The 56,900-nt window shown below is 58.0% G+C and carries 52 protein-coding genes and 2 tRNA genes (2 of these 54 only partly in view); 23 read left to right on the forward strand and 31 right to left on the reverse strand.

Features of this window, described 5'->3' with window-relative positions:
- Together trpD and GOW60_RS03655 are read right to left on the reverse strand one after the other, a co-directional pair.
- Nucleotides 1–280, reverse strand: partial view of an anthranilate phosphoribosyltransferase gene (gene trpD, locus GOW60_RS03650; RefSeq protein ID WP_171228257.1) — the 5' portion only. It extends 740 nt beyond the left edge of the window; 280 of the gene's 1,020 nt are visible here — the first part of the coding sequence; the start codon lies at nt 278–280; the stop codon falls past the left edge of the window.
- A complete protein-coding gene (locus GOW60_RS03655) occupies nt 277–858 on the reverse strand; it encodes an aminodeoxychorismate/anthranilate synthase component II (RefSeq protein ID WP_171228258.1) in 582 nt (193 codons plus the stop codon). Before GOW60_RS03655 ends, trpD begins: the two co-directional genes overlap by 4 nt.
- Before the next feature lie 198 nt (nt 859–1,056).
- Between GOW60_RS03655 and GOW60_RS03660 the strand changes: the two genes are divergently transcribed.
- Nucleotides 1,057–2,490: a polysaccharide deacteylase family 2 protein gene (locus GOW60_RS03660; protein WP_171228259.1), complete on the forward strand. Its 1,434-nt coding sequence runs from the start codon at nt 1,057–1,059 to the stop codon at nt 2,488–2,490.
- 57 nt (nt 2,491–2,547) lie between these two features.
- Here the strand turns inward: GOW60_RS03660 and trpE are convergent, their stop codons facing one another.
- The 5 genes from trpE to fabI form a co-directional block, all read right to left on the reverse strand.
- Nucleotides 2,548–4,059, reverse strand: coding sequence for an anthranilate synthase component I (gene trpE / locus GOW60_RS03665; RefSeq protein WP_171228260.1), 1,512 nt, complete (start codon nt 4,057–4,059; stop codon nt 2,548–2,550).
- An 11-nt stretch (nt 4,060–4,070) separates the two neighbouring features.
- On the reverse strand, nt 4,071–5,912 hold the full coding sequence (locus GOW60_RS03670; RefSeq protein WP_171228261.1) for a peptidylprolyl isomerase: 1,842 nt from the start codon (nt 5,910–5,912) through the stop codon (nt 4,071–4,073).
- Between the two features lie 80 nt (nt 5,913–5,992).
- A complete protein-coding gene (locus GOW60_RS03675; RefSeq protein WP_171228262.1) occupies nt 5,993–7,168 on the reverse strand; it encodes an aminotransferase in 1,176 nt (391 codons plus the stop codon).
- Between the two features lie 21 nt (nt 7,169–7,189).
- A complete protein-coding gene (gene gpt / locus GOW60_RS03680) occupies nt 7,190–7,699 on the reverse strand; it encodes a xanthine phosphoribosyltransferase (protein ID WP_152458089.1) in 510 nt (169 codons plus the stop codon).
- A gap of 4 nt (nt 7,700–7,703) precedes the next feature.
- Nucleotides 7,704–8,510 carry an enoyl-ACP reductase FabI gene (gene fabI, locus GOW60_RS03685; protein WP_171228263.1) on the reverse strand — a complete coding sequence of 269 codons (807 nt, stop codon included), beginning with the start codon at nt 8,508–8,510 and terminating at the stop codon, nt 7,704–7,706.
- Nucleotides 8,511–8,645: 135 nt separating this feature from the next.
- Between fabI and pdxH the strand changes: the two genes are divergently transcribed.
- The 4 genes from pdxH (at nt 8,646) to GOW60_RS03705 (ending at nt 10,493) form a co-directional block, all read left to right on the forward strand.
- Nucleotides 8,646–9,251: a pyridoxamine 5'-phosphate oxidase gene (gene pdxH, locus GOW60_RS03690; RefSeq protein ID WP_171116534.1), complete on the forward strand. Its 606-nt coding sequence runs from the start codon at nt 8,646–8,648 to the stop codon at nt 9,249–9,251.
- A gap of 142 nt (nt 9,252–9,393) precedes the next feature.
- The gene (locus tag GOW60_RS03695) at nt 9,394–9,900 is read left to right on the forward strand and encodes a cold-shock protein (protein ID WP_217355484.1); all 507 of its coding nucleotides are present in this window, start codon (nt 9,394–9,396) and stop codon (nt 9,898–9,900) included.
- A gap of 5 nt (nt 9,901–9,905) precedes the next feature.
- Complete coding sequence (locus GOW60_RS03700) at nt 9,906–10,373, forward strand: DUF192 domain-containing protein (protein ID WP_152458086.1); 468 nt, start codon at nt 9,906–9,908, stop codon at nt 10,371–10,373.
- A 43-nt stretch (nt 10,374–10,416) separates the two neighbouring features.
- A tRNA-Pro gene (locus tag GOW60_RS03705) sits at nt 10,417–10,493 on the forward strand.
- A gap of 11 nt (nt 10,494–10,504) precedes the next feature.
- Here GOW60_RS03705 and GOW60_RS03710 read toward each other — a convergent pair.
- A complete protein-coding gene (locus GOW60_RS03710) occupies nt 10,505–11,035 on the reverse strand; it encodes a hypothetical protein (RefSeq protein ID WP_254443822.1) in 531 nt (176 codons plus the stop codon).
- A gap of 446 nt (nt 11,036–11,481) precedes the next feature.
- Between GOW60_RS03710 and GOW60_RS03715 the strand changes: the two genes are divergently transcribed.
- The 3 genes from GOW60_RS03715 to GOW60_RS03725 all read left to right on the forward strand — a co-directional run bounded on the left by GOW60_RS03715 (nt 11,482) and on the right by GOW60_RS03725 (nt 16,306).
- A complete protein-coding gene (locus tag GOW60_RS03715) occupies nt 11,482–15,102 on the forward strand; it encodes a vitamin B12-dependent ribonucleotide reductase (RefSeq protein WP_171228265.1) in 3,621 nt (1,206 codons plus the stop codon).
- 221 nt (nt 15,103–15,323) lie between these two features.
- Entirely contained in the window at nt 15,324–15,512 is a 189-nt protein-coding gene (locus tag GOW60_RS03720) for a hypothetical protein (protein WP_152458084.1), read from the forward strand.
- Nucleotides 15,513–16,060: 548 nt separating this feature from the next.
- Nucleotides 16,061–16,306 (forward strand): hypothetical protein, encoded by a 246-nt coding sequence (locus GOW60_RS03725; protein ID WP_117868858.1) that lies wholly within the window; start codon nt 16,061–16,063, stop codon nt 16,304–16,306.
- A gap of 46 nt (nt 16,307–16,352) precedes the next feature.
- On the opposite strand, the gene GOW60_RS03730 is transcribed toward GOW60_RS03725, so the two are convergent.
- Complete coding sequence (locus GOW60_RS03730) at nt 16,353–17,897, reverse strand: trimethylamine methyltransferase family protein (protein WP_171228266.1); 1,545 nt, start codon at nt 17,895–17,897, stop codon at nt 16,353–16,355.
- A 400-nt stretch (nt 17,898–18,297) separates the two neighbouring features.
- Between GOW60_RS03730 and GOW60_RS03735 the strand changes: the two genes are divergently transcribed.
- Entirely contained in the window at nt 18,298–18,828 is a 531-nt protein-coding gene (locus GOW60_RS03735) for an outer membrane protein (protein ID WP_171167979.1), read from the forward strand.
- An 8-nt stretch (nt 18,829–18,836) separates the two neighbouring features.
- Here the strand turns inward: GOW60_RS03735 and GOW60_RS03740 are convergent, their stop codons facing one another.
- Nucleotides 18,837–20,024, reverse strand: a complete 1,188-nt coding sequence (locus tag GOW60_RS03740) for a pyridoxal phosphate-dependent aminotransferase (protein WP_171228267.1) — start codon at nt 20,022–20,024, stop codon at nt 18,837–18,839.
- Between the two features lie 56 nt (nt 20,025–20,080).
- Nucleotides 20,081–20,425 carry an MmcQ/YjbR family DNA-binding protein gene (locus GOW60_RS03745; RefSeq protein WP_171228268.1) on the reverse strand — a complete coding sequence of 115 codons (345 nt, stop codon included), beginning with the start codon at nt 20,423–20,425 and terminating at the stop codon, nt 20,081–20,083.
- Nucleotides 20,426–20,643: 218 nt separating this feature from the next.
- On the opposite strand from GOW60_RS03745, the gene cysS reads away from it, so the two are divergent.
- From cysS to GOW60_RS03760, 3 genes are read left to right on the forward strand one after another with little or no spacing between them, the layout of a single operon-like run.
- The gene (cysS, locus tag GOW60_RS03750) at nt 20,644–22,041 is read left to right on the forward strand and encodes a cysteine--tRNA ligase (protein ID WP_171228269.1); all 1,398 of its coding nucleotides are present in this window, start codon (nt 20,644–20,646) and stop codon (nt 22,039–22,041) included.
- Entirely contained in the window at nt 22,041–23,675 is a 1,635-nt protein-coding gene (cimA, locus tag GOW60_RS03755; protein WP_171228270.1) for a citramalate synthase, read from the forward strand. The genes cysS and cimA overlap by 1 nt, the downstream gene beginning before the upstream one ends.
- Before the next feature lie 2 nt (nt 23,676–23,677).
- Nucleotides 23,678–24,454, forward strand: coding sequence for a squalene/phytoene synthase family protein (locus tag GOW60_RS03760; protein ID WP_171228271.1), 777 nt, complete (start codon nt 23,678–23,680; stop codon nt 24,452–24,454).
- On the opposite strand, the gene GOW60_RS03765 is transcribed toward GOW60_RS03760, so the two are convergent.
- On the reverse strand, nt 24,455–25,681 hold the full coding sequence (locus tag GOW60_RS03765; protein ID WP_171228272.1) for an MFS transporter: 1,227 nt from the start codon (nt 25,679–25,681) through the stop codon (nt 24,455–24,457). It lies immediately after the preceding gene.
- A 97-nt stretch (nt 25,682–25,778) separates the two neighbouring features.
- Here GOW60_RS03765 and GOW60_RS03770 point away from each other — a divergent pair, with 97 nt between their 5' ends.
- On the forward strand, nt 25,779–26,411 hold the full coding sequence (locus GOW60_RS03770; RefSeq protein WP_171228273.1) for a DNA-3-methyladenine glycosylase: 633 nt from the start codon (nt 25,779–25,781) through the stop codon (nt 26,409–26,411).
- A complete protein-coding gene (locus GOW60_RS03775) occupies nt 26,408–27,073 on the forward strand; it encodes an alpha/beta hydrolase (protein WP_171228274.1) in 666 nt (221 codons plus the stop codon). The genes GOW60_RS03770 and GOW60_RS03775 overlap by 4 nt, the downstream gene beginning before the upstream one ends.
- Nucleotides 27,074–27,118: 45 nt before the next feature.
- On the opposite strand, the gene GOW60_RS03780 is transcribed toward GOW60_RS03775, so the two are convergent.
- Together GOW60_RS03780 and GOW60_RS03785 are read right to left on the reverse strand one after the other, a co-directional pair.
- Nucleotides 27,119–27,544, reverse strand: coding sequence for a VOC family protein (locus GOW60_RS03780; protein WP_171167989.1), 426 nt, complete (start codon nt 27,542–27,544; stop codon nt 27,119–27,121).
- Between the two features lie 32 nt (nt 27,545–27,576).
- A complete protein-coding gene (locus tag GOW60_RS03785) occupies nt 27,577–28,182 on the reverse strand; it encodes an rRNA large subunit pseudouridine synthase E (protein WP_171228275.1) in 606 nt (201 codons plus the stop codon).
- Between the two features lie 213 nt (nt 28,183–28,395).
- On the opposite strand from GOW60_RS03785, the gene GOW60_RS03790 reads away from it, so the two are divergent.
- Nucleotides 28,396–28,983 (forward strand): HNH endonuclease, encoded by a 588-nt coding sequence (locus GOW60_RS03790; protein ID WP_152458073.1) that lies wholly within the window; start codon nt 28,396–28,398, stop codon nt 28,981–28,983.
- Here the strand turns inward: GOW60_RS03790 and GOW60_RS03795 are convergent.
- Nucleotides 28,980–29,450, reverse strand: coding sequence for a disulfide bond formation protein B (locus GOW60_RS03795; protein ID WP_171228276.1), 471 nt, complete (start codon nt 29,448–29,450; stop codon nt 28,980–28,982). The two genes, GOW60_RS03790 and GOW60_RS03795, sit on opposite strands and share 4 nt — an antisense overlap.
- A complete protein-coding gene (locus tag GOW60_RS03800) occupies nt 29,447–30,025 on the reverse strand; it encodes a YqaA family protein (RefSeq protein WP_152458071.1) in 579 nt (192 codons plus the stop codon). Before GOW60_RS03800 ends, GOW60_RS03795 begins: the two co-directional genes overlap by 4 nt.
- 147 nt (nt 30,026–30,172) lie before the next feature.
- Here GOW60_RS03800 and GOW60_RS03805 point away from each other — a divergent pair.
- Nucleotides 30,173–30,258, forward strand: a tRNA-Leu gene (locus GOW60_RS03805).
- 586 nt (nt 30,259–30,844) lie between these two features.
- On the opposite strand, the gene GOW60_RS03810 is transcribed toward GOW60_RS03805, so the two are convergent.
- Nucleotides 30,845–31,462, reverse strand: coding sequence for a hypothetical protein (locus tag GOW60_RS03810; RefSeq protein WP_171228277.1), 618 nt, complete (start codon nt 31,460–31,462; stop codon nt 30,845–30,847).
- 426 nt (nt 31,463–31,888) lie between these two features.
- On the opposite strand from GOW60_RS03810, the gene GOW60_RS03815 reads away from it, so the two are divergent.
- The 3 genes from GOW60_RS03815 to GOW60_RS03825 all read left to right on the forward strand — a co-directional run bounded on the left by GOW60_RS03815 (nt 31,889) and on the right by GOW60_RS03825 (nt 35,994).
- The gene (locus GOW60_RS03815; RefSeq protein WP_171115786.1) at nt 31,889–32,857 is read left to right on the forward strand and encodes a TAXI family TRAP transporter solute-binding subunit; all 969 of its coding nucleotides are present in this window, start codon (nt 31,889–31,891) and stop codon (nt 32,855–32,857) included.
- 99 nt (nt 32,858–32,956) lie between these two features.
- Nucleotides 32,957–35,566, forward strand: coding sequence for a TRAP transporter permease (locus GOW60_RS03820; protein WP_152458068.1), 2,610 nt, complete (start codon nt 32,957–32,959; stop codon nt 35,564–35,566).
- The gene (locus GOW60_RS03825) at nt 35,563–35,994 is read left to right on the forward strand and encodes a universal stress protein (RefSeq protein WP_171115790.1); all 432 of its coding nucleotides are present in this window, start codon (nt 35,563–35,565) and stop codon (nt 35,992–35,994) included. The genes GOW60_RS03820 and GOW60_RS03825 overlap by 4 nt, the downstream gene beginning before the upstream one ends.
- 78 nt (nt 35,995–36,072) lie before the next feature.
- Here the strand turns inward: GOW60_RS03825 and GOW60_RS03830 are convergent, their stop codons facing one another.
- The 3 genes from GOW60_RS03830 to GOW60_RS03840 are packed head-to-tail and all read right to left on the reverse strand — an operon-like array spanning nt 36,073 to nt 40,161.
- Complete coding sequence (locus GOW60_RS03830) at nt 36,073–37,113, reverse strand: lipocalin-like domain-containing protein (protein WP_171228278.1); 1,041 nt, start codon at nt 37,111–37,113, stop codon at nt 36,073–36,075.
- Entirely contained in the window at nt 37,103–39,517 is a 2,415-nt protein-coding gene (locus GOW60_RS03835) for an ABC transporter permease (protein WP_171228279.1), read from the reverse strand. Before GOW60_RS03835 ends, GOW60_RS03830 begins: the two co-directional genes overlap by 11 nt.
- Nucleotides 39,514–40,161, reverse strand: coding sequence for an ABC transporter ATP-binding protein (locus GOW60_RS03840; protein WP_171228280.1), 648 nt, complete (start codon nt 40,159–40,161; stop codon nt 39,514–39,516). Before GOW60_RS03840 ends, GOW60_RS03835 begins: the two co-directional genes overlap by 4 nt.
- A 173-nt stretch (nt 40,162–40,334) precedes the next feature.
- On the opposite strand from GOW60_RS03840, the gene GOW60_RS03845 reads away from it, so the two are divergent.
- Nucleotides 40,335–40,769, forward strand: a complete 435-nt coding sequence (locus tag GOW60_RS03845; RefSeq protein ID WP_171228281.1) for an ion channel — start codon at nt 40,335–40,337, stop codon at nt 40,767–40,769.
- On the opposite strand, the gene cls is transcribed toward GOW60_RS03845, so the two are convergent.
- The 3 genes from cls to GOW60_RS03860 all read right to left on the reverse strand — a co-directional run bounded on the left by cls (nt 40,766) and on the right by GOW60_RS03860 (nt 44,861).
- Nucleotides 40,766–42,178, reverse strand: a complete 1,413-nt coding sequence (cls, locus tag GOW60_RS03850) for a cardiolipin synthase (RefSeq protein WP_171228282.1) — start codon at nt 42,176–42,178, stop codon at nt 40,766–40,768. The two genes, GOW60_RS03845 and cls, sit on opposite strands and share 4 nt — an antisense overlap.
- 23 nt (nt 42,179–42,201) lie before the next feature.
- Nucleotides 42,202–43,176, reverse strand: coding sequence for an HAD family phosphatase (locus GOW60_RS03855; protein WP_171228283.1), 975 nt, complete (start codon nt 43,174–43,176; stop codon nt 42,202–42,204).
- A gap of 74 nt (nt 43,177–43,250) precedes the next feature.
- Nucleotides 43,251–44,861, reverse strand: a complete 1,611-nt coding sequence (locus GOW60_RS03860) for an arylsulfatase (RefSeq protein WP_152458060.1) — start codon at nt 44,859–44,861, stop codon at nt 43,251–43,253.
- Between the two features lie 198 nt (nt 44,862–45,059).
- Here GOW60_RS03860 and GOW60_RS03865 point away from each other — a divergent pair, with 198 nt between their 5' ends.
- On the forward strand, nt 45,060–45,740 hold the full coding sequence (locus GOW60_RS03865) for a Crp/Fnr family transcriptional regulator (protein WP_171168009.1): 681 nt from the start codon (nt 45,060–45,062) through the stop codon (nt 45,738–45,740).
- A 3-nt stretch (nt 45,741–45,743) separates the two neighbouring features.
- Here GOW60_RS03865 and GOW60_RS03870 read toward each other — a convergent pair whose 3' ends face one another.
- From GOW60_RS03870 to GOW60_RS03905, 8 genes are all read right to left on the reverse strand, one after another.
- Nucleotides 45,744–46,973, reverse strand: coding sequence for a BatD family protein (locus GOW60_RS03870; protein WP_171228284.1), 1,230 nt, complete (start codon nt 46,971–46,973; stop codon nt 45,744–45,746).
- Nucleotides 46,970–48,373: a VWA domain-containing protein gene (locus tag GOW60_RS03875; RefSeq protein WP_254443823.1), complete on the reverse strand. Its 1,404-nt coding sequence runs from the start codon at nt 48,371–48,373 to the stop codon at nt 46,970–46,972. The genes GOW60_RS03870 and GOW60_RS03875 overlap by 4 nt, the downstream gene beginning before the upstream one ends.
- A gap of 95 nt (nt 48,374–48,468) precedes the next feature.
- Nucleotides 48,469–49,452 carry a VWA domain-containing protein gene (locus GOW60_RS03880; protein WP_171228286.1) on the reverse strand — a complete coding sequence of 328 codons (984 nt, stop codon included), beginning with the start codon at nt 49,450–49,452 and terminating at the stop codon, nt 48,469–48,471.
- On the reverse strand, nt 49,452–49,925 hold the full coding sequence (locus GOW60_RS03885) for a DUF4381 domain-containing protein (protein ID WP_171228287.1): 474 nt from the start codon (nt 49,923–49,925) through the stop codon (nt 49,452–49,454). Before GOW60_RS03885 ends, GOW60_RS03880 begins: the two co-directional genes overlap by 1 nt.
- Nucleotides 49,922–50,869, reverse strand: a complete 948-nt coding sequence (locus GOW60_RS03890; RefSeq protein ID WP_171228288.1) for a DUF58 domain-containing protein — start codon at nt 50,867–50,869, stop codon at nt 49,922–49,924. Before GOW60_RS03890 ends, GOW60_RS03885 begins: the two co-directional genes overlap by 4 nt.
- 17 nt (nt 50,870–50,886) lie before the next feature.
- Nucleotides 50,887–51,864 carry a MoxR family ATPase gene (locus GOW60_RS03895; protein ID WP_171228289.1) on the reverse strand — a complete coding sequence of 326 codons (978 nt, stop codon included), beginning with the start codon at nt 51,862–51,864 and terminating at the stop codon, nt 50,887–50,889.
- Nucleotides 51,865–51,980: 116 nt separating this feature from the next.
- On the reverse strand, nt 51,981–53,093 hold the full coding sequence (locus tag GOW60_RS03900; protein WP_171228290.1) for an acetoin utilization protein AcuC: 1,113 nt from the start codon (nt 53,091–53,093) through the stop codon (nt 51,981–51,983).
- A 3-nt stretch (nt 53,094–53,096) separates the two neighbouring features.
- On the reverse strand, nt 53,097–54,182 hold the full coding sequence (locus GOW60_RS03905; protein ID WP_152458051.1) for an AI-2E family transporter: 1,086 nt from the start codon (nt 54,180–54,182) through the stop codon (nt 53,097–53,099).
- Nucleotides 54,183–54,352: 170 nt separating this feature from the next.
- Here GOW60_RS03905 and GOW60_RS03910 point away from each other — a divergent pair, with 170 nt between their 5' ends.
- Together GOW60_RS03910 and GOW60_RS03915 are read left to right on the forward strand one after the other, a co-directional pair.
- Entirely contained in the window at nt 54,353–55,219 is an 867-nt protein-coding gene (locus GOW60_RS03910; protein ID WP_171228291.1) for a YihY/virulence factor BrkB family protein, read from the forward strand.
- A protein-coding gene (locus tag GOW60_RS03915; RefSeq protein WP_171228292.1) for a multiheme c-type cytochrome crosses the window boundary here: on the forward strand, nt 55,216–56,900 show its 5' portion. 217 nt of this gene lie beyond the right edge of the window; 1,685 of the gene's 1,902 nt are visible here — the first part of the coding sequence; the start codon lies at nt 55,216–55,218; its stop codon lies beyond the right edge, outside the window. Before GOW60_RS03910 ends, GOW60_RS03915 begins: the two co-directional genes overlap by 4 nt.

Here is a 56,900-nt window from a genome sequence, read left to right on the forward strand (position 1 = left end):
TCGAGATGTTCAGGGTGCCTTTGCCGTCACCGCCGGTGCCGACGATATCCATCGCCCCCTCGGGTGCGTTCACGGCATTGCATTTCGAACGCATCACGGCGGCTGCCGCGGCGTATTCATCGACCGTCTCACCCCGTGTCCGCATGGCCATCAGCAGTCCGCCGATCTGGCTGGGCGTGGCTTCGCCATCGAACAGTATGGCAAAGGCTTTTTCGGCCTCGGCACGTGTCAAAGGACGATCGGCAGCGGCTCCGATCAGCGGTTTCAGCGCGTCGCTCATGCCGGGACTTTCAGTTCTTGCAGGAAGTTTTTGAGAAGGGCGTGACCGTGCTCGGATGCGATGGATTCCGGGTGGAACTGCACACCGTGGATCGGCAATTCCTTGTGCTGCAATCCCATGATCGTGCCGTCGTCCAGCTCGGCCGTGATCTCCAGGCAATCGGGCAGGGTCTCGCGCTCGACCACCAGCGAATGATAGCGCGTTGCCTCAAAGGGTGAGGGCAGACCGGCAAACACCCCCTTGCCGGTGTGCTTCACCGTGCCCATCTTGCCATGAACGATCTCGTGGCATCGAACCACCTTGCCGCCAAACACCTGGCCTATGGTCTGATGCCCCAGGCAAACCCCCAACAGCGGCGTTTTGGTTTCAGCGGCCGCTTCCGTCAGCGCAAGGCAAATCCCCGCCTGATCCGGATCGCAGGGGCCGGGGCTCAGCAGAATGCCGGCGGGGTTCATGGCCATCGCTTCCTGCACATCCAGCGCATCATTTCGGCGAATGACCATTTCGGCACCAAGTTCGCCTAAATAATGTACCAAATTGTAGGTAAACGAGTCGTAGTTGTCGATCAGCAGCAGCATTTGGGCACTTATCTTCGCTTGGGCATTTCGGGCTGGCGATGCAGCCCCGGGCCACGGTATAATGTCCGCACATACATGCTCAGGCTTGAGCGGCAGCGTCAAGAGGACATACCGTTTCTGACGCGTTCAATTGGCCGAGCGCTACACCAGATGGCGCAGAGCTGGACGAGGCAGAGGAAAGAGGCGAAAGGCAGGAAAATGGGCGGATTTTTCGGAGGAATGGTCGCGGGCGCGATCGTTGTTTTGATCTTGGGTGCGGTTGTGTCACTCAAGACGCCGATGGTGAATACCCCGGTTGTTGCAACCGAAGCACCGGCGCCGACGATTTCTGAAACGCCCGAGGCTCCGGCGGAAGTGGCAGACGCCGGTTCTGACGCCGATCTGGTGGAACTTGCCCCGCGTGCGCCAGAAGCCGCCGATGACGCCGGCGAGGATCTGGCCGACCTGTCGGGGCTGGAAACGTCAATCGATTCCCAGCCGGTTGTCGGCGCGGCAACGGACGCGCTGAACCAACCGGAAGCAGCAGAAGCAAATGAAGTGTCATTCGTGATCGAAGCGCCCGCCGCACTGCCAGAGCCAAGTCAGGTTCCCGCAATTCAGCCGGACGATGCGCTGCCTGCCGTAATTGATGAAACACCGGCCCCGCCAGCAGAGCCCGAGAACACCGAGGTGGCCGCGCTTGCGCCCGAGCCAGACCCTCTGCCAAAGGCAGCATCAGAACCGGAGCCAGAGTCGACAGGGGCCGAAGAACAGAACCCCTTTGAAAACAGCCCGATTGCCGTGGAAGGGGATGAAGACACCATGCCTCGGGAACTGCCGCGTATCGCTGCGCTGCCCCAGATCGGGGGTGAGCAGAAAGCAAGTGCCAGCTCGATCATCGGAAAACGCGTCGTTCCGCTGACGGAACGCGATGATGAGCCCGTCGTGGAACAGGCTTCGGCTGAGCAGCCGAAATCGGCCAAGCCGATCGAGCGTTTTGCGGCAAAGTTCGAAAACCCCGAAGCCAAGCCGCTGATGTCCATCATTCTGATCGATGACGAGGGCGCATTCGGGTCCGAGGCGTTGCAGGACTTTCCCTATCCGATCAGCTTTGCCGTGAACCCATCGGATCCAGACGCGGCGGAAAAGATGGCCCGTCATCGCAAGGCCGGGTTCGAGGTGCTGGCCCTGGCGGATCTGCCCGAGGCCGCAAGCGCGCAGGACGCCGAGGTGTCGCTGTCGGTGTGGCTGGATACCCTGCCGGAAACGGTTGGTATTCTGGAAGGTGTGAACAGCGGGATTCAGGGCAATCGCAAACTGGCTGATCAGGTCGCCGCGATTGCTGCGGGAACCGGCCGGGGGCTGATCACGCAGGACAACGGCCTCAACACCGTGCAGAAACTGGCGGCGCGAAACGGAATTCCGTCCAGTGTCGTTTTCCGCGATATCGACGGCGCACGGCAGGATCCCAAAATCATGCGCAGATTCCTGGATCAGGCCGCTTTCCGTGCGGGTCAGGAAGGGACAGTGGTCATGCTGGGGCGCGTGCGTCCCGAGACGATTTCAGCCCTGTTGCTGTGGGGGTTGGAAGATCGGGGCAACCGCGTGGCAATGGCTCCGATCTCGGCCGTCATGATGAAACAGGTGCAGTGACCTGCGCAGAATGCAAAGAAAAGGGGCGGTGATCATCTGATCGGCCGCCTCTGTTTTTTAGCCGTTTCCGTTGCCGGTAAACCGCGCGGCGTCAGCTGCTGCGCGCCGTATGGCGTTGGATTTATGAACAGTTTCCATGAACTCGGCTTCGGGGTCGCTGTCGTAAACAACACCACCCCCAGCTTGGATATAGAGTTTCTGATCCTTCACGATGGCGGTACGCAGGGCGATACACATGTCCATGTCTCCGCCTGCGCTGAAATAGCCGACGCCGCCGCCGTAAACGCCGCGCTTTTCCGGCTCCAGCTCGTCGATGATCTCCATCGCGCGCACTTTTGGCGCGCCCGAAACCGTTCCTGCCGGCATACCCGCAAAAAAGGCGTCCAACGCGTCTTTGTCTTCGGCCAGTTCGCCCACAACGTTCGATACGATGTGCATCACGTGGCTGTAGCGTTCGATGATGAACTCTTCTGTCGGACGTACGGTTCCGATCTTTGACACGCGGCCGGTATCGTTGCGACCCAGATCGAGCAGCATCAGATGCTCGGCCAGTTCTTTCTTGTCGGCCAGCAGGTCCAGCTCGTTCGCCTTGTCTTCTTCGGGCGTCGCGCCGCGTGGGCGCGTGCCTGCGATGGGGCGAATGGTGACTTCGTTGCCAAAGACACGCACCAGGATTTCGGGGCTTGCGCCCACCACCTGAAAACCGCCGAAGTTGAAATAGAACATGAAAGGTGACGGATTGGTACGCCGCAAGGATCGGTAGAGAGCAAAAGGCGGCAGTGGAAAATCCTGCGTCCAGCGTTGAGCCGGAACAACCTGAAAGATGTCACCCGCGCGGATGTATTCCTTGGCCTTTTCGACCGCCTTCATATAGCCGGACTTGGTGAAGTTCGACACCGGCGGGGCGACCTCGCGCGCGTCGCCTAGATCGCGGGTTTCCGCGGGCATGGCCCGTTCCAGGTCGCGGACCGCATCCATCACACGCTCAGCCGCCTGAGCATAAGCCGCCTTGGCCGATTGACCGTCGCTGGCCCAGACAGGTGAAACCACCGTCACTTCACCCTTGACCCCATCCAGCACCGCAGTGACAGACGGGCGCAGCATGATCGCATCAGGCAGACCCAGTGGATCAGGGTTCACATCCGGAAGGTGTTCCACCAACCGAACCATGTCATAGCCCAGATACCCGAACAGCCCGGCCGCGGCCTGTGGCAGGTCATCGGGCAATTCCATGCGGCTTTCGGCAAGAAGCGCCCGCAGGTTGTCCATCGGATTGCCATCTTGGGGCAAGAACGCCTCGGCATCGAAACGGGCCGAACGGTTCAGTTCCGAGGTTTCCCCGTGACAGCGCCAGACCAGATCAGGTTTCATGCCGATGATCGAATAGCGGCCACGAACCTCACCGCCTGTCACCGATTCCAGCATGAACGCATCTTTCTGCGCGCCCGTCAGCTTGAGCATCAGTGAAACAGGTGTGTCCAGATCGGCGGCCAGACGCCTATATACAACCTGGTTTTCGCCCGCCTCATAGGCGCGCGCGAAGGTTTCGAAATCGGGTGTCAGGGCCATATCTGTCTCGTTTAAAAGCTCGCCTGCACGGCGTTCAGCGCCTGTTGATCCACCACGGGGCGCGCCCGGGTCTGGGCGTCACGTACGTAGGCGTTGAAAATATTCTGTGCCAAAGCCTGATCCATCTGAGAGCTCAGGGCATCACGCAACTGACGCAGTTCATCTGTATCCGCCGGTGGCAGGGTTTCATCCAGACGCACTATCCAGGCCGCACCATTGCCCTCAACAACGCGCAGCTCGCCCGGTTCCATTGCGAAAACCTCGTTCATGAAATTGGCCGGCACGTCATCCAGAAACGCTGTGCGGGTCAGGGCGTTTTCGACGCGGAAGGGCAGGCCGGTCGCTGCGAAATCACCGTCAGGTGCCAGTTGGGTCAGAATGGCATCCGCCTTTTCGCGCAGGGCTTTGTTGATCTCGGCCTGTTGCCAGGCCGCGGCGACACGGTCGCGCGCGCTCTCCAGCGGTTCCGGGCGACGTGGCAGAACCTCGTCCAGGCGCAGGGCAAAAATTGACCCGTCTTCGAGGAAGGCGATTTCAGGGAAATCCCCTTCCTGAACGGCTTCTGCGGCCGCTCGGAATCCGTCATAGGCCGCAACGCCTTCGTCGCTGTCACGAGTCCAGTCGATCTGACCCAGTTCCATTTCGGTTTCTTCCGCCAGTTCTTCCAGCGTGGCACCGCCCGCCAGCATATCGTTGATATCTTCGGATTGCGCCTCGATCAGACGACGGGCGCGTTCAGTCGCCAACTCTTCGCGAAGTGCCGGCTCGGCCTCTTCAAATGGAACGTTGTTCGCCGCCAGTGATCCGTTGACGCGGAACAGGGCCGGACCGAACACCGAAGGCAACGGGCCCACGACAGTGTCAAGCTCGGCTGCAAATACGGCGTCCGCAGCTTCGCCCAGATCCTCACGCGTCACGTCGCCCAGATCGATGTCATTCAGTTCCAGTTCACGATCCCGAACCAACTGTTCGAACGTTGTGCCGCCAACCTCAAGCTGCGCCAAAGCGTCCTTGGCGGCCTGTTCGCTTGGAAAGTTCAGACGTTCGACCAAACGGCGTTCGGGCTGGTTGTATTCGTCGTTTCGTTCTTCATAGAGCTTGCGCAGCGCGTCTTCGTCGATGTCGACCGTGTCCACCAACATTGCAGGCGACAGAATCGCATAAGTCAGCTGCTTGGTGCGGGGCAGCATGAACTGGTCCCCATTGTCATCATAGAATGCCTGGATCTGCGCGTCCGTTGGTTCGGCCACAGGTGTATCCAGCGCTTCCGCTCCAACAGTTGCAACCGTAAAGCTGCGCCGCGCGCCGATATAATCGATCATCGTGTCCGTCAGCGTTGCCGGCATTTTCACGCCGCCCATGATTGCGCCCTGCACGATGGTTCGGGCGGATTCCTTTCGCAGATCGGATTCGAATTCGGAATCGGTCATGCCGACCTGTTCCAGCTGAAAGCGATAGGATTCACGGTCAAAAGTTCCGTTGACACCCTGAAATGCCGGGATCGAGATGATCTCTTGCTGAAGGTTCTCATCGCCGATGGAAATCCCAAGCTGACCGACCTCGTTGTCCAGCGCCGCCAAAGCGGTCAGGCGGGCAAGGGCGTTTCGGTCCAGACCCAGGTCGCGGGCTTGCGACATCTGCAAAGGTTGCCCGGATTGTGCCTCTACCGCTCGGATCTCACGCTGCAATTCGCGCACGTAGTCGTCGACCGAGATGCTTTCGTCGCCGACTGTCGCAACTGTGCGGATCGTCCCGCTGAGGTTGACCGCGCCAAATCCCGCAAGGCCCAGCATCAGCAGGCCCATCAGAATCCAGACAAAGGTTTTCGAAAGACTTTTAGCGCCTGCGGCCATGATGCCCTCTTGTTTTTTCGGCAGAGTTCTGCCCTGTCGGTTGCGGCCCTGAATACGACGCACACCGCCGAGGGGCAAGCTTAGAAGGACAGGGCCTGCAACCGGTCGAACAATTGGCCCAGCCCGGCCCGATCCAGATTGGCAAAAGCAATGCGCACCTGCCGTTTTCCAGCCGGGTCATGATCCGGCATGAACATGGTTCCGGGCAACAGCAGCACGCCAGCTTCCTTGACCAGACGGCGCGCCAGCTCGTCGGACGGCATGTCGAACGGATGTTCGAGATAGGCAAAATAGGCGCCAAGCCCCAAAAGCCGCCACCCCCGGGCTTCAAGCGCCGGCATCCCTTCTGCAATGGCTGCGCGGCGGTCAAGAATTTCGTCACGCTCGCCGGCCAGCCATTGCGACAGGTTTTGCATACCCCACAACGCTGCGAACTGGCCGATCTGGCCCGGGCAAATGGCGACCGTATCCAGAAATTTCTCGACCTCGGCCAACAAGGCCGGGCTTGTTGCGACGGCACCCACCCTGTGACCCGTCAGACGATAAGCCTTGGAGAAAGAGTAAAGATGGATAAGCGTTTCGTCCCACCCGGGTTGCTGAAACAGATCATGCGGGGGGCCGCTGCGGCTGTCGAAATCGCGATAGGTTTCATCGACGATCAGGCGGATCCCGGTTTCACGGGCCAGGTTGTAGAAGGCTCTGACAAGTTCGGCAGGGTATTCGACGCCGCCCGGATTGTTGGGCGTGACCAGCGCAATGGCGCGTGTCTTGTCGGTAATCAATCCGCGTGCACGCTCTGGATCGGGCAAAAGATCATCGCCGGTCGGCAGGTCCACGGACTGTACTCCGGCCATATCCAGCCACATTTTGTGGTTGAAATACCATGGGGTTGGCAGAATGACCTCATCCGCTTCGCCGGTGATCGCCGATATAACGGCCGAAAACGCCTGATTGCAGCCCGAGGTGATGGCGATCCGAGGTGCGTCTACCTGCGCCGCATAGTGAGAACTGATCTGCGCCGCCAGTTCGGTGCGCAGATCGTCATTGCCCAATACCGGGCCGTAAAGATGCGCGCTGTCTTCGCGCACAGCAAACTCGGCCATAGCCTGCCGCAAGGCCAGCGGCGGCGGATCAACCGGGGCCGCCTGGCTTACGTTGATCAACGGGCGGTCGGATGGGAAGGCAACGCCCTCGACCCATCGGCGCGCCTCCATCACCGGAGGTGCGAATGTTGCGGCGGTACGGCTGAGCGTCATGAGCGGTCTACTAATCAGAAATCAATCGGTGCCGCGATACGGCTCGACATATTGAAGGGCCATATCCCATGGGAAGAAGATCCATGTGTCCTGGCTGACTTCGGTGATGAAGGTATCCACCATCGGGCGGCCCTTGGGTTTGGCGTAAACCGTCGCGAAATGGGCATTCGGGTACATGTCCCGAACCAGTTCCAACGTCTTTCCGCTGTCGACCAGGTCGTCGATGATCAGAATACCGGTTCCGTCACCCATCAGGTCGGCGTCCGGAGATTTCAGCACCTCTGCCTCACCCTGTTCCTGATGGTGGTATGAACGCACGCTGATCGTATCGACCGTACGGATGTCCAGTTCTCGGCTGACGATCATCGCAGGCGCCATGCCGCCGCGCGTGATCGCGACAACACCCCGCCAGTTGCCATCATCGGGACCTTGTCCGTCAAGACGCCAGGCCAGTGCTCGCGAATCGCGATGAATCTGGTCCCAGCTGATATGAAAGCCTTTTTCGTGGGGCAGGCGGTCCTTGGCGCTCATGTTCTTAACCTTTTTCCACGTCCGGGGCGTCAACTGCCTTCATGCCGACAATGTGATACCCCGAATCCACATGCAGATTCTCACCTGTGACACCGCTGGACAGATCCGACAGCAGGTACAGCGCCGAGTTGCCGACGTCATCAATCGTCACGTTGCGGCGCAGGGGCGAGTTATATTCGTTCCACTTCATGATATAGCGGAAATCGCCGATGCCGCTGGCGGCCAGCGTCTTGATCGGGCCGGCCGAGATCGAGTTTACGCGGATGCCATCCTTGCCCAGATCCTCAGCCAGGTACTTGACCGACGCCTCCAGCGCGGCCTTGGCGACGCCCATGACATTATAGTGCGGCATGACCTGCTCGGCGCCGTAGTAGGTCAGGGTCACAGCGCTGCCGCCCTCGGACATCATCTTTTCGGCACGCTGCATCACGGCTGTAAAGGAATATACCGAAACATCCATCGTCAGTTTGAAGTTCGCGCGGCTGGTGTCGACATAGCGACCGCGCAACTCGTTCTTGTCAGAAAAGCCGATGGCGTGGACGACGAAGTCCAGCTTGCCCCATTTCTCTTCCAGAGCTGCAAAGAGCGCGTCGATGGATGCTTCGTCACTGACGTCGCAGGGCAGAACGATTTCGCTGCCCAATTGCGCCGCCAGCGGATCGACGCGCTTTTTCAAAGCCTCGCCCTGATAGGAAAAGGCCAGCTCGGCCCCGGCATTCGACAAGGCGCGGGCGATTCCCCATGCGATTGATTTGTCATTGGCCAGTCCCATGATGAGGCCGCGTTTGCCGGCCATCAACTGATTTGACATGTTCGGTTCTCCGCCTGTCTTCGCGTTATGTTGAGTTGGTTTATGCCATTGGTTGCGTTGCATCAAGGCCGTGCGCTCTTGCCCGCAGCGGGTTCTCGCCTTAGGTTCGACGTTAATACTTTCCAGGGGATGGAAATGACCGAGCGTGATGGCATCTTTGCTGGCTCCGATCCGTTTGAAATAGCGGCCCGGTGGCTTGCCGAGGCTGAAGAAACCGAATTAAACGACCCGAATGCGATTGCGCTAGCAACCGTTGATCCGGATGGCTTGCCAAATGCACGCATGGTTTTGCTCAAGGAAATCGAAGCGGACTCGTTTGTTTTTTATACGAACTACGAAAGCGCCAAGGCCAAGGAACTGGATACCGCCGGAAAAGCTGCATTTGTGATGCATTGGAAATCTTTGCGGCGTCAACTTCGTGTTCGTGGTACAATACGTCGTGAAAATGGGCCCCAGGCAGATGAGTATTATGCATCAAGGTCATTGAAAAGCCGACTGGGCGCGTGGGCTTCAAAGCAGTCGCAACCGCTTTCAAGCCGGGCAGCTTTGATGGCAGAGGTCGCGAAAGTGACGGCGAAACTTGGGCCAAATCCACCGCGTCCGCCGTTTTGGGGCGGGTACAGATTGACGCCCACCGAGATTGAGTTCTGGGCCGATGGAGCATTCCGCTTGCATGACCGGTTCAGATGGCAACGAATTGAGCCGGGATCGGCATGGCATGTTGAAAGGTTGAATCCATGACGTTCACGTGTCGTGAAATGCAACAGGCAGAAAATAAACGATTTTTTCAGCTTGAATTTGCCTGCCATTCCCATAAACAACAAACCCTTAACGAACTGTTGAAATTCGCGATGGGAAAACCGTGCCAGAAGACCTGAACAACATGTACCGCGTCCGTGGACACGTAAAATGGTTCGACCCTGCCAAGGGTTATGGCTTTGTTGTATCCGAAGAGGGCGGCCCGGATATTCTGTTGCACGTAAATGTTCTGCGCAATTACGGCCAGAGTTCGGTTGCGGATGGCGCCAGCATTGAAATTATGACTCACCGCACGGACCGAGGGGTTCAAGCGGTCGAGGTCGTAGCGATTGATCCGCCGGCGCGGACCGACTCGATGATGCTTGCCGATTTCGCCGAGCTGGATCCGGAGGCTATCGCAAAGGCGCCGCTGGAAGCCGCACGGGTGAAATGGTTCGACAAAGGCAAGGGTTTCGGATTTGCCAATGTCTTTGGGCGAAATGAAGACGTATTCGTTCATATCGAGGTGTTGCGCCGGTCGGGTCTTGCCGATCTGCAACCAGGTGAAGCGCTGGCCATGAGGGTGATCGACGGCAAGCGTGGTCGGATGGCCGCGCAGGTTCTGGCCTGGGAAGCGGCTTTGGATAGCTGAACCGGATGAAACGGCTTCGGATACTCTTGACCATATTCGTAACGTTGTGGGCAGGAGTTGCTGCTGCTGCTTGCAGATCGGATCGTGTCACACTCAGAAATGACAGTGCGACGGTGCAATTTAACGTGGAAGTCGCCGTCACTCCTCAAGAGCGATCCCGCGGTTTGATGTTTCGCGAATCGTTGCCGGCTCGATCCGGTATGCTGTTCGTCTTTGATCCGCCTCAACCCGTTGCTTTCTGGATGAAGAACACACTGATCCCGCTCGATATGGTTTTTCTCGATCGCACCGGTTTGGTGACGCGTGTGCATGAAGGGGCGATTCCGGGTGATCTTACGCCGATTGAAGGGGGCGATTCCGTATATGCGGTGCTTGAAATCAATGCAGGATTGTCCGCGCGCTACTCCATCGGGCCCGGGACACAGATGAAGCACGAAATTTTTTCGCAAGGACCTGCAATTTGGCCCTGTTAGGGCTTTTCAAATCAGATCGGCGTCGTTAGGAAGGCGCACGGTCCGGGGCGTGGCGCAGTCTGGTAGCGCACCTGTTTTGGGTACAGGGGGTCGTAGGTTCGAATCCTGCCGCCCCGACCACTTCCATCAAGCTAATTCGGCGAGCCACCCATTGTCTGGTAGAGCTCGCTGATGGCTTGATTCAAAACCTTACTTTCGACCGGAACTTCAACTGCCGCACCGGTTTTTTGCGGGACGTGGAAGAAAACACGCGCATCCACGCGATACCCTGCGTTTGTTTTTGTTGACGTAAGTCGCATGACGCTTTGGGGCAGTTCCTGCGGATGTCCGTCGTAGTTCAGAATCAGAAAAGCTGTCGCCTTCGGGGGCAGGAACTCACTGCATTCAAAAACTTCGTTCCCGGTTTTTTTGAAAGACTCGCCAGGGCCCGAGCAACTGGTTTCAAAAGTATCGAACAGCCGTTTCGGGAAGGATTCAAACTGAGCGCTGCGTGACGGGATGGGCACATCTTGTGGTGCGCATGCAACGATGCAGGCCATGGCCGGGAAAAAATGAAACAACTTCATTCGCTTGAACTCCCTCGCTCTTGGGTAAACCGTTCGGCACATGGCGCAGGTCTGTTTGCCCGGACGGTATTGATTCCCTTTCAAGGTAACCAGCATGCCATTGGTTGATCAAATCCAGATAACTATGCTGGTAAAAACGGGAATTCATTTTGAGAGCGCAAAACGTCGGCGGAAATTCGCCGTGGATGAAGCTGTGGAGGAATCGCAGCCGGCACGCAGAAGGCCTCATGCAGCCATCAGGTCAATAAAAAAGATTTGGAAAATGACCGAAAAAGGGCGTTGACCTACTATGGGAACATACGTCAAATTGTATGAGCCAACGAGATTGCCACAACATCTGGTGTATATTCCGGAAAAGGCAGCGGGCGAGGGTCGGATAAGCACAAACGATTAACGTGCGGCCGCATTAGCGGCATTGCGCTGTCCAAGGCAGCGAACAGTACCTTTTTGCACGCTTCTCAGGGCGTTGTGGGCGACACCCTGCAACACAAGATTTGGTGTCGGGAATCTGAAATTGAGCTGAATAAACCAGGGCTGCGGACATGAAGATTGAAAGAAAATTCACCAAACCGGATCAGGACGCCTATGCGGAACTGAATTTTGTGTCCGCAACATCTGAAATCCGAAATCCGGACGGTACAATTGTCTTTCGTCTTGATGACATCGAAGTCCCCTCCAGCTGGTCGCAGGTCGCAAGCGATGTGATTGCGCAGAAATACTTCCGCAAGGCGGGGGTGCCCACCAAGCTCAAGAAAGTGAAGGAAAAAGATGTTCCTGAATTTCTGTGGCGATCGGTTCCCGCGGAAGGCGCAGAGTTCGAAGGAGAAACATCGTCTAAGCAAGTGTTCGACCGTCTGGCTGGCGCCTGGGCCTATTGGGGCTGGAAGGGCGGCTATTTCTCGACCGAGGAGGACGCGCGCGCCTATTTCGACGAGATGCGCTATATGCTGGCGACCCAGCGTGCGGCGCCGAACTCACCGCAGTGGTTCAACACCGGCCTGCACTGGGCTTATGGAATCGATGGCCCGGCGCAGGGGCACCACTATGTCGATTACAAGACCGGCAAGCTGACCAAGTCGAAATCGGCCTATGAACATCCTCAGCCGCACGCGTGCTTCATCCAGTCGGTCGATGATGATCTGGTGAACGAAGGCGGCATCATGGACCTGTGGGTGCGCGAGGCGCGCCTGTTCAAATACGGGAGCGGCACAGGCACCAACTTCAGCCATCTACGTGCAGAAGGCGAGGCGCTGTCGGGCGGCGGCAAATCCTCGGGCCTCATGGGCTTTCTCAAGATCGGCGACCGCGCCGCTGGCGCGATCAAATCAGGCGGAACAACCCGTCGGGCAGCAAAGATGGTGATCGTCGATGCGGATCACCCGGACATCGAGCAATTCATCGAATGGAAGGTGATCGAAGAACAGAAGGTGGCCTCGATCGTTGCCGGATCGAAGATGCACGAGAAGATGCTGAACGGCATTTTCGAGGCCATCCGGTCTTGGGATGGATCTGCCGATGACGCCTATGATCCGAACAAGAACGACGCGCTGAAAAAGGCGGTTCGTGAAGCGAAAAAAGTCGCAATACCAGAAACTTACATCAAGCGTGTCTTGGATTATGCCAAGCAGGGCCACGACAGCATCGAGTTCCCGACCTATGATACAGACTGGGATTCAGAGGCGTACAGCTCGGTTTCGGGACAGAACTCGAACAATTCCATCCGTGTGACCAATGCGTTCCTGACCGCGGTGGAGAAAGACGCCGATTGGGAATTGATTAATCGGACTGACGGCAAGGTCGCCAAAACCGTGAAGGCGCGGGATCTGTGGGAAAAGGTCGGCCATGCCGCGTGGGCCTGTGCCGATCCGGGCATCCAGTTCCATGATACGGTAAACGAGTGGCACACATGCCCCGAAGATGGTGAGATCCGCGGCTCGAACCCGTGCTCGGAATACATGTTCCTGGATGACACGGCCTGTAACCTGGCTTCGATGAACCTGCTGACCTTCCTCAAGGATGGTGAGTTCCAGGCAGCGGATTACATGCATGCCTCGCGCCTGTGGACCCTGACGCTGGAAATCTCGGTGACGATGGCGCAGTTTCCGTCGAAGGAAATCGCGCAGCTGTCTTATGACTTCCGCACACTGGGCCTGGGTTATGCCAATATCGGCGGTCTGCTGATGAACATGGGCTATAGCTATGACTCGGATGAGGGGCGGGCGATCTGCGGTGCGCTGACCGCGATCATGACCGGCGTGGCCTATGCGACATCGGCTGAAATTGCCGGAGAGCTTGGCCCGTTCAAAGGCTATGAGCGCAACGCCGAGCATATGCTGCGTGTCATCCGCAACCACCGCCGCGCGGCGCAGGGCGTGACCGAGGGGTACGAGAAACTGGCCGTCAAACCGGTGCCGCTGGATCACGGCAACTGCCCGGACAAGCGCCTGGTCGATCTGGCCATGTCCGCCTGGGATGAGGCGCTGAGCCTTGGTGAGAAAAATGGCTATCGCAACGCGCAGGCCACCGTGATCGCGCCCACCGGCACCATCGGTCTTGTGATGGATTGCGACACCACCGGGATCGAGCCTGACTTTGCGCTGGTGAAGTTCAAGAAGCTTGCGGGCGGCGGTTACTTCAAGATCATCAACCGCTCGGTGCCGTCGGCGCTGGAAAAGCTGGGCTATTCCTCATCTCAGATCGAAGAGATCGTGGGTTATGCGGTTGGTCACGGCACCATCGGCAACGCGCCGGGGATCAACCACACCTCGCTGACCGGCCACGGCTTTGGCCCCAATGAACTGGCCAAAGTGGACGCCGCGCTGGAAAGCGCCTTCGACATCCGGTTCGTCTTCAACCAGTGGACACTGGGCGAGGATTTCTGCACCGGTGTTCTGGGCATCCCGGCGACCAAGCTGAATGACCCGACATTCGACCTGCTGCGTCATCTTGGTTTTTCCCGTGCGGATATCGAGGCGGCCAACGATCACGTCTGCGGAACCATGACGCTGGAAGGTGCGCCGCACCTGAAGGAAGAGCATTATTCGATCTTTGATTGCGCCAACCCGTGCGGAAAAAAAGGCAAGCGTTTCCTTGGAGTTGAAAGCCATATCACCATGATGGCGGCGGCGCAGAGCTTCATCTCGGGTGCGATCTCGAAAACGATCAACATGCCGAATGACGCGACCATCGAGGATTGCCAGAAGGCCTATGAACTCAGCTGGTCGCTGGGTGTGAAGGCCAACGCGCTCTATCGTGACGGCTCGAAACTGTCGCAACCGCTGGCGGCGGCGCTGGTCGAGGATGACGACGAGGCGGCAGAGGTGCTGGAAAGCGGCTCGGCGCAGGAAAAGGCCGTCGTTCTGGCCGAGAAGGTGATCGAGAAGGTTGTGGTCAAGGAAATCATCCGCAGCCATCGTGAAAAACTGCCGCATCGCCGCAAGGGCTATACCCAGAAGGCAATCGTTGGTGGCCACAAGGTCTATCTGCGCACCGGTGAGTTCGAAGACGGCCAGCTGGGCGAGATTTTCATCGACATGCACAAGGAAGGCGCCGGCTTCCGTGCGATGATGAACAACTTTGCCATCGCCGTGTCGGTTGGTCTGCAATACGGTGTGCCGCTGGAAGAATTCGTGGACGCCTTCACCTTCACCAAGTTCGAACCCGCGGGGATGGTGCAGGGCAACGACTCGATCAAGAACGCAACGTCGATCCTGGATTATATCTTCCGCGAATTGGCCGTGTCCTATCTGGATCGTACCGATCTGGCCCACGTGAAACCCGAAGGCGCAACCTTCGATGATCTGGGTCGGGGCGAGGACGAGGGTGTCTCGAATGTATCGGAAATCAGCGATACAGCCGCGTCCAAGTCGTTGGAAGTACTGAAACAAATCAGCTCCACTGGCTATCTGCGCAAGCGCTTGCCGCAAGATCTGGCTGTGTTCAACGCGGGTCAGGTCGAGGTGAACGGCATGGCTGAACCGGCGGCTTCCTTCGAAGCACCGGCAGCCGAAACGGCGGTGGCCACCGGCATGGACGCCCGCACAAAGGCCAAGATGCAGGGGTACGAGGGCGATCCCTGCGGCGAATGCGGAAACTACACGCTGGTGCGCAACGGCACCTGCATGAAATGCAACACCTGTGGCGCGACAAGCGGGTGTAGCTAAGAAATTGAAGGTTGGGGACCGGTGTTGGAGCACCGATCCCCGGCTGATCTCGCAATCGGTTTGCACGCTGCGAGATAAACCAAATCCGGCCCTAGTAGGGTCGACAAATTAAAGGAAGACAGATCGGTATTTGGGGATCAATAGCGTGCTTGGAAATACAGAGTTGTCCCGAGACTTACTAACAAGAAATCGCGACCGCCTGTGAATAAGGAGCCTGCGAAATGGCAAAGAATACTGGAGATGGATACCGCCGAGGTGCTGTGACTGGTCGTACTCAGTTTCAGCGTGATGATGGAAACTGGCAAAAGCGTGACGAGCGCACTGGCCAATTTATGCCCGTCAAGGATGATGGCAAACCCTACAAGGGAATCGCCAAAGAACCTGATGGGCGAGATACCCCCAACGCTTAGTTGGGTAGGATTAGCGCCCCGGCACCCCGGGGCGTAGGGGTCGGACGCTGCCCTAGGTAACCGACCCCGACGAATTCGGAGAAAGGACACAAGACTTACCAGATGTCCTTTCTTCACTCGGCCGACATGCCCGTGTTGGCCGGGAACAGGGTGGGGCGGAATATTTGCTCCCTCCCACTCTTTCACGGAACGGGTGCGCTCGTTCCATGCGACGTCCAGGCCGCAGGCAAATAAACACCGGGCGGTCAACGAAATGAGCCTGGATGGCGAAACTGACAGGGGGCTTCGGCCCCCTTTCTTTTTTGCGCCTGATTGCCCGGACAAGCGCGGTCTTGCCGGATCGGGCCATACTTGTCGGGCAAGTTCTGCCGAAACGGGTCTGGCAAGGTTTTGCCCGGCGGTGTGTCGCAACACCGACTCGGGCAAACACGCAAAGATTGGCGCGACTTCCCGGAAATCACGCAAAACGGGTGACGCCTGCGGCTGTTCCGGTGTTTCTGGGGCCTGTCCGGACGAAGACATAATCAACTTATCCAGGAGGCACGAAAATGAAACCGCAGTACTTGATTGGGATTTCCATTGCTGCACTGACCTTGCCGGGAGTGCTCTCGGCGCAGTCCTCAACCGACGCCAATGGCGATGGCGTTCTGACCATCGAAGAAATTCAGGCCGTGTTGCCCGACGTTGACGCCGATACATTTTCGGCTATGGACGCAAATGGCGACGGGGCGCTGGATGCTGATGAGGTGGCCGTTGCACAAGAGGCAGGTTTGCTTCCACCCAGCAACGGGTAAACAAGAAAGGGCGGCCCGATGCTCATCGGGCCGCTTTCTTTAGATGCTATAACGGTAAGTGAATGTTGAACTTTTCCCGAATCTCAGCATCCAGAAGCGGGTCGAACCGGGCCGCCGACGGGGTGGACAGGATCTCATTCTTTCGGGCCACTGCCTTTTCAACCAGATCCGGCTTGCCAAGCTCCACCCATTCCTTGGGGGACGAGCGGTCACCAAAGGTCGGATAGACATAGTCGGCCTGCATCCGGCTGAGGGTCGCATCGGTGCCCAGATAATGGCCGGGGCCGCCCATGCATACGGATGCGATCTGATCCAGTGCCAGGGTTTCATCGGTCACTTCGATCCCGCGCACACAGCGCTGTGCCTGACCGATCAGGTCGTCGCTGAGGATGAGACTTTCAAAGCAGAATCCCAGCAGCGAGGCGTGCATGCCAGCGGCTTCATATACCATGTTCAGACCGGACAGCCCGGCCATCACGTTCGAGCACATCTGTTCCCACCCGGCCTGCATGTCGGGCAGCTTCGAATCTGATGCACCGGCCGCCGCGCCCCCCGGCAAATCGTAGAAGCGGTGCATCTGGGCGCAGCCTGCCGTCAGCAGGGCTTGTTCGCCGGAACCGATGGACATTGCGCCGGTCCGCAGATCAAGACCAAAGGGCCAGGTGCCGAAAACTGCGGGCGCGCCGGGACTTACGGCGTTTACATAAACCAATCCCGCAAGGCATTCCGCCGTGGCCTGCGCAATTGCTCCGGCGATGGTTGATGGTGCGGTGGCGCCGGCCATCCCGGCTGACAGCAACAGAACCGGCATTCCGGCCTTGATGCATTCCTCCATCACTTCGCAGCTTTCAGTGGCGAATTTCATCGGTGGGACGACGAAGCAGTTCGAGTTCGACACGAATGGTCGCTCGCGATATTTGTCTTCGCCGCCCGCGATCATGTAGATCATCTCCATCGCGGGGGCGACGTGGCTGGGTTCCGTAAAGGATGTGCCGACGTGTTTGAATGTTCCTGAACAGCTGGCGTAGATCGTGTTCAGGTCCATTTCCAGGTTGTCCGCAATGTCGCGACAGACCATGGGACGCTGAACAAAGTGAATATTGTCAAGCTGTTGGCAGATACGTGCGGCATCGTGCAAATCCTGAACGGTTGAATCGCGATACTCGCGACCATGCACGTCGACCATGGAAACGGCTGCACCAGCCGTGCCGTAATGTACTTTTGTACCTGTAAGGTCCAGATCGGTTTTTCCGTCACGGCTGTACAAAGTGACATTGCGGTTCGCCTTTGCGATCGTGTCTTCGACAAGCGCACGGGGAAAGCGGATGCGGCCATCGTCGCCCAAAATGCAGCCTGCACCAACCAGATAGTCGATCCCGCTTTGCGGCGCGTCCGCCAGACCAATGGTTTCCAATGCGATCAGGGCGGCCTCGTGGATACGTTCGATCTGTGCCTGGGTCAGGACATTCAGGACACCGCCCTCCATACCGGGGCGCACGGGACGCAGATGTTCAGGCAATGCGGTTGCACGGGCAGCGCGACGCGCAGCGCGACCGCCGCTGCGCGATGTGTTGCGGGATTGGTCGTTCATTTCTTTTTCCGATCTGTGAGAGATGTTTGGGGAACTGGCAAATGGCCGCTTACGGCCGTCCTCTCGCTGCACGCCCCCGGTCCGCACCAATGGTGCGGCTGATCAGGCTGATTTTCCAGTCGTGGTCAGTCATTCCGCCTCTCAACGTTTGGCGCAAGAGTTCCAAAACACGGCGACGCAATCTGTTCTGTTTGCGACCTCAACGAAATTAACTTCAGCAAATGTTTACCCAACGGTCCACTGACGGAATTCTGAGGCAGATTTTCTCCCGCGGTGACAGAAATCTGTTATACTGCATTCACTTACTCTTGAGCTTTGCGTGCAAGGAATTGAACTCTGACAAAAGCGATCCCAGTTGAATTCAAAGCTAGACATGATCTGAATCCCGAGTGAAATCGCGTTGAAACAGACTTTTGAACTTTTTTCTGCCCTGATTGTCGTGGCCCTGACGGCCAGCGCCAGCCCGGTTTTGGCAGAGGATTGGACAGGGGGGTACGTTGGGCTCAGCTTTGGGTACGCGGATGCGGATGGACCGGGTGGATCAAGCGGGGACGACACCGCCTTTGGTGCGCATGTAGGCTATGATCAGGATTTCGGGGCTTTCGTTCTGGGCGGTGAACTTGAATACAACCGCCTTTCCCTGAACCTCAGCCAGTCTCAGGGCAGTCTGGACAGCATGACCCGATTGAAACTGCGTGGCGGTTACGATTTCGGCAGCGCGCTGGGGTATGTCGTCGTTGGTGCGGCACGGGCCGAAACATCCGTCGACAGCGATACCGCCGCTGTTTACGGGATCGGCATCGCTTATCCGATTGGCGAAAACTTTGTCATCAGCGGTGAGGCGCTGCGGCAAGATTTCGATGATGTCACCCGATCCACCGGTGGTCTGGATTCCAACGTCTTCAACCTGCGTACAACGTTCCGTTTCTGACAACGGGCTTACTCAGCTGCGTGCTGCCTCGCAAGTTGCGACGCAAATTTGCACAGCGTTTTCAGTGCAACCGCAAAACGTTCATCCGCTACGGTCATGGCCACCCGTATGTGCCCGGCAGCGGCCTTGCCGAAGCTTTCGCCGGGCATGACGGCAATTTTGTGTGCGTCCAGCAGCGCGTTGGCAAACGCGTCCCCCGACATCCCGGTCGCGCGGATATCCAGCATCAGATACATGGCGCCCTGCGCAGGGACGAGGCCGACGATGTTTTGCGAGGCCAGAATATCCATAGCCAAGGAACGGCGGCGGCGGAACGGAGCAGCGATTTTTTCTTCAAGTTCAACACCCGCGGTCAGCGCAAAACTCGACGCGTCCTGTACGAACCCGGGAACGCCGTAGGTGGTGTGAGTCGCCAGATTGATCAGATGGGCGATGACCTCCTGTGGGCCGACGACCCATCCACATCGTGACCCGGTCATGGCGTGGGACTTGGACATGGATCCAACCACAAGCGTTCGCTCTGCCATGTCGGGCAGCGCACGCGGAGAAAGATGTTCACCGTCCCAGACCTGCGTGTCGTATACCTCATCCGAGATCAGCCAGAGATCGCGCCGTTTGCACACGTCAGCGACCGCCTCCAGCGATTGACGGGAATAAACCACGCCGGTCGGATTGTTCGGCGTGTTGATCAACAGCGAAACCGCGCCTTCAGCAGCGGCATCGATCCGCTCGGCTTGGGGCTGGAAAGCGTCATCGGCCGGGGTTTGAACCGCACGGGCCACGGCGCCAACACCCCGAATCGTGCCGGGATAGGTGGCGTAGTACGGGTCGAGGTACAATCCGACATCACCGGGATCGCAAACAGCCATATGTCCGGCGAACAGGGCGGCTTGCCCGCCGGGGGTGATCAGGACGTTGTTCCGAGAGGTCGGAACGCCAGTGCGGGTCTGAACCCGTGCGGCGACCGTGTCGCGCAGCAGGTCCGTGCCGGGCACCATCGCGTAACCTGTATGACCGTTGCGGGCCGACAGTTCCATCGCCCGAAGAATCGAAGGGTCGGTTCGGGTGTCATGTTCACCGATCGTCAGTTCGGTTACGGCTTGTCCTTCGCTTTGCATCCGGCGCGCGCGGTAGAACACGTCCCAGCCATCGCTGCCGCCGCCGGTGATCTGCGTGATGCGTTCAGACAATCTCATGAAATCGCCCCTGGTTGCTTTGCGCTGAATGGGGCAGAGCAGTGGCCGTTTGTCAATCAGCTTCGCGGCGCCAGCGTCGCCTGAAGCTTTTTTGTCAGCGATGCGCGTACGAGGTCATAGGAAACCGTCAAACGATGGCGCAGCTCCTCGGTCTCGGCATCAAACGGCAGGCGGACCCAGCTGCGGTGAAAATAGGGGGCTTTCACCGCGACACCGGCATCAATTAGCATCTGAGCCGTCTCCGCATCAGGTGTTTTGACGGAAACACCTTCATTTGCAATTCCGATACAGGCAAACATCTTGCCGCCTACTTTCCACGCGTCATGACCGCCGCCCCACGGGTCCGACAGCTCGGCCCCGGGAAATTCCTTGCAGATGGAATTGATGACGTCTCGATCCATGACGGGCACTCTGCCGGACCGGGTGAGCAAACTCAACGCTTGGCTTGGCGGGGTTCCCGTGCTAACCGAGGGGCATGAACCCGGTGACCTGCATCATTATCTGCTGCATTACCTGCTGATTTATCAAGCGGGCCGGTTTCTTTCGTTTTCATCCCTGAGACAAGTTGCTAAGCCCGCGCCAACGCGCAAGCCTTTGCTGTTTTCTAGGAGCCCGACCGATGACGACGATCAAGCTGCACAACACGCGGACGCGGACGAAGGAAGATTTCGTACCGATCGACCCTGACAACGTGCGGATGTATGTCTGTGGTCCGACGGTCTATGACCGCGCCCATCTGGGCAATGCCCGCCCGGTGGTCGTGTTCGACGTTCTTTATCGTCTGTTGCGCCATGTCTATGGCGCAGAACACGTGACCTATGTGCGCAACTTCACCGACGTGGACGACAAGATCAACGCCACGGCGCTGGCCCGCAAACAGGCGGGCGCGGAAGGCACGCTGGAGCAATTGGTGCAGGAACGATCTGATGAGACCATCGGCTGGTACCTGCATGATATGGGCGCTTTGGGCACGTTGGAGCCGAACGAGATGCCGCGCGCGACCCAGTTCATCGCGCAGATGATCGCGATGATCGAAGACCTGATCGCTAAGGGTCATGCCTATGCCGCCGAAGGCCATGTTCTGTTCGCGGTGGATAGCTGGAAAGAAAGCTACGGCAAGCTGTCGGGGCGCTCGGTGGATGACATGATCGCCGGCGCGCGGGTCGAGGTGGCGCCCTACAAGAAGAACCCGATGGATTTCGTTCTGTGGAAACCCTCGACCGACGAGCTGCCGGGCTGGGACAGCCCATGGGGGCGGGGACGTCCGGGCTGGCACATCGAATGCTCGGCCATGAGCTATGAGTTGCTGGGCGAGAGTTTTGATATCCATGGTGGCGGCAACGACCTGATGTTCCCGCACCATGAGAACGAGATCGCCCAGAGCAAATGCGCACACCCGCACGGTGAATTCGCGCGGGTCTGGCTGCACAACGAGATGTTGCAGGTCGAAGGCAAGAAGATGTCCAAATCGCTGGGCAATTTCTTTACCGTGCATGATCTGCTGGAGCAGGGCGTTCCGGGCGAAGTGATCCGCTTTGTCTTTTTGCAGACGCATTATCGCAAGCCGATGGACTGGACTGAGAAAAAAGCCCGTGAGGCGGAGCGAACCTTGCGCAAATTCTACGCGCAGGCCGCGCAAGGGGTTGGTTATGGCGAGCCGCATCCTCAAATCGTTAACTTTTTGGCCGACGACCTGAACACAGCCGGTGCTATCGCCGAACTCCACCAGTTATCCATCGCTGACGATGTCGTGGGGTTGAGACATTCTCTGCAATTTTTGGGCTTGTTGGGCAAAGATGTCCCGTCGTGGGCTGACACGGGGTCCGTAGACTTGAGTGCGCATGCAGATCGCTTGGCGAAGGCGCGCGTATCTGCAATGGAAAACAAGGATTTCTCGGAGGTCGACCGCCTCAAGGCGGCGTATGTTGCGGCAGGGCTTGAGGTTCGAATGAGCAAGGAAGGTGTTGAACTGGTGCCGGGCGCCGGTTTTGATGCCGCCAAGCTGGAGGAGGTCTGATGACCAGAGAACGCCTCTATCTTTACGACACGACGCTGCGTGACGGGCAGCAGACTCAGGGTGTGCAGTTTTCGACCGCTGAAAAAGTGCAGATCGCACAGGCGCTGGACGCATTGGGGGTGGATTACATCGAAGGCGGCTGGCCCGGAGCGAACCCGACCGATAGCGCGTTTTTCGAGGCGGCGCAAAAGACCGCGGCCCGGTTGACGGCCTTTGGCATGACCAAACGGGCAGGGCGCTCGGCCGAGAATGACGATGTGCTGGCTGCGGTGATGAATGCGGGTACGCAGGCCGTCTGTCTGGTTGGCAAGTCGCACGATTATCACGTGACCCATGCGCTTGGCATTTCGCTTGAAGAGAACACGGAAAACGTTCGTGCTTCGGTGGCGCATATCGTGGCGCAAGGGCGCGAGGCGTTGTTCGATGCCGAACATTTCTTTGACGGGTACAAGGACAACGCCGAGTACGCGACGGAAGTTTGCCGGGCCGCGCTGGAAGCGGGCGCGCGATGGGTTGTGCTGTGTGACACCAACGGTGGTGCATTGCCGTCCGAGGTCGGGCGGATCGTGTCCGAAGTGATCGCGGCCGGTCTGCCGGGTGAACGGTTGGGAATCCACACCCATAACGATACCGAGAACGCAGTGGCCTGTTCTCTGGCAGCGGTCGAAGCAGGTGCACGGCAAATTCAGGGAACGCTGAATGGTCTGGGGGAACGCTGCGGCAACGCAAACCTGACGGCGCTGATCCCGACATTGCTGCTGAAAGAACCCTATGCGTCGCAGTTCGAAACCGGCGTCAGCCTTGATGCGCTGGCCGGGCTGACCCGCATCAGCCGCATGTTGGACGATGTCCTGAACCGGGTTCCCAGCAAGCAGGCGGCGTATGTGGGCGCGTCGGCTTTTGCGCACAAGGCGGGGTTGCACGCCAGCGCGATCCTGAAGGACCCATCGACTTACGAACATGTGGACCCGGCGAGCATAGGCAATGAACGTATCATTCCGATGTCGAACCAGGCGGGTCAGTCGAACCTGCGCAAACGCCTGACCGAGGCGGGGCTGAGCGTCAAAGCCGGTGATCCCGCATTGGGCCGCATCCTTGAACGGATCAAGGATCGTGAAACGGTTGGGTATTCCTACGACACCGCGCAGGCCAGTTTCGAACTGTTGGCGCGGGATGAACTGGGGCAACTGCCTGAGTTCTTCGAGGTCAAGCGCTACAAGGTCACTGTCGAGCGTCGGAAGAACAAATACAACAAGATGGTCAGCTTGTCCGAAGCTGTCGTTGTGGTCAAAGTGGACGGTGAAAAGAAACTGTCGGTCAGCGAGTCCATGGACGACTCCGGAAACGACAGGGGGCCTGTGAACGCGCTGGCCAAGGCGTTGGCTAAGGACTTGGGCCAATATTCGCAGGTCCTGTCAGACATGCGCCTTGTCGACTTCAAGGTCCGTATCACCCAGGGCGGGACCGAAGCGGTGACCCGCGTCATCATCGACAGCGAAGACGGCCAAGGGCGGCGCTGGTCGACGGTGGGTGTCAGTGCGAACATAGTCGATGCGTCCTTTGAGGCGCTGCTGGATGCGATCCAGTGGAAACTGGTCCGTGATTGCGATCCGCAAAAGGCAGCGGCCGAGTGAGTGTGACCTTCGACGATGATGTCAAAGCCTGCGCCGCGCTGGTACAGCGTGCGGATCCCGACCGGTTCCGCGCGACGATGGCCGCTCCGGTCGCGGCCCGCGTGGTTTTGTTTCCGATCTATGCGTTGAATGTCGAAGTCGCCCGCGCGCCATGGGTGACGCAAGAGGCCATGATTGCCGAAATGCGGCTGCAATGGTGGCGCGACGCGTTGCGGGAGATTGCAGAAGGGGCCGCGGTGCGGCGGCACGAGGTGGTGACGCCTCTGTCGCGGGTCCTGTCGCCGCATCTGGCAGGCGTTCTGGATGAATTTGTTGCCGTAAGGCGTTGGGATATATACCGGGATCCGTTCGAGGATCAGGAACATTTTGACGCCTATATCCACCACAGTTCCGGATCTCTTTTCGTCGCCTCTGCGCAGGCGCTGGGTGTGGCGGATGAAAGCGTTTTGCGCGATTTCGGGTACGGGGTCGGTGTGGCAAATTGGTTCCGCGCCATTCCCGAACTGGAAAAGCGGGGTCGCGTACCTTTGCTGGATGGTACGACGGGCGGCGTTCAACAATTGGCCCAATCCGCTTTGGACCGATTGCGCAAGGCGCGATCAAACCGGGGCGACATCGCACCAGAGTCGCGTCCCGCGCTGTATGCAGGTTGGTTGGCGGAACGGGTGCTGAAGCAGGCCATCGCCCAACCCGAGCGGGTGGCGGCCGGAACGCTTGAACCAGGCGAAATGCGACAGCGACTGTCCCTGATGTGGACCGTCGGCAGCGGGCGCTGGTGATCAGACCCTTTCGGGATCGGCCGGGCGCAGAACCAGCCACAGCAATGCGCCACCTGCCAGTGTCAGCAAGGGGATCATGGCCAGGTTGACGGCGTTCCACCCCTCGATCGCGGATCCGCCCGAGCAGTTCATCAACCCGCCCGAGGCCAGCGATGCCAATGTCACACCGCCAAACACCAACAGGTCGTTGAGGCCCTGCATCCGACCACGCTCTTGCGGTTCATGCGACGCGGCCAGCATCGTGGTCGCGCCGATGAAGCCGAAATTCCAACCAATGCCCAGAAGAACAAGGGCGACAAAAAAGTTCCCCAATTCAACGCCTTGCAGCGCAACCACCCCTGATGCGGCAAGTATGGCCAGGCCCAGAGCGACGATCTTTTCAACGCCAAACCGGGCGATCAAGTGCCCGGTGAAGAAGCTGGGGACATACATTGCCAGCACGTGACTTGTCACGATATCCGCCGCGTCATTCGCAGAAAATCCACATCCTACGACCGCAAGCGGCGTCGAGGTCATGACCAGATTCATCAACGCATAAGACACCATGGCACAGATGATTGCGACGGCGATGCGGGGTGTCTTCAACAACTCGATCCGTGATCGCCCCTTGGGTTCATCGGCCGAAGGTTTCGCAGGTGTCGGAATGTCGAGAAAGAAGAACAGCGCCGAGCCCAGAACGTTGATGCCGATTACGGCCATATATGTTCCCAGAAAAGGGATGACATATGCTTCAGACGTAAGCTTCACGATCTGAGGCCCGATGATGGCGGCTGCCAGCCCGCCGGCCATCACGTATGAAATCGCTTTTGGGCGGTAGTCGTCTGACGCGGTGTCTGCTGCCGCAAAGCGATAGAACCCGTGTGCGCTCATGTAGATGCCGGTCAGCAGGCTGCCGACAAGAAAAATGGGGAACGAGCCCAGAAACAGACCATAGGCCCCGATCAACCCGCCCAGTGCACCGGCGGTTGCCCCGACAAGGAACCCCACGCGACGGCCCCATTTTTGCATGATGGCCGAGATCGGCGTGGCTGCCAGCATCGATCCCAGAACGATCAGGGATATCGGCAGTGTCGCCAGGCAGGGGTTCGAGGCCAGCGACTGACCTGCAAGCCCGCCGACAATGAACATCATCGGCATCTGCGCGCCCAGGATGGCTTGGGCAGCCACCAGCACGGCCACATTGCGTTTGGCCTGCCGGTCGTCCGGAAGGGTTGAAATCATGGTCATGGGCGAATGGTTATCGGCTAAGTGTTTGCGGCACAAGCGGGTTGCATCTGCGTCACATGCGCCTAACCTGCCCGAAACAACAGAGCAGGGAGGCCGCATGCCCGCAGGCCGCATCATCGAAACATCGGACTGTGTGGCGGAAGGGGCCGAATGGCTGGCCCAAACCTGTCCGCGCATGGCGTATGCGATGGATCAGACCGGCCCCTTGCCGCTGCGCCGCCGCCCCGATGGGTTTGCGCAATTATTGAGTGCAATCGTCAGTCAGCAAGTCAGTGTGGCTTCGGCCAATGCGATCTGGAATCGGCTTCAGAACGCAAGGTTGACCGGTCCGCGCAAGATCCTGTGGGCAACGGATGATGATCTGCGGGCAGTTGGGCTGAGCCGACAGAAGATCCGATATGCGCGGGCACTGGCCGAGGCACGTATCGACTATAAGGCACTGCGCGATGCAACTGACGCCGATGTCGTCGCCATATTGACGCAAGTTCCGGGTATCGGTGTCTGGACCGCCGAAATCTATGCGATGTTCTCACTGGGTCGCGCAGATGTCATCGCACCCGGTGATCTGGCCCTGCAAGAGGCGGCGCGCATCCTCTATGACTTGCCTGAACGTCCAACGGACAAGGAGCTGCGCAAAATGGCCGAGGCCTGGTCGCCCTGGCGTTCGGTTGCGGCACGGGTGCTGTGGGCCTATTACCGGGTTGCAAAACAAAGAGAAGGGATCAGATGACACGGGTTTTGAATGCGCTCCGGAAAGAGCCTGTTTCGGGCGACACGCGCTCGGTCGTGGTGTTCGTGCATGGCTATGGCGCAAACGGTGCCGATCTGCTGGGATTGGCCGATCCGCTGGGTGAACACCTGCCTGACACGTTGTTCGTGGCCCCCGACGCCCCCGAGCAGATCCCCGGAATGCCCAACGGGTATCAGTGGTTTCCGATTCCGTGGATCGATGGATCTTCCGAAGAAGAAGCCCGCCGGGGCATGGAGATGGCTGTCGAGGACTTCAACGCCTTTTTGGACGCGCTGATGGTGGACGAAGATGTTCTGCCCGAACAGGTTGTGCTGTTTGGCTTCAGCCAGGGCACCATGATGAGCCTGCACGTTGCGCCGCGACGGGAAGACCCCGTGGCCGGGATCGTAGCCTTTTCAGGCCGTTTGCTGGAACCCGATCTGCTGGTGGATGAAACCGTCAGCCGGATGCCTGTCTTGCTGGTGCATGGCGACGCTGATGACGTCGTTCCCCCACAGTCCCTGCCGGGAGCGGCCGAAGCCTTGCAGGCTGCGGGTTTCAAAGAGGTCTATGCCCATGTCATGAAAGGCACCGGGCACGGTATCGCCCCGGATGGGCTGAGCGTTGCGCTGGCCTTCATGCGCGACAAGCTGAGCCTTTAGTCTTTGGAACTTGATCAGCGGAGCGCCCATGCGTTCCGCACCGGATCAAGTCCAAAGGTGCGCTTCGGCGAACTCGACCGAGTTTCCGGCCGGGTCGCGCACATACAGGGACCGTACGCCGCCAGGCCAGTCAAACTCGGCATCTACCGGAATATTCCAGTCCAGAAGGTGTTTGCGCATCACTGCGATTTCATCTCGTGACAGCACAAGACACACATGTCCGGGGCCGCGCGCGCCGTGGGGCGGAACCGGCATGCCGGGGTCGAGCGGCGGTTGTTCGGTCTGGTCGGGATTGAAAATTAGCAGGACCGATCCGCCGATGCGATAGAAAACATGGCGGTCCGCGACACGTTGTATGCGTTCGAGCCCAAGAACTTCGCCGTAAAACTGTTCTGCCGCGTCCAGATCATCGACATAGAGCGCCGCTTCCAGAATGGCCGAAGGGGCCGGGATGTCAGGCGTTTTCTTCATGACCCCAGTCTAGCAGACCGGGGCAGGGTCTGTCACCGGCGTGGGCGACGGTCGCGCTTGCGTTGGGGGGCCGCGTTCAGTGTCGGCATTGGCAGACTGTCCCACTGCCCGGGCTCAAGATCATCTAGGGTCCAGTTTCCGATGCGGTACCGGATCAGGCGCAGTGTCGGCAGACCAACTGCCGCTGTCATCCGGCGCACCTGTCGGTTTTTGCCTTCACGTATGGTCAGTTCAAGCCAGCTGTCCGTTACCGTCTTGCGTTCACGGATCGGTGGGGTGCGCGGCCAGAGCGCCTCGGGTTCGTCGATCTGACGAGCTTTCGCAGGACGGGTCAAACCATCCTTCAATTCGACCCCGTTGCGAAGCGTTTTCAGTGCAGCCTCGTCGGGGGTGCCTTCAACCTGAACCCAATAGGTTTTGGCCATCTTGTGCTTTGGATCAGAGATCTGGGATTGCAGCTTTCCATGATCCGTCAGCAGCATCAAACCTTCACTGTCCCGGTCCAGCCTGCCCGCCGGGTAGACGCCCGGCAGATCGATGAAATCGGACAGCGTGCTGCGCGGGCTGTCCGTATTGGCGCGGTCGGTGAACTGCGGCAGAACATCATAAGGTTTGTTAAAGCGAATGAACCAGGACATGATCTGCGCATAGCCCGAAGGTCACCCCCGGTGCAAGCTGTGGATAACTGTCATGTGCCTGTTACGGATTCGCGTTACCCCGTCTGCGACATATTGTGGAAAATCAGGGCTTGTCAGAGTTTTAACACGATATATAGTTATAGAAAGACCGGGGCGGGTGCTCCCCGCTCTGGTGTCACAAACGGGCAGCTGAGAGCGAGGAGCGATTCTGTGATGGACGGAGACTTCAGGACCGAATTTGTAAGGGAGCCGGGTGCGCTCAAACAACACCCGGCCCTGGTTTTGAACGCCGATTATCGCCCCTTGTCCTATTACCCGCTGTCACTGTGGCCCTGGCAAGAAGCGATCAAGGCGGCCTGGCTGGATCGGGTCGATATCGTGGCTGAATATGACGAGGTTGTCCGCAGCCCGAGCACCGAGATCCGAATACCCTCGGTCGTTGTTTTGAAAGACTATGTAAAACCCAGAAAGCGCGTGGCCTTCACGCGCTTTAATTTATTTTTGCGGGATGAATTCCGCTGCCAGTACTGCGGCAGCCGGGACAACCTGACCTTTGACCATGTGGTGCCACGGGCCGCCGGTGGTGTGACCAGTTGGCAGAACGTGGTGGCGGCGTGCAGCCCGTGCAATCTGCGCAAAGGGTCGAAATCGCTGCGCCAGGCTCGGATGACCTTGCGCAAGCCGCCACGTCAGCCCGATGCCGAAGCGTTGCGCAATATTGGACGGAAGTTTCCGCCGAACCACCTGCATGAAAGCTGGATCGATTTCCTGTACTGGGATGCCGAGCTGGACGAGTTCTAAGCCGCGCGGGATTTCCATGCGGCCAGCCAGATCAGGACCAGCACAGCAGAAGCAATAGCGTTCCAGCCTGCCATCGAGATGCCGAACATTTCCCAGGGGATATCATCGCACCGCACCAAAGGCGCGGACATGATTTGATCGAACAGATCGTCTGCGGACAGACCGCTGATGCTGCCGGATGTGCAGCTGCTTGGGCCTTCCCACCAGCCTTGTTCAACGCCGGCGTGAAATGCACCCACCGCCGATGTCGTCGCGGCCGCCGCTGCGCCCAGCAAAGGAAGAAAGGTCAGCCTCGGTAAAGCCAGAGCCACGGCGCCGATCGCGATTGCCACTGCATGTGGATAGCGCTGCCAGATGCACATCTTGCATGGCGCAAGCCCGCCGAGATGCTGAAAGCCAAAAGCGGCCATAAGAAGCGCCAGTGATCCTAGACTTGCCACCGCGACAAGTTGCGAACGTCTCGTCATAAGTATTTCACCACCAGGAATCCGCCAAACAGGAGGATGATGAACAAAGTGAACATTAGCCCCAGGCGCTTTTCGATGAAGTCGCGGATCGGCTCACCGAATCCCCAGAGCAGGCCTGCCACCAGGAAGAACCTCAAGGCGCGAGCCAGAATCGAGGTGGCAATGAAGGTTCCAAGCGGCATGCCGGTCCAGCCGGACATAATAGTGATGACCTTGTAAGGGAAGGGGGTCACACCAGCGGCCAGAACGGCCCAGAATCCGAAGTCGTTGAAACGGGTATTGAACTCTTCCATGGCATGGGCTTTCCCCATGGATTCCAGAATGGGCTGCCCGATGCTTTCATAGAAAAACGCACCAATCGCATAGCCCAGCATGCCCCCCAGAACCGAAGCCACCAGTGCCACGGTTGCGATCAGCCACGCCCGGGACGGGCGGGCCAGAATCATCGGAATCATCAACACATCTGGCGGAATCGGGAAGAACGAACTTTCGATGAAAGCCACGATGGCCAGCGCCCACAGCGCGTGAGGGTGTTCGGCCAGACGAATGGTCCAGTCATAAAGCGATCGTAACATAAAGCACTCAAATCCCGTTTTCGGTCTGAAGCCCAGCCAAACCATGCGCCCGACGGACCGTCAACAGTCGAGGGCGAAACAAATGGAATATTGGATGGTTTTTGCCTCTGGACCTTCGCTCGGATGGGCGCTAATCCAGTGTTCGTGGCCCAAGTGGCGGAATGGTAGACGCAGGGGATTCAAAATCCCCCGCCTTCACGGGCGTGAGAGTTCGAGTCTCTCCTTGGGCACCACATTTTTTGGCATGGCATTGATAATTAGTTGCTTTTCGGAACTGCCCTTCGTCATCCCCGAATCTATTCGCCCGAGATTTCGTTGACGCCAGCTGATTTCGTGCCGTTGGCGATTCCGCGCGCAGCGCGGTTTCTCACCACAACAAAGTGGTCTGCCGATTGCAGAGCTTCGCCGGTATTTCCCGCTGGGAAGTGGTCTAGGTGCAAAACAATCAACCAAATGCTGCGGCGTTGTATCGCTGCTTTCGGTGAAACATTTGCCCGAATGCAAGTGCGGCTGCGCAGCCGAATTCAAATGATGCCTCAATTCCAACTATCCTGTTGGCACCTGCCTAAAGCGCAAGAATCCCTGAACCGCTGTATGGCTAGTACGTTAGCGTAAACGGGTAAGTGTAAGAAAAACCTGTTGTATGACGGTGGGACAACGATTTTTGGTCATGGCGGGTTATAAGTGCTGGACGTCCCTCACAGCAGGGGACGTGGGTGCAAACTCTTGTGCACCCCAGACCGCCTTCGGGAAAGCGTCTTTTCCTTGCTGAATTTAGGAATGCCAAAAGGGGACATTTTTCCTGACTAAAATCGTTCCTTAGACGGGCTCGTAGTCACGGCGTCCATGAGCCATTCTTTGAGCAATTAGTCCTAACGACCCAAGTGCAACCAGAAGTAAGAATCCGGCAGGCGGAAGTGGGACTGGGGCTAGGGGATTTGCAACAGTATATTGAACCGCAGAGGGATTGCCGAAATTAAACACAGGCGAACAGGTGCTTGCTTGCGAACCCGTGCAAGCAAGAGTCTGAAAATTGTTGTTGAACGATAGGTCGATAGTTCCGAATTGCGCGCTCGCAACTACTGTTACGTCACCATCTGCATCGGGCGCATAGATAAATGCGCCACCCCCACCCGTCGCAGAAAACCCGAATGGAAGGATGGTCGTTCCAATCAGTGAGCCTGTTAAATTGTGTCCGGAATAAACATCTAACCTTAGCTGATTTGCTTGCACATCGGTGCTGGTAGAAAAGAAGGGATTTATTCCGCCGAACCCGGAACCAGCGCTGGCATTTATTGCCAAGGCCTGACTTGGACTAATCGTGATGGCAGAACTTGGATTAGCGATTAATAAGCCGCCCAACAGTGACAGTACCGCAACAAAGAACCTCATTTCCCCCTCCCAAAAATGTCGATACAAGGCAATAAATATTAACATAATATTTTTTCAAAATTTGTGGATTCGGTCAAGAAACCCCCCAGTTGTTTTTTCGATCCGAATACGCGCTTCTCATTTGAGTGGCGGTTCGTGCTGTTTCGCGGCGTCTAGTGGCAGTTCATTTTGCTGACACTGAAACCGAGTTTTGGATTTGGAGTGACTGCATGAACCCAGACGGCTCGCTGTGAACTGATGGGGAAAGTTCGGGATTTATGCTCATATATGCGAATTGGCGCAGGTCAGACCGGTGCCGGCCTTGACATTGTGGGTATCTGAATGAAACCTCGAAAGGGTTGGGAGAAATTGGGAAATTCAAAGATTTGTAGCCGTTGCGATGCGGGCCGGTTTGTATTATCGGCACGCTTCCCTGAGCAGGTGATCAAACTTGATTTCCAACTGCCAGACAAAAAAAGTGGGAGTTAACAGATGAAAAACAGCAGCAAACTGAGCGTCGGCGCCTTCGTCACCGCAGCCCTTCTGGCTCCGGCGGCATATGCCGAAGAGTTCATTACGATCGGTACCGGCGGTGTAACCGGCGTTTACTATCCGACCGGCGGCGCGATCTGTCGTCTGGTCAACAAAGGCCGGAAAGAGCACGGCGTGCGCTGCTCGGTCGAATCGACCGGTGGTTCAGTCTACAACATCAACACCATCCGCGAAGGCGAGCTGGAGTTTGGTGTGGCCCAGTCCGACTGGCAGTACCACGCCTATAACGGCACCTCGAAATTCGAAGAAGCCGGCCCGTTCGAAGGCCTGCGCGCCGTGTTCTCGGTGCACCCCGAACCCTTCACCGTTGTGGCCCGCGCCGATTCCGGCATCACCAACTTTGAAGACCTGAAGGGCAAGCGCGTCAACATCGGCAACCCCGGTTCCGGTCAGCGCGGCACCATGGAAGTCCTGCTGGGCGAAATGGGCTGGACCACAGATGATTTCGAACTGGCGACCGAGCTGAAAGCGGCTGAACAGTCGGCAGCCTTGTGCGACAACCAGATCGACGCGATGGTGTACACCGTTGGCCACCCCTCGGGTTCGATTCAGGAAGCCACCACCGCGTGTGACTCGGTTCTGGTGAACGTCAGCGGTGAGGCCGTGGACAAGCTGGTCAACGAAAACTCGTTCTACCGCAAGGCAACCATTCCCGGTGGCATGTACCGTGGATCTGACGAAGACACCTCGACCTTTGGTGTTGGCGCGACTTTCGTAACCTCGGCAGACGTGTCGGATGACGCGGTTTATGCGGTTGTAAGCTCGGTCTTCGAAAACTTCGATGACTTCAAAAAGCTGCACCCCGCGTTTGCGAACCTGAAGCCAGAAGAGATGATTGCGGATGGCCTGTCGGCTCCGCTGCATCCGGGTGCCGAGAAGTACTACAAAGAAAAAGGCTGGATTCAGTAAACCAGACCTGACGCAGGGTGCCCAAGGGCGCCCTGCACAAAACCCGTGTGAAACGGGATTTCAGAAGGCCGAACAATGGCCGCGACGGGGAGACATTTGATGAATTCCGACACTCAATCCAATCGTCCGCTTTCCGAAGAAGAGCTTCAGGATCTGGTTGCATCTTCTGACGCAGGAGGGCGCAATCCGGTCGGGAACGTGGGCGTTTTCCTTGCGGTCGTGGCCGCGATCTGGTCGATATTTCAAGTTGTTCTGGCCTCGCCCCTGGCGAATTATGTCTTGCCCGGAAGCGTCGTGAACAATGCGCGGCAATTCCATCTGGCTTTTGCGTTGTTTCTGGCCTTTGCGGCCTATCCGGCGCTCAAATCCAGCCCCCGGAACTATATTCCGGTTCAGGATTGGATCATGGGATTGGTGGGTGCGTTTGTCGCGCTGTACGGCTATTTCTTCTATGACAAGATCGTCAATGCGGGCGGTTTGGCCGACGACACCGACAAATGGGTTGCGTTGCTTGGCCTGGTGCTGTTGTTCGAGGCCGCGCGCCGTGCGCTTGGCCCGGCCATGGCAATTATCGCGACCATATTTTTGGCCTATGTGTTCTTCGGTGCCTCGGAATGGGTGCCCGAAGTTATCCGCTGGAAGGGCGCGAGCCTGAAAAAGGCGATGAGCCACATGTGGATCACGTCCGAGGGCGTGTTCGGCATCGCCTTGGGTGTTTCCACGAAATTCGTTTTCCTGTTCGTTCTGTTTGGCGCATTGCTGGATAAAGCCGGGGCAGGAAACTACTTTATCAAGATGGCCTTTGGGGCCCTGGGCCACCTGCGTGGTGGTCCGGCCAAGGCGGCAGTTGTAGGCTCGGCTGCGACCGGCCTGATCTCGGGCTCGTCGATTGCCAATGTTGTCACCACCGGTACTTTCACCATACCGCTGATGAAGCGCGTCGGGTTCAGCAGTGAACAAGCGGGCTCGGTCGAGGTTGCCAGTTCGGTCAACGGACAGATCATGCCGCCGGTGATGGGGGCCGCTGCATTCCTGATGGTGGAATATGTGGGCATCTCATATGTCGAGGTGATCACCCATGCCTTCCTGCCAGCGGCGATTTCCTACATCGCACTGGTTTACATCGTGCACCTCGAAGCCGTGAAGCGGAACATGCCCACGCTGGGCGACCGCGATGTGCATCTGGCGCGGACCGTGGTGGGGATGCTCGGCTTCTTTCTGGTGTTTGCAGGTCTTTGCTATGGGTCACAATTCCCGGTGGATGCCGTGACAAGCTGGGTGCCGTCGGCCGCTGGGATCGTGCTCAGCCTGATTATCTGCGCGGTATATGTCGCACTGCTTTATCTGGCGGCACAGGTGCCTGACCTGGAACCGGACGACCCTAACGCAAAAGAGGTTACGCTTCCGGTCATCGCCGATATCTACAAAGCTGGCCTGCATTACCTGCTGCCGATCATCGTTCTGGTCTATTTCCTGATGATCGAACAGAAGTCACCGGGCCTTTCCGCCTTCTGGGCCACATCGCTGCTGTTTGTCATCCTGCTGACGCAGAAGCCGCTGAAAGCGATGTTCCGGGGGCAGAGCAACCTGTACAACACTTTCATCGATGGTGTTGCCGACCTGTGGCAAGGTCTGATCGACGGGGCACGCAATATGATCGGCATCGCGCTTGCCACGGCAACCGCGGGCGTGATCGTGGGAACCGTCACGTTGACGGGTGTTGGTCAGGTGATGGCCGATCTGGTCGAGTTCCTGTCGGGCGGCAATCTGATCCTGATGCTGGTCATGGTCGGGCTGCTCAGCCTGATCCTGGGCATGGGTCTGCCAACAACCGCGAACTATATCGTTGTCAGCTCGTTGATGGCCGGGGTGGTTGTTGAGTTGGGCGCACAAAGCGGGCTGATCGTTCCTTTGATCGCTGTCCACCTGTTCGTGTTCTATTTCGGGATCATGGCCGACGTGACACCTCCGGTCGGGCTGGCCAGTTTTGCTGCTGCGGCTGTGTCGGGCGGTGATGCGATCAAAACCGGTTTCACGGCGTTCTTCTACAGCCTGCGTACCGTGGCGCTGCCCTTCGTGTTCATTTTCAACACCGATCTTCTGCTGATCGATGTGACATGGGTCGAAGGGATCATAGTGGCGATTTTTGCGACGATAGCGATCCTTGTCTTTACGGCAGGCACCATGGGGTATTTCCTGACCCACAGCCGCATCTACGAAAGTATCGCGCTGATCGCCGTGGCCTTCGCCCTGTTCAGGCCGGATTTCTTCATGGATCGCATCGCGCCTCCATACACTTCGGTCGAGCCTGCGGCGTTTGTCGAAACCATTGGCCAGACACCACCGGGAACCGAGGTTCGCATGGTGATCAGCGGGCCGGATTTTGATACCGGCAAGATGGTTGACACCACGATTGTGGTGCCAGTCGGATCCGAAGAGGGCGGTGAAGCGCGCGTCGATGCCATGGGGCTGCTGTTGCTGGAAGAGGATGGCCTTGTCAAACTTGACGAGCCGATGTTTGGATCACCGGTTGCCGAAGATCTGGCCAACTTTGACTATTACGGTGACGAGGCCGTGCGTCTGAGCTCGGTCAGCCTGCCGTCCAGCCAACCTCCGAAGCAACTGGTCTATATCCCGGCGCTGATCCTTCTGGGTCTGATCGCTTTCCTGCAACGCGGCCGTGCCGCCAGACAAGAGGTGCTCGTATGACACGTTCCGTTCTGTGTGCCGTTGATATCAGCAATGGCGAGATTGATGCACCGGTGCTGCAAAAAGCAGCCGCGCTGGCGGATATGGAAGGGGCGCAACTTGACGTGGTGACAGTGCTGCCCGATTTCGGAGAAAGCTGGGTGTCGGGGTTTTTCGAATCCGGTTTTCACGACAAGGCGTTGGAGGAAGCGCAGGCCAAGCTGACGGCGCTGTGCGTATCGGCCCTGGGGGCCGAGCGCAACGAAACCATCCGCCATGTGGTTGCGACAGGCACAGCCTATCAGGAGATCTTGAAGACGGCCGAAAGTGCCGGCTCTGATTTGATCGTAATCGGAGCCCACAAGCCGGATTTCAAGGATTACCTGCTGGGTCCGAATGCCGCGCGCGTGGTGCGACATTCTAACGTCTCGGTTTACGTGGTGCGCTGACGCGAAAGGCAGATGCCGTGCACAGAGGTGCCCAAGCCCCGACGGTCGTCTGCCGCCGTTCGGGCTCCCGCAGCCAGGTCAGTAGCCCGTCATCTCGAGATACCCGACGCCCTCGTGGCTGCCGGTGACCGTGACCGGACCTTCCCAATATTCAAAACGTGTCCCCATCCAGGCGTCCGGTGTCAGGGCGGAAACCTTGACGTCGATGCCACGGTCCGCAAGCACGACGCGCCATTGCGTCGGGACGTCGCGACCTGCCACCTGATCGGTCGCAAGCGGCTCAAGCCTGACGGATCCGTCGGGGATGGCATCGGTGCTGCCGTCTGAATTGATCCATGTGGCCGAAGTGAAATCGCCGCGACCACCGCGCAGGCGAAAGGCCATCAGCTTGTCCCCGTCCTCGAAGCTGAGCGAAAACCAATCCCAGCCGGTTTGATCCTCGGCCAGGGGTTGAGAAGACCATTCCCGGTCCAGCCAGCCCTGACCGGTGACGCGAATATCGCCATCCGGCAGGTGCAGTACGCCTTCGACTGAATAGAAGGGTTGCGAATAGTAATAGCTGGCTTGTCCGTCGGCGGATTTCAAGGAATAGCCCGCTTGGCCATGAAACACCAACGGGCCTTGTGCGCTCAGCGCAAGATCGTACCCGAAATCAGCCCCGTTTGCGGTCAGGGTCAGGGTATCCATGTCCGGTCCGGCCATGCGCCATTCGTCGATCCAGGCCTCGAACGGTTGCACCGCAACACCTGCCTGCCCAATCCCCCCACGCGACAGGCGTTCGGCAAAATAGTGGGTGTCAGGCGTGGTGACGGCCGCATGGCCCATCCAGATCTGCGGGCTTTGCCATCCATCTGTTTCAAACGGTTTCAGGGCCGACCGGAAAAGGGTCCATTGGATGCCATAGTCACGCCCGTCCTCGCCTTTGAGGTTGGCCGTCAGATACCACCATTCGATCCGATAAGCGGGATGAGGTCCGTGGTCTTTGGGAAAGTCGAATTCAAAGCCCGCCTGCGGAACCTCGAATCCTTCCGCCGACCCTCCAAGACCTGCATAGCCCTGCGCCCAAAGAGGCGATGGGCACAAAAACACAAGAACGGCCAAAAGGGTTTTAACGTTCATTGGCAAACACCTTCAGCAAATCGGCAGGGGGCAGACGCAACATGCGCAGCGCGGGCAGGGCCGCTGCAACCAGGGCGGCCAGCAGGGTCAACAGGAACAGCCACAACCAATCCCAGGGAAACACGAACATCGGCAACCGCCAGCCAAAGGCTTGCACATTGATCACTGCCAACAGAACCCAGGCGAGGATCAGACCAAGCGGCAACGCCAGACACGCGGTCAGAGCCGCGAGCAGTACGCTGCGCAAAAGCTCCAGCCGCGCCAGTTGCGCCCGGTTCAGTCCCAGCGCCCATACCGGAGCTATCTGAGGCAGGCGCTGGGTCCATAGGGTCAGCAGGCTGGTGAGTATGGCAAATCCCGCCACGCCGAGGGTCAGAACATTGAGCGCCGATGTCACGACAAAGGTCTTTTCGAAGATTGCCAATGATTGCGCCTTCATGGCGGCCTGCTGGACCACGGCCTGACGCGGAAGGGCAAACCGCTCGCGCAAGGCTTGCGCCATTTCAGTCGCCTGCTCGGGGTTCAAACGGATGCCAAACCGTCGAGTTTCGGCCCCTGGCGCGATCCGGTCAAGTTGGCTCATCGACACAATGGCTTGTCCGGTTGGGTTTCCATAATCCGAATAAACCCCGGCAATGGTCGGCGCGTGATCCGGGGGCAGTGTCAGCGTATCTCCGGGCCAGAGATTCGCGCGCCGTGCCAGTTGTTCGTTGATCAGCACCGCGTCTCCGGCCATGACGTCGTCCCATACGGTCGAGTTTGCCGATATCAACGGCCAGTGCTGCCGATAGACCGGATCGTCAATGACCCCGTACAGAAACAGGGGGCCCGTCTCGTGCGACAGTTCTATGTTGCGAATTGGAAGGATGGCGTCGACTTGTGGCCGCAGCCATTCCGTGATCTCGCGCCCCTGTTCTTCGTCACGGACGGTCAGATAGAGCTCTGAGGTCAGGCGCTGGTCGAGCCAGCCGACAAAGGTCAGCCGGAAACTTGAAACCATTGTGCCCACACCGATATTTGCCGCAAGCGCAAGCAACAGGGCCATCAGGGCAAGCGACAGCCCGGGCAATTGTGCGCGCATGTCGGCCCAGACCCACTGCGCGAGGGCACCACGGGACCTGTTGCCAAAGACGGAAAGCGCAAAGGTCAGAAGCGCCGGCAACAAAAGCGCGGCACCGGTCAGCAATCCGGCCAACAGCACGAAACCGGCAACCAGACCACCGATGCTGAGATAGGCGATGGTACCGCCGAAGATCAGGGCCAAGCCGAGCAAACCGGTCACAAGGCGTGTCCGCGCATTGCCCTGCCAGGCTTGCACTCCGGGCCCCGCCAGCAGAGGCATACGAGACAATCGCCACAGCGCATGGCCACTGGCAAACAAGGTACCGCAGACAGCCATCGCCATCCCGGCAAACACCCAATGGGGGTGCAATGTCAGCTGTCCGGTCACGGGCGCACCATACAGGCCGCGAAGGGTTGCTGCGACATCGGGCAACAACGCTCCGGCCAGAAAGAACCCAAGAAGCAGACCCATGGTTCCACCGATCAGGGCCAGCCCCGTCAGTTCGGTCAGGATCAGGAAGACCAGCCGCCGCATCGAAACACCCAGCGCACGCAGGGTACGGATCATGCCTCGGCGTTGGGCAAAAGCCAGCCCGACAGTGCCGTTCACGATGAACAGGCCAACGGCAAAGGACAACAGGCCAAAAGCCGACAGGTTCAGGTGAAAACTGTCAGTCAGCCGAGCAGTATCGACTTGCGAGGACGGGCTGGCGCGCTCCAGTTCGGGCGCGACTTCGGCCAAAGGTGGCCGATCACGCGGCTGATCCGGCAACACGATGAGGCGCGAGATGAAACCGGTTTGGTTCAGCAGGGCTTCGGCTGTGCCGATATCCGTCAGAATTACGTCTGGTGGCAGGGCCGTGGTGATTGAAAACGGCGGAAGGTTGTTCTGGTCGTGCAACAGCGGCTCCAGCTCTGCCGCGATCAGAAGCCGCCCCGGAGCGGTCAGCATGTCCGCCGGCTCAGTCGGCGCGGTGCTTTGGTCGGCTTCGGTGACGGCGGGCAGGGCCGGGTAGGCGACCATGTCCACACCCATCAGGCGCAATGTGCGGCCTCGAATACGATAGGGGCCTTCCAGAACGGCCGCCACCTGCCAGCCAGCACGACGCAGATCGACGTAACGAGAAACCGGGATCAGGCCGGAAGGATCGCGCAGCTCGTCGAACTGCCCAAGGGCAAGCTGCGCGTTGGCCCGGGCATAGCTGGCGCGCGCTTCGGCATTGATGGCCTGAACCGCGGACCAGAGACCGGTGGCCAACGCGATGCCTGTCAAAAGCGTCGCCAGTTGCAACCAGTGCACCCGCCAGTGAGACATCAAAGCCTGAATGACGGCGCGTGTCATTGGATACGACCACCGCAGAGCTGGACGGTTCGATCCAGGCGGGCCGCAATCTGTTGGGAATGCGTGACCAACAGAAGCGCTGCGCCGGTATCAGCCACCAAGGCCAACATCAGATCCAGAACCCTTGCGCTGGCGGTTTCATCCAGATTGCCCGTGGGCTCATCCGCCAGCAGCAGTTTCGGACGCGCAGCCATGGCACGACCAATCGCGACCCGCTGCTGTTGCCCGCCGGACAGGTTTTCGGGATATCGGTCCAAAAGATCGGACAGGCCCAAGCGTTCAGTCAGATGCGCGGTCCAATCGGCATCCTCAGCGTCGGCAAGGCGGGCGTGAAAGGAAAGGTTCTGCGCAACGGTCAGCGAAGGGATCAGATTGAACTGCTGAAACACCAACGAAAGCTGACTGCGCCGCAATTCGGCCCGCCCGGCATCGTCCAGACGGGACAGAGGTGTTCGATTCAAGATGATTTCACCGCTGTCGAAACAATCAAGCGCTGCGGCAAGGTTCAGCAGAGTGCTTTTGCCACTGCCGCTTTCGCCGGTCAGGGCCAGTGTCTGCCCTTCATCCAATATCAGCGACACGTCGCGCAGAACCGGGCGCCCGCCGGGATAGGTTTTCTGAACACGGTCGATGGTCAACAGCATGGTCTGGCCTTTTTTCCTCCAAGGATGTGCGACGGAATTCCAAACTGTCCAGTGCGGACCCGCACTCGGTTCCATTCGCCGCAGGCGTTCCTCACGATCGCCGGGGTTGTGCCCTGCACCTCAAAGGGCCATTCTGCCCGGACGGTAAACTGTCGTAAATCGGGATGAAAAACATGACGTTGCTGCATCAGATCGTTTGGGGCAGTACATTTCTGGCGCTCTGCTTCTTGGTCGAGATTCTTTTGTTGACCTGGTGTACCGTCACGATCATCAAGTGGGATGAAAGATGGTCCGCCAAGGGGGTGTTCTTTGGAACGGCAACACCAATCGCGGTATCTTTGGCCTTTATTGTCGCGACGCACACGATTCAGGTCTGGATTTGGGCCATCGTCTGGGTGTTGCTTGAGGTTCTGCCGGATTGGAACTCGGCCATCTATTTCTCATTGGTGACGTTCACGACCCTGGGATACGGCGATATCGTTTTGGGCGAAGGGTTGCGCATCTTTGGGTCTTTTGCCGCGGTTGCTGGTCTTCTGGCCTTTGGTCTGTCGACCGCTTATCTGGTGGCGATGATGACGCGTGTCTTTCAAGAGAAGTTCTTTACCTAGAGGATAGGCGCAAACAACCGCGCCAATGGGGCGCCAAACCGGATATGCGCGGGTTGCTGGGCCAGACTGCGCGTCAATTCATAGCTTGCCTCGAAATCCGCGCGCAGCATGTGATCAACAGCCAGTGCTGCGCGGGCATCGAAAAACAGGGCCATCGCCTCGAAGTTCAGCCGGAAGGACCGGTTGTCCAGATTGGTCGTGCCGACCGCAGCCAGCGTGTCGTCAACCACGAAAACCTTCTGGTGCATGAAACCGTCCGTGTATCGGAACACGCGCACGCCGCAGTCGCGGATTTCGTCGAAATAGGCAAAAGCAGCCAACCACGGCAGCCGATGATCAATCATATCCGGGACAAGGATGCGCACGTCCACACCGCGCATCGCTGCATGTTGCAGGGCGGTCATGACGTCGATGTCGGGCACAAAATAGGGCGAGGCAATCCACAATCTTTCTTTCGCCTCGGCGATGGCCGAAAAGAACATCATGGCGCCGGTTTCGGTTTCGTCTCCGGGTCCGGTGGCCACCAACAGGGCATTCATGTCTTGCTCGGCCTCGCTGCCTGCCCAGTCGAGGTCGTCAATCAGGTCTTCATCGCGGGCCCAGTGCCAGTCTTCGGTAAAGATGAGCTGCAATTGCCGGACGATGTGGCCTGTCATCTTGATATGCGTGTCGCGCCAATGGCCGAAATGCGGGTCTTCGCCCAGATATTCAACACCCACGTTGTGACCGCCGATAAAGCCTGTTTCACCGTCGATGATGACGGTTTTGCGATGGTTCCGGTAATTCAGCTGAAACCTGAAATTCGGCCCGCGTTGTTCACGCGGGTCGGCCACGTCAATTCCGACGTCGCGCATTGTGTCCAGATAGGTGTTTGCCAATCCATAGCTGCCGACGGCATCGGTCATGAAACGGACATGCACTCCGCGTTTCGCAGCCTCGATCAGCTTGGTCTGAAGCTGTCGGCCCAATGTATCGTCTCTGACGATATAGAATTGGATCAGGATATAGTTCCTGGCCTCGTCTATCGCCTGAAAAATGGCGTCAAACGTTGCCTGACCATCGATCAGAAGCTGAGCGCCATTGCCACTGGATACCGGAAGATGAGCCAGAAATTCGAATGGTCGTGGATTGACCGACATCGTGGATGGGTCAGGTCTGGAGTAGTCAGCAAAGGTCTTGATGCCTTCGACGACCCGTTCGCTTTGTTGGCGCGAGATGCGGTAGCCGCGAAACCTGTGATGCCCCAGAAACAGGTACATCGGAACCGCAAAGATTGGCGCCGATACCAAAAAGACCACCCAGCCAACGGCTCCTTGCGGTGTGCGCGCGGTTTGTGCCGCGCGCACCGAAAACACAACTGCAGTTGCGTACAACGCAAAAACGAAGATGGATACAAGCAATGTCCACATGGGCGTTAAGTCTTTCGGGTCGTTCAGTTTCCTCCAGTGTAGACCCGCGACCAGTCTTTCGCCATATCGACGATGATCCAGCCTTTGTCCGGCCCCTGATCCAGACCGTCAACCAACCGCCCAATCGGACTTTCCCGATCATAGGCCCATTCACGTTCGGCATCCGTATGGTGGATCAGAACACCCAGCCGTGGTCCGCTACCCGAGGTTGTCCAATCCAGCATGGCGAAATCGCCGTCTGAGTTTCCTCCGGCCAGAATGGGGCGTTTGCCGATCGTACGTTCGATGTTGATGGGTTTGCCTTCCTTGTCGTCGATGAAGGCAATCCCGGGGGCCTTGATGACACTCGGAACGCCATCGACATCTTCGAATGTCGAGTTTCCATATGTGCCCAGAACCTGTTCCGGCGGAATCCCATAGGCCTGTTCCGCGAAAACCCGCATGAAGTGAATACCGCCACCCGAGACAATATAGGTCTTGAACCCTTCGTCCCGAAGATAGCGCAACAGCTCGACCATGGGCTGATAGGTCATCTGGTCATAGGGCAATCCGGTGTCCGGGTGTCGGGCCTCGGCCAGCCATTCCGCGACTTGGGCCTGAAACGCCTCGACAGTCGTTCCCGAATGTGACGCGTTGACAACTTCGATCAACGCATCGTGGCCCCCTTGAAGAACCGTCGCAAGATCACCTTCGGCAGCGGCTTTCAAAACGGGTGTGGACAGGATCGAAGGATATTGTTCAGCCAGTTCAGAAAGCCGATCCATGGCAAAGATAAACTGGAAATAAACCGGCTGTTCGGCCCAGAGTGTGCCGTCATTGTCAAATACCGCGATCCGATCTGAAGGCGTCACATAGTCAGGTCCTTCCGCGTCGGTAACACTGGACACGAATCCAAGGATCGCCTCTTTTGCCGCTGTGGCGTTCCAACTGGGCAGCGGATCAGCGAGCAGGGATACGGGAACACAGGTCAGAAAGGCACCTAAAAGAACGTGTTTCATGAAGATCTCGATAACTGTTGTGTTGAAAAAAGGCCGCCCTGCGCAGGGCGGCCTACAGCGTGGGGCCGCCGGGCCTAGTTGTTGGTCGGCGTTGTCAGCTTCTCCATGACCTGATCCAGGTTGAAGCTTGCTGCTTTCTGACGTGGCGGGAACTCCTGGAACGTACTGAGGAAATTGCCAACGTATTGCTGGGCGGGCACAAGGAAATAGGCCCGGTCCAACAGCCAATCGTAATAAGTGTTGGACGTGCGGTACGCGCGTTCATACGGATCGCGGCGCAGGTTGACGATCAGCGGGATGCGCAGTTCGGTCCATGGTTCGATCCAGGCACGCAACGTGGCCCAGGCTTTCTGCTCCAGGAAGATGAGTTTCCAGTCTTCGAAACGCAGCGCCGTGAGGTCACCATCATCCGAGAAATAGAAGATTTCTTTCCGGGGGCTTGCCGCAGTCTCACCAGTCAGCAGCGGCAGAATATTGTAGCCATCAAGGTGCACCTTATAGTCGCGACCCATGCCCGATGAGCTGTAGCCGGCCTTCAGCTTTTCCTTGATGTCCGGATCGCCGGCCACGGCGAGGTAAGTGGGCAGCCAGTCCATGTGATGCACGATCTCGTTGGTGACCGATCCGGCCTCGATCTTGCCCGGCCAGCGTACCATCGACGGAACGCGCCATCCACCTTCCCAGTTGGTATTCTTTTCGCCCCAGAACGGCGTGGCAGCCGCATCCGGCCAGGTGTTCATGTGGGGACCGTTGTCAGTGGAATAGTGGACGATCGTGTTGTCGGCGATGCCAAGCTCGTCCAGCAGATCCAGCAGCTGACCTACATGCATATCGTGTTCGATCATACCGGCGGTGTATTCATCAGCGACCCGCCCCGACAACTCATTGGCCTTGGCGCGCATCTCGTCTTTGACGTGGGTGCGGAAGTGCATGCGGGTACCGTTCCACCAGACATAGAAGGGCTGACCTTGCTCATGCGCCCGCTTGATGAAGTCGATGGCCGCGGCCACGGTTTCGTCATCTACAGTTTCCATGCGCTTGCGGGTCAAGGGTCCGGTGTCTTCGATCGTGCCATCCGCTTTGGACTTGATGACGCCGCGCGGGCCATAGGCCTCGCGGAAGGTACGCCCATCCGCCAAAACGCGATCACCCGGATAGTCTTCGTTTTCCGGCTCTTCTTCGGCATTCAGGTGGTAAAGATTGCCAAAAAACTCATCAAAACCGTGGTTTGTCGGAAGATGTTCGTCTTTGTCACCTAGGTGGTTTTTGCCGAATTGACCGGTCACATAGCCGTGGTCTTTGAGAAGCCCCGGGATAGTTGGGTCTTCAACCTGCATTCCAAGATCTGCCCCAGGCAGGCCGACTTTGGAAAGACCGGTGCGGAACACGGATTGCCCCATGATGTATGACGAACGGCCGGCGGTACAGGATTGTTCACCGTAGTAATCGGTAAAGATCATGCCTTCTTTGGCAACCCTGTCGATATTGGGTGTTTGATATCCCATGAGACCCATTGTATAGGCCGAGATGTTGGATTGACCGATATCGTCACCCCATATCACAAGAATATTGGGCTTTTGATCTTGCGCCCAGGCGGGCACGGCAAGGGCGACAGTTACGGTCGCCACCGCGAACCGGCGCAGTGTTCTACGCCAATTATCTGCAATCATTCGTGGAGAAGACATGAAGTGCTCCTGATCAGTCGAGCCTTAATGACCCGGAAAATTGAAATTTAATTTAAGCCGCTAGCTCATAACTTGAAGCTGCAAGCAAGTTCTTGATTGCCCGAATAAAAACAATTTCTTGTTCGAGCAGTGAACACAGCTATTTTACGCGATGAAACGTATCGAAAACTTATCATATGATCACTTTGAAAGATACAAATGTTTGATTCTGATGACGATATGCGGATTCTGGCCAAGACCGACTGGTTTGGCACGCGCGATTCAAAGTTTCAGAGCGATCTTATGACGTGCGCAATTCAAAGAACCTTCGATTCCGGAGAAACTTTGTACCACCACGGTGACCGCGCCAACGGTATTCATGCGGTGCTCGCAGGCGCGCTTCAGATCACGGCACCTGCCGATGATGGACAGGAATTCGTATTGCATCAGGATGGATCAGGATTCTGGATCGGGGATCTTGCGCTGTTTGCCGAAGCCAAACGCCTGGTCAGCGTCGTGGCAACGCAAAAGACCCGCACCTTGTTTTTTCCCGGCTCGCGGGTGGAAAGGCTGGTTCAGAAGAACCCGGAATACATCCGTGATTTCTATGCGTTGACGCATGAAAACATGAAGACCGCTCTGCGCATCATGGCCAATCTTGCGGTTACGGGATCTGAAAAGCGCCTTGTGCTGCGTCTGCTGCATCTTGACGAAGGCGCTTTGAGTTCGGATGGATGGATTGTTGTGTCTCAGGAAGAACTTGCTGAAATGGTTGCGGTATCTCAGCCGACCTTGCATCGACATCTGCATCATCTGGCGGATCTGGGCCTTGTGGAATTGGGGTATGGCCGGCTGCGGTTGATCGACCGGCGCAAGCTGATCAGCAACTGTCAAAGTTGAAGTCTAAGGATTGAGCGGGGGCAAAGACCCGCTCTTTCGTTCTGTCGGGCTTTTCAGTGCGCCCAGGTTTAGCATGGCGGCATCCCAGTCTTCCGAGCCGTTGCCAGCCGTCGCTGAATACCGCGCCGCACCGATATTCATAAGGCTCTTCTCAAGATCCAAAGAACGCTCTGGATGCGCGCTTCGCGATTTCCAAAGATCCAATGCCTGATAAACCGCAGGCAAATCCCGTGATATTAAAGCGGATCGCAAGGCATCGACGGCATACTTCTCCGATGCCAGATATCTGCGGCGCCGTTCCGTTTTCCAGGTTGCATAGCGCGGGCACAGAAATCTTCCCAATGTCCACAATGCGAATACAACAATGACAAGGTAAAGAACTGATTTGATGATGGTTTGCGCGTCAGGCGGCTGTCGCCTGGGTGGTGCCAGTGTCAGCTTAGTCGGGGGAAGTGATGCTGTTTCGATCTGACCGGTGTCCAGATTGAACCAGTCGATGGAAACGGCCGACAACTGTGTTTCGCCACCATCTTGGGCGATGTACACGGTTTCTTCGACCCGCTGCCCGGACAAGATGCCCCGGTCTTCTGTTTCCGAAAAGCGGGGTTCCTTGGGATAGGCGTGAAGCAGTTGGCTTTGATCCTGCGGCGTCAGCGCCGGGATTGTCAGGGCCGTGGTGCCAGAGATCTGCGCGCTTATCTCGCGTGTGATGGAATCACCGGCCTGCATATCGGTCGGACCGTCCAGCTTCTGATCAAGAGAAAAACCACTTGCGATGATCAGCGGGTCGAGACCTTGAGCGCCCTCTGGAATCTCTGCGTTTAGCTGTATGGAAGGAAGCGCCACCGAAACCTGAACCGGGTCATTGGACTGCGGGTCGGCAAATGTCACGACAACCTCTTGCGCATCATACGCAACCGGCCCTGATGCCAGCGGATACAGGCGATAACTGCGTTGTACGCCGGACCACGTTTCTCCGTCTACCGTTTCGCTTATCGGGCCAGAAGCCCTCTCAGGCAGGCGAACAAGGACATTTTGTTGCTCCAATGATGGGAATACGGGCGGCTGCGGCATGAAGGTCGGAACCAGAACCTTGATGCGGACGATGGCGGGTTGGCCGACGATGACGGCCTCGTTCGGGACGTCCACCGATACCCGAGGTTGATGGGCTGAGTTTTCCTGTGCAGACACGGACAACGGCAGAAACAGGATGAAGACAGCAAGGTATCTCATTCTGTTTGCTCCTGAATTTCCAAAAGGAAACGGTTTCTCAGAAAATCCTGCATGTCGGTGTCGATCATGCTGATCCACTGGTCGGCGGACAGTGACTGTGGCCCGTCCTTGGGGGCTTGAACCGTGGTGTCACTGCCGCGTGCTGCATCGTTGTCAAACACCGTATCATCGGCACCGATGCCAGCCTCTTCCCCTGTATCAGACTGCTCACGCGTCGTTTCGACATAATCCAGGATGGCCTTGGACAGGTCGAGATTATGCTGGGCTTCGGGCCAGTCGGGACGACGTTCCAAGGCGGTCTGGAACGCCGATATGGCTGGGCGATACTCGCGGTTTCTTACGCGGGCCATACCTTCGGCAAACGCAGCTTCCGGCGTGTCCAGCGTGGAAAACACGGACGATGCCTTTTCGTATTGACCATCCCTGAGATAAGCATATCCCTTGTGATATGGATCTTCGAACATCTCGGCCGCGTCGCCAAAGCGTTTTTGGTTCATCGCGATCTGGCCTTGTTGGTCGGGGGTGAAAAACCAGTCTCGCCATCCTTCTGCCCGCGCGCCGGATGAAGGCAACGCAATCAAAGCCAGAAACGCCCAACGAATTACCCAGCCCTTGCGGAACCACAGCAGAGACAACACCGCAGCAGGCCAAGCCAGGATCCAGCCCTTGTCCTGCCAGTCCAGACGATCATCGTCATCCAGCGCAGCACTATAGGCCGATTGAATGCGGCGCATCAGTTGATTGATGTCCCGATCGTCGTCCGAAAACGTGACCACTGAGGCGTTGGGGATGTTGTCCAGCTGCGCGATACGACCACCATCCGGCAACATGGTGAGAAAGAAAATATCAGAAGAAGAGAAGCTTAGCCCCGTTACCTGAGATGGATCAAGGTCGTCCAATACAAACAGCACCGCCCCAGGGCTGTCGCTGTCTTCCAGTATGGACTGAGCCAACGCAAGCGCATCGGCTGCCGCATCGCCATCCTTCGGCATCACCGCAGGCGTCAACCCCTCAAGCAACGGACGAAGTATGTTCGCATCTTCGGTCAAAGGCGCAACCCGGTGCGGCGTTCCTGCATAGGCGATCAAAGCGGTTCGTGCGCCGGCACGTTCGGTGATCAGGTCGGAAATCTTGAACCGTGCCCGATCCAGCCGCGATGGCGCAAGATCCGAGCTTTCCATGCTGTCAGTGACTTTGAGAGCGATCACCAACGGGGCCGTGTCTGCGATCAACGGGTTGGGCGCGCGCGACCATGTCGGGCCCGAGGCCGCCAATGTGACAAGCGCCGCAATGATCAGCGCAACATCAATGGGCTGGATGCGCCTGTTTTCTTCCTTGCCCAGCAGCAAGGCCTCTGCAAGGTGCGGGGCGATCCCTGATGGCAGTTTGGTGTCTGCCATCGGTCTGGGTCTGATCCGCCACCACAAGGCAAGGATGGGGATGAGAAGTAGCAGGTAATAGCCTCGGATAAAATGAAAATCAGCCAGATCCATTGTCAGACGGCCCCCCGGTGTCGCTGTGAGAAATGGAACCAGGTCATGCTGACGATAATGACGATCAACGCGATGAGTAACGGAATATGGGCAAGGCTTTGCTTGGGGCGATAGCTTTGCGTTTCCACCATTCTGGGGTTCAGTGAGTCAATGCGTGCATAGGTCTGTTCAAGCGCCGTTACATCGTCGGCAAAGAAATATTCTCCGCCCGTGCGATCGGCTATGTCCTTCAGAGCCTGAAGGTCGACACGGTCTTCGCCTGTGGCATTCGGGTCTCCGACACCAATCGTATAGACAACCACGTTCTTTTCCGCAGCAATGGCCGAGGCATTGACGGGTGTCATGCGACTGGACGTATCGGCGCCATCGCTGAGGACAATCATCAGGCGCTGGTCAACCTCGCTGGATTCAAAAGTTCGAATGCCAAGCCCGATCGCATCGCCCAAAGCCGTGTTCGGACCCGCCATGCCAACTTGAGTTTGGTCCAGGAACCCATTCAAACTGTTCAGATCTTCCGTGAAGGGCGCTTGAATGAAGGCGCGCGTTCCAAAGATGATCAGCGCCATCCTGTCCCCATCTCTTTCAGAGATGAACTGCCTGAGAACCTCTTTGACCGCCTCCAACCGTTGCATCGGGGCACCGGATCCGGTCTGGAAGTCGCGCTGATCCATCGAGCCGGAGATATCCAGCGCCAAAACCACATCGCGGGCAGATTTTTCCATCACGATGGGGTCGCCCAGACGTTCCGGACGCGCCAGCGCCAGAACCAGAAGCATCCAGATCAAGGCGGCGCTGGCCGTTTGCAGCCGGGCCCGGGTTCGGATCATTGACCCGGATTGCGGCTCGACGCCCGCCGCCTGGGCCACGCGGCGAAAAAACGGAATGCGAATGGACGCGGTTGTTTCCCGCCGCGGCGGAGCAATGGCGTAAACCAGCAGCGGCAGCGGCAAAAGCAGAAACACCCAGGGTGCAGAGAAGGAAAACATCACGTTCCCCGATACCGTTTGTGGGACTTGACCCAATGCCGCGCAAGCTGGGTCAAGCCGCGGTTTGGCGGCAGGTCCTTGTACGGCGCGTCGATCAGTGTTTGCCCAATGTCTGATAAAAAGGAATTGTTATCAGAGGTTTGCGAAAGGAAATTCAACCAATTATCCCCGTGAATCCCTGCAACCTGCCTGCGCGGATATGCGACCAACGCGGTGCGGCGAAGAATTTCGGCAACTTTTGCCGACGTGATATCCGGGTCTGCCAGTTCGGCCAGCGCATGGCGGCGATACGCGTTCGCCCGCCTTTGCCGGACGAAAAGAACACTGACCAGTACGACAAGACCAAGCAGTATGACGGCCAGCGCCAACCACCCCCATGTCTGCGGAAACATCGAAACGGGCGCGGGTTCCGGTACCGGCTCGAGCATATTCAGCAGATCAACCAGAGATTTCCCTGTCGTGTCGATGCTCATTTCTGCCCCCTGCGATGTCCGAACAGATACAGCAACTGATCCAGGGCAGGTTCCGCGGTCGTCAATGGAACAACCGGAAAACCGTATCGACGGGACCATATGTGCAGGTGGTCCAACCTGTCTTTCATGGATTTGCGAATTTTGCCGGACAATTCGGTATCGGAGCTGTCGATTTCGATCTGATCGCGCCCGTCCGAGACCGTGAGTTTCAGATCGGGCGCCAGCCCTTTTGCTGTCTTGTCTGCTATGTTGAACACAATCAGATCGTTTGAGACCGCAATGCGGCGCAGCAGGGATTCCGATCTTTCGTCAAGCCCGTCGCAGTCGGAAAACAGGCACACCAGCCCGTTGGTTTGGGGCATGCGCGCGGCTTCCGACAACATGTCATTCAAAGTTACGGTGGGTTGCGGGTTCAAGGCGGCATGCAAGGCCGAATTGGCAGCCCCGATGGAAGACAGAAACCGCATGAGCGCCGCCGCGCGGCGCTGCGGCCTGTGCTCAGCAACGCTTGTGTCGTTGAAGACCAGACCACCGACACGATCGCCCTGACCAAGAACGCGATGCGCGGTGATTGCGGCAACTTCGGCGGCGATGACCGATTTCATGTAGACTTCGGTTCCGAAAAACATCGAAACGCGCTGATCGACCAGCAACAGGGCAGGGCGGTCTCGTTCCTCGGTATAGACCCTAACATGGGGCTCACCGGTTCGCGCCGTGACTTTCCAGTCAATTGTGCGGATGTCGTCGCCCGGTTGGTAGTTGCGCAATTCCTCGAAATTCAGGCCGCGTCCGCGCAGGCGCGATGCGTGTCTGCCATTCAGGATCGACCGGGCAGGCTGACGTGGCAAAAAGCTCAGGGCACGGGAATGCAGTTCCAGACGCAACAGGTGATCCGCATTGACGTGAATGCGGGGATCATCGGGATATGCTGAGGATCGCTGCACCCGGCCAACCCGAACCGTCAGGGCAGCGCGACGAGACGCAGGATTTCCGCGATCACGTCATCTGTCGTTTTGGCGTTCCCCTGCGCCTCGAAGCTCAGCGTGATGCGGTGACGGAACACGTCATGTGCAATGGCTCGAATATCCGCAGGGTCCACATAGTCACGCTGGTTCATCCACGCATGCGCCCGACCGCATTTGTCCAGTGCCAATGAGGCACGCGGGCTGGCACCGATTTCGATCCAGCTGGCCAGTTCTTCGCTGAGCGCCGCAGGCGTCCGGGTCGCCTGAACCAGATCGGCCATATAGCGATCCATTGCGTCCGAAACATGGATCTGCCCGATTTCCCAACGCGCTGCAAAAACGGCGTCCTGCGGGATTGTCGGTGGTGGCTCGCTTGACGCGCCTTTCCCGGCGGCAATCTCTTCGCCCCGCACCAGTCGGATCACTTCAACCTCGTCCTCGACCGGCGGATAGGTGATCTGAACATGCATCAGGAACCGGTCCATCTGCGCTTCGGGCAGGGGATAGGTGCCTTCTTGTTCAATAGGGTTCTGGGTTGCCATCACGATGAACAGCGGTTCCATCTTGTGGGTGGTCCCGGAAACCGTAACCTGGCGTTCTTCCATCGCCTCCAGCAAAGCGGCCTGCACCTTGGCCGGTGCCCTGTTGATTTCGTCAGCGAGGACGATATTGGCAAAGATCGGCCCGGGTTCGAACCGAAAGGTGCCGCCTTCGTCAGTTTGTTGAAACACCTCGGTTCCCGTCACGTCTGAAGGCAGCAGGTCAGGTGTGAACTGGATCCTGCTGAAGTCTGCATCCAAATTGCGCGCCATCGCCTTGACGGCACGTGTTTTGGCCAATCCGGGCAGACCTTCGATCAGAAGGTTTCCGTTGGCCAGCATCCCGATCAGCAGTCGGTCGATGACCTCGGTTTGCCCGATGATGGACTGGCCCATGCGGGTTTTGAGATCAAGTATCTGATTAAGTGCATTCATGGGTGGTGGTCCAATCGGTGCCAAGCTGGAAGAAACGAATTGATAACGGAACAGGGGGTAAGCCGGTCAGGAATATCCCGAAATATCGGAATGCTAACAGGCTTTGGCGGACCGATCTACCGTGAATGCCTGGCGGTGAGGTGGTGCAAATCTTTCCTCAGTTCCTGTCGTATGGGCCCAGTGTTTGGCGCGTCGCGCAAACTGTCCAGCCAGTGAGGGTGAGGCGCCTGTCCCGCGGCCCTGCTCCAGGTCAGATCCCGCAGGATTTTCTGTGCACCGACGTCAAGTGTGTCAGGAATTTCGAAATCATTTAGGGTGGCCCAGACGCCGCTCCACAAGCGCCCCACGGACCAGGGATTGTATCCGCCGCCACCCAGAACCAGAAAACGAGGCGAAAGAGGCTTCAGCGCCGCGACTGTTCGCCAATGCGCGTTGTTGGACAGGGTCAAACGCGAAAGCGGGTCTTCGGCCACGGCGTCGGCCCCGCATTGCAGGACAATGGCTTGCGGTTTGAACGCCTCGGACGCTGGCAGGATCAATTGATCCAGAATGGCGGCGAATTCGTCGTCGTTCAGATTCCTTGGAACAGGCAGGTTGAAGGCCGCGCCACCGGCGTCTTCCTCAAGTTGGCCAGTGAAAGGCCATCGCCGCGCTTCATGGACCGAGATCATCCGAACTCTGTCTGACCCGTGAAACGCAAGTTCAACCCCGTCGCAATGATGGGCGTCGATGTCGACATAGACAACGCGATCCAGGCCAGCGTTCAAAAGGGTCTGTATCGCCAGAACCGGATCGTTCAGATAACAAAACCCGTTCGCCCGGTCCGCAAGGCCATGGTGGGTGCCGCCCGCAGGGTTGAAAACGATCCCTCCATCCCGGATCAGTTCGGCGGCCAGCATGGAACCACCGGCGGCGGTTGCCGGCCGGCGGTACATTTCGGCGAAGACCGGGTTCGACAGAGTCCCCAAACCGTATTTATCCCGTGTTTCGCCCGTGACACGCTGGTCCGCTTCTGCCTTTTGCAGGGCGGCGATATAGTCCGGCGTATGAAACCTTTCCAATACACTTGGCTTTGCGCAGGGGCTGACGCGGTAGTTTTCGGGCGTCAACCAACCCAGTTCGCGACACAGATCGATGACGGTTGAAACCCGTGGGATGGCCAGCGGGTGTTTTGAACCGTAGGTCGAGTTGCGGTAGATATCCGATCCGATGAACAGGGGGCGCTTCATGACCTAGCTTGCTGCGGCCTGACTGTTATCCTCGCCCAACCTGCCATCCAATGACATCAGTATGGCGACCGGTCGAAGGGCCGGGATGTGGCTGAACACGATCAGGATGCATACGGTCAGAGGAACGCTCAGAAACGCGCCGATCAGACCCCAGACCGTTGTCCAGAAGGTCAGGGCCAGAATGACAAGAAAGGTCGACATGTTCAGGGATCGGCCAAGCATGGCCGGATCCAGGAAATTGCCGATCAGGAATTGGATCGTTCCACATCCCAGCACGATCACCAGGAAGGGAAGGATCGTTTCGAATTGAACAAGCGCGATCATGGCCGGAAAAAACACCGCTATGATCGAACCGATCGAGGGGATGAAATTCAGGGCAAAGGTCAATACGGCCCAGGTTTCCGCGTATTCCAGACCAAGCGAGCGGAAAACCGTATAGCTGATGGTTGCCGTTATCAGGCTGATCAGGGTTTTGACGCCGACATAGCGCTGCAAGCTGACCGAAATCGCATCGAGCATGGTGGAAAACTCTGCTGCGGCGACAGGATTTCCGGCGGCCAGTTGGATCTTTTTCCGAAAGGCAAGCCGTTCGGCCATCAGAAAGGCGACATAAAGGCTGATCAGGAAGAACTGGTTCAACAATGAAGTGGCGCTGCCCAGCAACACGCGTGCGACATAGGACATGTCGATACTGACCAGATTGTCACGAATGAAGGTGGTCACGTCGTTGCCGACCAGTCCCGTTACACGCTCGACCGCGCCGTCAAACTGGTTTTCATAGGTGCTGATGGATCGTGCAAACTGCGTCGCCTGACTGCCCAGCACGTACATGATCATGAACAAACCCGCCAGAACGACGGTCACACCGGCAATATTGGCCAGCCAGACCGGAGCGCGGGTCAGGGCTACGACGCGATCGCTCAGCGCGATGATCAGAACATTGACCAACAGCGCCATGGCCAGCGGGATCAGGAAGTTCGCACCGGCATAGAGGCCCAGCACGATCAGGGTCGCGATGATGCATGTATCCCGGACAACGGACAATCGAAGCTTGGGTCTAACCGTGATGTCTTTTTGATCCGGGGTCATTCGGTATCCTGTGTCCGGCACAAGCAGTGCCCATTTCCCATCCTGCGTGACCCAATCCTGCACGCGAGGTCTTGTTTATGCAATGCGTTCAGGCGTTTGTTGGCGCTCATTCTACAAATAGATTTTTACGACGGGTTCTGTGTTCTATTTCGGCAGGTTAGGGTTGCAGCATGACCACTGCCGCGAATCCCTTATTTGGCCGACCTGTTCAGGCACTTTGGCTGTCGATCCGCCGGTTCAGCAGAAAGAACGGTTTCGTCATGAGCAGCCACGTGGCCATGTCGCTGATGATGGCGCTGTTTCCCTTTGTGCTGTTCACCGTGGCGCTGGCAGGGGCGTTATCTCAAGGCTATGTCACCGATGAGTTAATTGACCTGATTTTCGGAGCGTGGCCCAAGGACGTCGCAGATCCGATCGTGGCCGAACTGCGGGCCGTTCTGGCCGGATCCGGCTCGGGTGTCATCACCTTGGGGGGGCTGCTGGCGATTTACTTTGCCTCCAACGGCGTGGCTGCCGTACGTGCAGCCATGAACCAGGCCTACCACGACGAAGACAGTTGGCCTTTCTGGAAAACCCGACTGCTTTGTCTGGTGCTGGTCATTCTGGGCGGGTCGGCCATTCTGATCATTGCCGCGGTCGAGGTGGTATTGCCGGTCTATACGAAACTGGTGGCTGAACACACGGAAGTTGCCGTGGCCAACTGGTTTTCCGTGGATCGCCTGCGCTGGACGTTCACCGTGGCGGTTCCTGCGGGCACCGTTCTTCTGGCGCATCTTGTGCTGCCGACTCGCAGGCACAGCCTGATGCAGATTTTGCCTGGCGTCTTGTTGACTTTGGTCTTGTGGGCGGCTGGTGGGTGGGCGTTTTCAATTTATATCAGCCAGTTCGCCACCTACAGCGCTACCTATGCTGGATTGGCGGGGGCCATGGCGGCATTGATTTTCCTGTATCTCTATTCGGCGATCCTGATCTTGGGCGCCGAATACAACGGTGCATTGATTGATCTGCAAAAAGCCAGCCAAGGAGATACGGCATGAGATTTGCCCTGATACTGGCCTGCCTTGCAATTGCTGGTGAAGTTCAGGCGCAGACGGCAGAGTATGTGGGTTCAGACCAGTGTACCGACTGTCATCAGCCAGAAGCCGAAGCCTGGGCCGCGTCACACCATGCGCTGGCCTGGACAAACCCCGCTGACGGCGCTGTTGTGGCGGATTTCAACGGTACCCGGTTCGATCATGACGGCATGTCCGTCCAATTCAAAAATGAGGCGGGTAGGTTCACCGCCCGCGTAACGGAAAAAGACGGTGCAACGACGGAATATGACGTACATTCCGTCGTTGGAATCGAACCCTTGCAGCAATACCTTTTCGAGACCGAACCGGGACGGTTGCAAAGTTTCGACGTTGTTTGGGACACAGAACAAAAGCGCTGGTATCACCTGTACCCTGATCAGGACCTGCCGCCCGATGACGGGTTGCATTGGACCGGCCCTTACAAAAACTGGAACGCGCGCTGCGCCGAATGTCATGCCACGGGTTTTGAGAAGAACTACGACCCTCAAACCAGAAGCTACACGTCACAGCAGGTCGAAATTGGGGTCGGGTGCGAGGCCTGCCATGGGCCGGGGTCCGCACATATCGACTGGGTCCGGGAAAAGCGTTCTTCAGATGGCCTGGCCAATGCCGGCTTTCTGTTGAGTTGGGGCAAGGGGCGGACCGAAGAAGAAATACAGCAATGCGCCGGATGTCATTCCCGGCGCGAGGCGCATGGCAACGGAAACCCGGCTCCGGGAACCCCGTATCATGATGCTTATAATCTGGCCGTGCTGCGCCCCGGTTCCTATCATCCCGACGGGCAAATTCTGGATGAGGTTTACGTCTACGGCTCGTTCCTGCAATCCCGGATGTACGCGCAGGGCGTCGGATGCATGAACTGCCACGAACCACACAGCGCAGACTTGAAAGCCGACGGAAACGGGGTTTGCACACAGTGCCATTCGCCTGCCGGAAATCCGGAATTCGTAACCCTTGCCGCAAAGGACTATGACACGCCTGCGCATCACAATCACCCGGAAGACAGCGAAGGTGCCCAGTGCAAAAGCTGCCACATGATCGAGCGGACCTACATGGGTGTTGACGGTCGACGCGATCACAGTTTTCGCATACCGCGACCGGATCTTGGGCTGGGCGTTGATGCCTGCACGGACTGCCATCAAGACCAGGATCAGGCCTGGGCCGCAAGCCAGATAGAGGGCTGGTTTCCGGGATCGCCAAATCGACGCCCGCATTATGGGACAGTTTTCAAAGCCGCGGCCGAAGGGCAGCTCGACACGCCCGAAGGTTTGCTTGCGGTCGCAATGGATGCGGCGCAGCCCGGGATCGTCAGAGCGACCGCTGCTTATCTGTTGCAACCGTTTGGGTCGCCACAGATCGCGGCTGACACAGCGCCGCTTTTGCAGGACGTTGACCCGCTGATACGAGCAAATGCAGCGGCGCTACAACGTCAGGCCAGCCTGGCAGATCAGGTGCGCAGGCTCGAGCCGTTGCTGTCTGATCCTCTGCGAAACGTGCGCATCGCCGCCGCCAAAGAGTTCCTGAGCATACCGCCGCAGGGCTTGACGGCTGAGCAGCGGGCCAAGCTTGGGCAGGGTATGTCGGAATGGCAGCAGGTCATTTCGAACAGGTTGGACGCCCCGGAAACCCATCTTGTTCTGGGGGG

This window comes from Ruegeria sp. HKCCA4008, from assembly GCF_013033125.1.
Classification (GTDB): domain Bacteria; phylum Pseudomonadota; class Alphaproteobacteria; order Rhodobacterales; family Rhodobacteraceae; genus Ruegeria.

Coding starts and splice junctions, on each gene's coding strand:
- GOW60_RS03655 (WP_171228258.1), bottom strand. CDS start 858: ATGCTGCTGCTGATCGACAACTACGACTCGTTTACCTACAATTTGGTA.
- GOW60_RS03660 (WP_171228259.1), top strand. CDS start 1,057: ATGGGCGGATTTTTCGGAGGAATGGTCGCGGGCGCGATCGTTGTTTTG.
- trpE (WP_171228260.1), bottom strand. CDS start 4,059: ATGGCCCTGACACCCGATTTCGAAACCTTCGCGCGCGCCTATGAGGCG.
- GOW60_RS03670 (WP_171228261.1), bottom strand. CDS start 5,912: ATGGCCGCAGGCGCTAAAAGTCTTTCGAAAACCTTTGTCTGGATTCTG.
- GOW60_RS03675 (WP_171228262.1), bottom strand. CDS start 7,168: ATGACGCTCAGCCGTACCGCCGCAACATTCGCACCTCCGGTGATGGAG.
- gpt (WP_152458089.1), bottom strand. CDS start 7,699: ATGAGCGCCAAGGACCGCCTGCCCCACGAAAAAGGCTTTCATATCAGC.
- fabI (WP_171228263.1), bottom strand. CDS start 8,510: ATGTCAAATCAGTTGATGGCCGGCAAACGCGGCCTCATCATGGGACTG.
- pdxH (WP_171116534.1), top strand. CDS start 8,646: ATGACCGAGCGTGATGGCATCTTTGCTGGCTCCGATCCGTTTGAAATA.
- GOW60_RS03695 (WP_217355484.1), top strand. CDS start 9,394: ATGTACCGCGTCCGTGGACACGTAAAATGGTTCGACCCTGCCAAGGGT.
- GOW60_RS03700 (WP_152458086.1), top strand. CDS start 9,906: ATGAAACGGCTTCGGATACTCTTGACCATATTCGTAACGTTGTGGGCA.
- GOW60_RS03710 (WP_254443822.1), bottom strand. CDS start 11,035: ATGCTGGTTACCTTGAAAGGGAATCAATACCGTCCGGGCAAACAGACC.
- GOW60_RS03715 (WP_171228265.1), top strand. CDS start 11,482: ATGAAGATTGAAAGAAAATTCACCAAACCGGATCAGGACGCCTATGCG.
- GOW60_RS03720 (WP_152458084.1), top strand. CDS start 15,324: ATGGCAAAGAATACTGGAGATGGATACCGCCGAGGTGCTGTGACTGGT.
- GOW60_RS03725 (WP_117868858.1), top strand. CDS start 16,061: ATGAAACCGCAGTACTTGATTGGGATTTCCATTGCTGCACTGACCTTG.
- GOW60_RS03730 (WP_171228266.1), bottom strand. CDS start 17,897: ATGAACGACCAATCCCGCAACACATCGCGCAGCGGCGGTCGCGCTGCG.
- GOW60_RS03740 (WP_171228267.1), bottom strand. CDS start 20,024: ATGAGATTGTCTGAACGCATCACGCAGATCACCGGCGGCGGCAGCGAT.
- GOW60_RS03745 (WP_171228268.1), bottom strand. CDS start 20,425: ATGGATCGAGACGTCATCAATTCCATCTGCAAGGAATTTCCCGGGGCC.
- cysS (WP_171228269.1), top strand. CDS start 20,644: ATGACGACGATCAAGCTGCACAACACGCGGACGCGGACGAAGGAAGAT.
- cimA (WP_171228270.1), top strand. CDS start 22,041: ATGACCAGAGAACGCCTCTATCTTTACGACACGACGCTGCGTGACGGG.
- GOW60_RS03765 (WP_171228272.1), bottom strand. CDS start 25,681: ATGACCATGATTTCAACCCTTCCGGACGACCGGCAGGCCAAACGCAAT.
- GOW60_RS03770 (WP_171228273.1), top strand. CDS start 25,779: ATGCCCGCAGGCCGCATCATCGAAACATCGGACTGTGTGGCGGAAGGG.
- GOW60_RS03775 (WP_171228274.1), top strand. CDS start 26,408: ATGACACGGGTTTTGAATGCGCTCCGGAAAGAGCCTGTTTCGGGCGAC.
- GOW60_RS03780 (WP_171167989.1), bottom strand. CDS start 27,544: ATGAAGAAAACGCCTGACATCCCGGCCCCTTCGGCCATTCTGGAAGCG.
- GOW60_RS03785 (WP_171228275.1), bottom strand. CDS start 28,182: ATGTCCTGGTTCATTCGCTTTAACAAACCTTATGATGTTCTGCCGCAG.
- GOW60_RS03790 (WP_152458073.1), top strand. CDS start 28,396: ATGGACGGAGACTTCAGGACCGAATTTGTAAGGGAGCCGGGTGCGCTC.
- GOW60_RS03795 (WP_171228276.1), bottom strand. CDS start 29,450: ATGACGAGACGTTCGCAACTTGTCGCGGTGGCAAGTCTAGGATCACTG.
- GOW60_RS03800 (WP_152458071.1), bottom strand. CDS start 30,025: ATGTTACGATCGCTTTATGACTGGACCATTCGTCTGGCCGAACACCCT.
- GOW60_RS03810 (WP_171228277.1), bottom strand. CDS start 31,462: ATGTTAATATTTATTGCCTTGTATCGACATTTTTGGGAGGGGGAAATG.
- GOW60_RS03815 (WP_171115786.1), top strand. CDS start 31,889: ATGAAAAACAGCAGCAAACTGAGCGTCGGCGCCTTCGTCACCGCAGCC.
- GOW60_RS03820 (WP_152458068.1), top strand. CDS start 32,957: ATGAATTCCGACACTCAATCCAATCGTCCGCTTTCCGAAGAAGAGCTT.
- GOW60_RS03825 (WP_171115790.1), top strand. CDS start 35,563: ATGACACGTTCCGTTCTGTGTGCCGTTGATATCAGCAATGGCGAGATT.
- GOW60_RS03830 (WP_171228278.1), bottom strand. CDS start 37,113: ATGAACGTTAAAACCCTTTTGGCCGTTCTTGTGTTTTTGTGCCCATCG.
- GOW60_RS03835 (WP_171228279.1), bottom strand. CDS start 39,517: ATGACACGCGCCGTCATTCAGGCTTTGATGTCTCACTGGCGGGTGCAC.
- GOW60_RS03840 (WP_171228280.1), bottom strand. CDS start 40,161: ATGCTGTTGACCATCGACCGTGTTCAGAAAACCTATCCCGGCGGGCGC.
- GOW60_RS03845 (WP_171228281.1), top strand. CDS start 40,335: ATGACGTTGCTGCATCAGATCGTTTGGGGCAGTACATTTCTGGCGCTC.
- cls (WP_171228282.1), bottom strand. CDS start 42,178: ATGTGGACATTGCTTGTATCCATCTTCGTTTTTGCGTTGTACGCAACT.
- GOW60_RS03855 (WP_171228283.1), bottom strand. CDS start 43,176: ATGAAACACGTTCTTTTAGGTGCCTTTCTGACCTGTGTTCCCGTATCC.
- GOW60_RS03860 (WP_152458060.1), bottom strand. CDS start 44,861: ATGTCTTCTCCACGAATGATTGCAGATAATTGGCGTAGAACACTGCGC.
- GOW60_RS03865 (WP_171168009.1), top strand. CDS start 45,060: ATGTTTGATTCTGATGACGATATGCGGATTCTGGCCAAGACCGACTGG.
- GOW60_RS03870 (WP_171228284.1), bottom strand. CDS start 46,973: ATGAGATACCTTGCTGTCTTCATCCTGTTTCTGCCGTTGTCCGTGTCT.
- GOW60_RS03875 (WP_254443823.1), bottom strand. CDS start 48,373: ATGGCAGACACCAAACTGCCATCAGGGATCGCCCCGCACCTTGCAGAG.
- GOW60_RS03880 (WP_171228286.1), bottom strand. CDS start 49,452: ATGTTTTCCTTCTCTGCACCCTGGGTGTTTCTGCTTTTGCCGCTGCCG.
- GOW60_RS03885 (WP_171228287.1), bottom strand. CDS start 49,925: ATGAGCATCGACACGACAGGGAAATCTCTGGTTGATCTGCTGAATATG.
- GOW60_RS03895 (WP_171228289.1), bottom strand. CDS start 51,864: ATGAATGCACTTAATCAGATACTTGATCTCAAAACCCGCATGGGCCAG.
- GOW60_RS03900 (WP_171228290.1), bottom strand. CDS start 53,093: ATGAAGCGCCCCCTGTTCATCGGATCGGATATCTACCGCAACTCGACC.
- GOW60_RS03905 (WP_152458051.1), bottom strand. CDS start 54,182: ATGACCCCGGATCAAAAAGACATCACGGTTAGACCCAAGCTTCGATTG.
- GOW60_RS03910 (WP_171228291.1), top strand. CDS start 54,353: ATGACCACTGCCGCGAATCCCTTATTTGGCCGACCTGTTCAGGCACTT.